Source organism: Candidatus Baltobacteraceae bacterium (assembly GCA_036489885.1).
Lineage (GTDB): Bacteria > Vulcanimicrobiota > Vulcanimicrobiia > Vulcanimicrobiales > Vulcanimicrobiaceae > JAFAMS01.
Genome location: DASXEW010000001.1, coordinates 1 through 57,671, shown reverse-complemented (window position 1 = coordinate 57,671; position 57,671 = coordinate 1). Strand labels below are relative to the sequence as shown.

General features: G+C 59.7%; 55 protein-coding genes (1 of these 55 running past the window's edge). 27 read left to right on the top strand and 28 right to left on the bottom strand.

Annotated features, from left to right (window positions below; genetic code table 11):
• Positions 1-1,142: the 5' portion of a HAMP domain-containing sensor histidine kinase gene (locus VGG22_00275; protein HEY1726796.1), read on the bottom strand. It extends 265 nt beyond the left edge of the window; the window shows 1,142 of its 1,407 coding nt (coding positions 1-1,142); it begins with the start codon at positions 1,140-1,142; its stop codon lies beyond the left edge, outside the window.
• Entirely contained in the window at positions 1,142-1,837 is a 696-nt protein-coding gene (locus tag VGG22_00270; protein ID HEY1726795.1) for a response regulator transcription factor, read from the bottom strand. The genes VGG22_00275 and VGG22_00270 overlap by 1 nt, the downstream gene beginning before the upstream one ends.
• Positions 1,838-2,072: 235 nt before the next feature.
• Here VGG22_00270 and VGG22_00265 point away from each other — a divergent pair, with 235 nt between their 5' ends.
• Genes VGG22_00265 through VGG22_00235 form a run of 7 tightly spaced genes read left to right on the top strand, consistent with a single transcriptional unit; the run spans position 2,073 to position 9,704 of the window.
• Positions 2,073-3,212, top strand: coding sequence for an efflux RND transporter periplasmic adaptor subunit (locus VGG22_00265; GenBank protein ID HEY1726794.1), 1,140 nt, complete (start codon positions 2,073-2,075; stop codon positions 3,210-3,212).
• A complete protein-coding gene (locus tag VGG22_00260; protein HEY1726793.1) occupies positions 3,209-6,415 on the top strand; it encodes an efflux RND transporter permease subunit in 3,207 nt (1,068 codons plus the stop codon). The genes VGG22_00265 and VGG22_00260 overlap by 4 nt, the downstream gene beginning before the upstream one ends.
• Entirely contained in the window at positions 6,415-6,588 is a 174-nt protein-coding gene (locus VGG22_00255) for a hypothetical protein (GenBank protein HEY1726792.1), read from the top strand. The genes VGG22_00260 and VGG22_00255 overlap by 1 nt, the downstream gene beginning before the upstream one ends.
• A gap of 49 nt (positions 6,589-6,637) precedes the next feature.
• On the top strand, positions 6,638-7,129 hold the full coding sequence (locus tag VGG22_00250; GenBank protein ID HEY1726791.1) for a hypothetical protein: 492 nt from the start codon (positions 6,638-6,640) through the stop codon (positions 7,127-7,129).
• Positions 7,130-7,135: 6 nt separating this feature from the next.
• Entirely contained in the window at positions 7,136-8,299 is a 1,164-nt protein-coding gene (locus VGG22_00245) for an alpha-hydroxy acid oxidase (GenBank protein HEY1726790.1), read from the top strand.
• Positions 8,296-9,411 carry a sialidase family protein gene (locus VGG22_00240; GenBank protein HEY1726789.1) on the top strand — a complete coding sequence of 372 codons (1,116 nt, stop codon included), beginning with the start codon at positions 8,296-8,298 and terminating at the stop codon, positions 9,409-9,411. Before VGG22_00245 ends, VGG22_00240 begins: the two co-directional genes overlap by 4 nt.
• Positions 9,408-9,704 carry a MoaD/ThiS family protein gene (locus tag VGG22_00235; GenBank protein HEY1726788.1) on the top strand — a complete coding sequence of 99 codons (297 nt, stop codon included), beginning with the start codon at positions 9,408-9,410 and terminating at the stop codon, positions 9,702-9,704. Before VGG22_00240 ends, VGG22_00235 begins: the two co-directional genes overlap by 4 nt.
• A gap of 1 nt (position 9,705) precedes the next feature.
• Here VGG22_00235 and VGG22_00230 read toward each other — a convergent pair whose 3' ends face one another.
• Complete coding sequence (locus tag VGG22_00230) at positions 9,706-10,260, bottom strand: DUF308 domain-containing protein (GenBank protein HEY1726787.1); 555 nt, start codon at positions 10,258-10,260, stop codon at positions 9,706-9,708.
• Here VGG22_00230 and VGG22_00225 point away from each other — a divergent pair.
• From VGG22_00225 to VGG22_00215, 3 genes are all read left to right on the top strand, one after another.
• The gene (locus VGG22_00225; protein ID HEY1726786.1) at positions 10,222-11,757 is read left to right on the top strand and encodes a glycosyltransferase family 39 protein; all 1,536 of its coding nucleotides are present in this window, start codon (positions 10,222-10,224) and stop codon (positions 11,755-11,757) included. The two genes, VGG22_00230 and VGG22_00225, sit on opposite strands and share 39 nt — an antisense overlap.
• 7 nt (positions 11,758-11,764) lie before the next feature.
• Positions 11,765-12,622 carry a DMT family transporter gene (locus tag VGG22_00220; protein ID HEY1726785.1) on the top strand — a complete coding sequence of 286 codons (858 nt, stop codon included), beginning with the start codon at positions 11,765-11,767 and terminating at the stop codon, positions 12,620-12,622.
• A 69-nt stretch (positions 12,623-12,691) separates the two neighbouring features.
• The gene (locus tag VGG22_00215; GenBank protein HEY1726784.1) at positions 12,692-13,132 is read left to right on the top strand and encodes an ATP-binding protein; all 441 of its coding nucleotides are present in this window, start codon (positions 12,692-12,694) and stop codon (positions 13,130-13,132) included.
• Here VGG22_00215 and VGG22_00210 read toward each other — a convergent pair.
• Both VGG22_00210 and VGG22_00205 read right to left on the bottom strand, forming a co-directional pair.
• On the bottom strand, positions 13,080-13,985 hold the full coding sequence (locus VGG22_00210; GenBank protein HEY1726783.1) for a Dyp-type peroxidase: 906 nt from the start codon (positions 13,983-13,985) through the stop codon (positions 13,080-13,082). The two genes, VGG22_00215 and VGG22_00210, sit on opposite strands and share 53 nt — an antisense overlap.
• A gap of 10 nt (positions 13,986-13,995) precedes the next feature.
• A complete protein-coding gene (locus tag VGG22_00205; protein HEY1726782.1) occupies positions 13,996-14,595 on the bottom strand; it encodes a hypothetical protein in 600 nt (199 codons plus the stop codon).
• 28 nt (positions 14,596-14,623) lie between these two features.
• Here VGG22_00205 and VGG22_00200 point away from each other — a divergent pair, with 28 nt between their 5' ends.
• Positions 14,624-16,387, top strand: a complete 1,764-nt coding sequence (locus tag VGG22_00200) for an amidohydrolase (protein HEY1726781.1) — start codon at positions 14,624-14,626, stop codon at positions 16,385-16,387.
• On the opposite strand, the gene VGG22_00195 is transcribed toward VGG22_00200, so the two are convergent.
• Complete coding sequence (locus tag VGG22_00195; protein HEY1726780.1) at positions 16,339-17,106, bottom strand: hypothetical protein; 768 nt, start codon at positions 17,104-17,106, stop codon at positions 16,339-16,341. The genes VGG22_00200 and VGG22_00195 overlap by 49 nt on opposite strands.
• A 125-nt stretch (positions 17,107-17,231) precedes the next feature.
• Between VGG22_00195 and VGG22_00190 the strand changes: the two genes are divergently transcribed.
• Positions 17,232-18,305, top strand: coding sequence for a methyl-accepting chemotaxis protein (locus VGG22_00190; protein ID HEY1726779.1), 1,074 nt, complete (start codon positions 17,232-17,234; stop codon positions 18,303-18,305).
• Here VGG22_00190 and VGG22_00185 read toward each other — a convergent pair.
• The 4 genes from VGG22_00185 to VGG22_00170 are packed head-to-tail and all read right to left on the bottom strand — an operon-like array spanning position 18,302 to position 23,779.
• Entirely contained in the window at positions 18,302-20,773 is a 2,472-nt protein-coding gene (locus tag VGG22_00185; GenBank protein ID HEY1726778.1) for a zinc-dependent metalloprotease, read from the bottom strand. The genes VGG22_00190 and VGG22_00185 overlap by 4 nt on opposite strands.
• A gap of 56 nt (positions 20,774-20,829) precedes the next feature.
• On the bottom strand, positions 20,830-22,104 hold the full coding sequence (locus VGG22_00180; protein HEY1726777.1) for an MmgE/PrpD family protein: 1,275 nt from the start codon (positions 22,102-22,104) through the stop codon (positions 20,830-20,832).
• A complete protein-coding gene (locus VGG22_00175; GenBank protein HEY1726776.1) occupies positions 22,101-22,730 on the bottom strand; it encodes an MmgE/PrpD family protein in 630 nt (209 codons plus the stop codon). The genes VGG22_00180 and VGG22_00175 overlap by 4 nt, the downstream gene beginning before the upstream one ends.
• 41 nt (positions 22,731-22,771) lie before the next feature.
• Complete coding sequence (locus tag VGG22_00170) at positions 22,772-23,779, bottom strand: TRAP transporter substrate-binding protein (protein ID HEY1726775.1); 1,008 nt, start codon at positions 23,777-23,779, stop codon at positions 22,772-22,774.
• 104 nt (positions 23,780-23,883) lie between these two features.
• Between VGG22_00170 and VGG22_00165 the strand changes: the two genes are divergently transcribed.
• Positions 23,884-24,594, top strand: a complete 711-nt coding sequence (locus tag VGG22_00165; GenBank protein HEY1726774.1) for a substrate-binding domain-containing protein — start codon at positions 23,884-23,886, stop codon at positions 24,592-24,594.
• Positions 24,595-24,599: 5 nt separating this feature from the next.
• Here the strand turns inward: VGG22_00165 and VGG22_00160 are convergent, their stop codons facing one another.
• From VGG22_00160 to VGG22_00150, 3 genes are read right to left on the bottom strand one after another with little or no spacing between them, the layout of a single operon-like run.
• Positions 24,600-25,277 carry a GNAT family protein gene (locus VGG22_00160; protein HEY1726773.1) on the bottom strand — a complete coding sequence of 226 codons (678 nt, stop codon included), beginning with the start codon at positions 25,275-25,277 and terminating at the stop codon, positions 24,600-24,602.
• 5 nt (positions 25,278-25,282) lie between these two features.
• Positions 25,283-25,798 (bottom strand): cysteine dioxygenase family protein, encoded by a 516-nt coding sequence (locus VGG22_00155; GenBank protein HEY1726772.1) that lies wholly within the window; start codon positions 25,796-25,798, stop codon positions 25,283-25,285.
• Between the two features lie 49 nt (positions 25,799-25,847).
• Positions 25,848-26,252, bottom strand: a complete 405-nt coding sequence (locus VGG22_00150; protein ID HEY1726771.1) for a VOC family protein — start codon at positions 26,250-26,252, stop codon at positions 25,848-25,850.
• A 60-nt stretch (positions 26,253-26,312) separates the two neighbouring features.
• Here VGG22_00150 and VGG22_00145 point away from each other — a divergent pair, with 60 nt between their 5' ends.
• Positions 26,313-26,807, top strand: a complete 495-nt coding sequence (locus VGG22_00145; protein ID HEY1726770.1) for a MarR family transcriptional regulator — start codon at positions 26,313-26,315, stop codon at positions 26,805-26,807.
• A 6-nt stretch (positions 26,808-26,813) separates the two neighbouring features.
• Positions 26,814-27,563, top strand: coding sequence for a hypothetical protein (locus tag VGG22_00140; protein ID HEY1726769.1), 750 nt, complete (start codon positions 26,814-26,816; stop codon positions 27,561-27,563).
• On the opposite strand, the gene VGG22_00135 is transcribed toward VGG22_00140, so the two are convergent.
• From VGG22_00135 to VGG22_00120, 4 genes are all read right to left on the bottom strand, one after another.
• Positions 27,538-27,894 (bottom strand): beta/gamma crystallin-related protein, encoded by a 357-nt coding sequence (locus VGG22_00135; protein ID HEY1726768.1) that lies wholly within the window; start codon positions 27,892-27,894, stop codon positions 27,538-27,540. The genes VGG22_00140 and VGG22_00135 overlap by 26 nt on opposite strands.
• 59 nt (positions 27,895-27,953) lie before the next feature.
• Entirely contained in the window at positions 27,954-28,199 is a 246-nt protein-coding gene (gene infA / locus VGG22_00130; GenBank protein ID HEY1726767.1) for a translation initiation factor IF-1, read from the bottom strand.
• Positions 28,200-28,749: 550 nt separating this feature from the next.
• Positions 28,750-30,462 (bottom strand): GAF domain-containing protein, encoded by a 1,713-nt coding sequence (locus VGG22_00125; GenBank protein HEY1726766.1) that lies wholly within the window; start codon positions 30,460-30,462, stop codon positions 28,750-28,752.
• A gap of 44 nt (positions 30,463-30,506) precedes the next feature.
• Positions 30,507-31,634 carry a DEAD/DEAH box helicase gene (locus VGG22_00120; protein ID HEY1726765.1) on the bottom strand — a complete coding sequence of 376 codons (1,128 nt, stop codon included), beginning with the start codon at positions 31,632-31,634 and terminating at the stop codon, positions 30,507-30,509.
• 338 nt (positions 31,635-31,972) lie between these two features.
• On the opposite strand from VGG22_00120, the gene VGG22_00115 reads away from it, so the two are divergent.
• The gene (locus VGG22_00115) at positions 31,973-32,761 is read left to right on the top strand and encodes a Crp/Fnr family transcriptional regulator (GenBank protein ID HEY1726764.1); all 789 of its coding nucleotides are present in this window, start codon (positions 31,973-31,975) and stop codon (positions 32,759-32,761) included.
• Between the two features lie 69 nt (positions 32,762-32,830).
• Here the strand turns inward: VGG22_00115 and VGG22_00110 are convergent, their stop codons facing one another.
• Positions 32,831-34,489, bottom strand: a complete 1,659-nt coding sequence (locus tag VGG22_00110; protein ID HEY1726763.1) for an AsmA family protein — start codon at positions 34,487-34,489, stop codon at positions 32,831-32,833.
• Positions 34,490-34,564: 75 nt separating this feature from the next.
• Between VGG22_00110 and VGG22_00105 the strand changes: the two genes are divergently transcribed.
• From VGG22_00105 to VGG22_00080, 6 genes are all read left to right on the top strand, one after another.
• Positions 34,565-35,881 (top strand): NAD(P)-binding domain-containing protein, encoded by a 1,317-nt coding sequence (locus VGG22_00105; protein HEY1726762.1) that lies wholly within the window; start codon positions 34,565-34,567, stop codon positions 35,879-35,881.
• A gap of 643 nt (positions 35,882-36,524) precedes the next feature.
• Positions 36,525-36,746 (top strand): tautomerase family protein, encoded by a 222-nt coding sequence (locus VGG22_00100; protein ID HEY1726761.1) that lies wholly within the window; start codon positions 36,525-36,527, stop codon positions 36,744-36,746.
• Positions 36,743-38,680: a winged helix-turn-helix domain-containing protein gene (locus tag VGG22_00095; GenBank protein HEY1726760.1), complete on the top strand. Its 1,938-nt coding sequence runs from the start codon at positions 36,743-36,745 to the stop codon at positions 38,678-38,680. The genes VGG22_00100 and VGG22_00095 overlap by 4 nt, the downstream gene beginning before the upstream one ends.
• A gap of 41 nt (positions 38,681-38,721) precedes the next feature.
• Positions 38,722-39,645: a carbamoyltransferase C-terminal domain-containing protein gene (locus VGG22_00090; protein HEY1726759.1), complete on the top strand. Its 924-nt coding sequence runs from the start codon at positions 38,722-38,724 to the stop codon at positions 39,643-39,645.
• A gap of 284 nt (positions 39,646-39,929) precedes the next feature.
• Entirely contained in the window at positions 39,930-40,241 is a 312-nt protein-coding gene (locus tag VGG22_00085) for a hypothetical protein (GenBank protein ID HEY1726758.1), read from the top strand.
• A gap of 923 nt (positions 40,242-41,164) precedes the next feature.
• Positions 41,165-43,360, top strand: a complete 2,196-nt coding sequence (locus VGG22_00080) for a family 16 glycosylhydrolase (protein ID HEY1726757.1) — start codon at positions 41,165-41,167, stop codon at positions 43,358-43,360.
• A gap of 185 nt (positions 43,361-43,545) precedes the next feature.
• Here the strand turns inward: VGG22_00080 and ssb are convergent, their stop codons facing one another.
• Together ssb and rpsF are read right to left on the bottom strand one after the other, a co-directional pair.
• The gene (gene ssb / locus VGG22_00075) at positions 43,546-44,004 is read right to left on the bottom strand and encodes a single-stranded DNA-binding protein (GenBank protein HEY1726756.1); all 459 of its coding nucleotides are present in this window, start codon (positions 44,002-44,004) and stop codon (positions 43,546-43,548) included.
• 121 nt (positions 44,005-44,125) lie between these two features.
• A complete protein-coding gene (gene rpsF / locus VGG22_00070) occupies positions 44,126-44,461 on the bottom strand; it encodes a 30S ribosomal protein S6 (protein HEY1726755.1) in 336 nt (111 codons plus the stop codon).
• Positions 44,462-44,585: 124 nt separating this feature from the next.
• Between rpsF and VGG22_00065 the strand changes: the two genes are divergently transcribed.
• Together VGG22_00065 and VGG22_00060 are read left to right on the top strand one after the other, a co-directional pair.
• The gene (locus VGG22_00065) at positions 44,586-46,292 is read left to right on the top strand and encodes a diguanylate cyclase (GenBank protein ID HEY1726754.1); all 1,707 of its coding nucleotides are present in this window, start codon (positions 44,586-44,588) and stop codon (positions 46,290-46,292) included.
• Positions 46,293-46,296: 4 nt separating this feature from the next.
• Positions 46,297-47,142 (top strand): GNAT family N-acetyltransferase, encoded by an 846-nt coding sequence (locus VGG22_00060; GenBank protein HEY1726753.1) that lies wholly within the window; start codon positions 46,297-46,299, stop codon positions 47,140-47,142.
• Here the strand turns inward: VGG22_00060 and VGG22_00055 are convergent.
• The 7 genes from VGG22_00055 to VGG22_00025 form a co-directional block, all read right to left on the bottom strand.
• Positions 47,139-47,561, bottom strand: coding sequence for a hypothetical protein (locus VGG22_00055; protein HEY1726752.1), 423 nt, complete (start codon positions 47,559-47,561; stop codon positions 47,139-47,141). The two genes, VGG22_00060 and VGG22_00055, sit on opposite strands and share 4 nt — an antisense overlap.
• A gap of 54 nt (positions 47,562-47,615) precedes the next feature.
• On the bottom strand, positions 47,616-48,821 hold the full coding sequence (locus tag VGG22_00050) for a CaiB/BaiF CoA-transferase family protein (protein HEY1726751.1): 1,206 nt from the start codon (positions 48,819-48,821) through the stop codon (positions 47,616-47,618).
• Positions 48,822-49,233: 412 nt separating this feature from the next.
• Positions 49,234-49,776: a 3-isopropylmalate dehydratase small subunit gene (leuD, locus tag VGG22_00045; protein ID HEY1726750.1), complete on the bottom strand. Its 543-nt coding sequence runs from the start codon at positions 49,774-49,776 to the stop codon at positions 49,234-49,236.
• A complete protein-coding gene (locus VGG22_00040) occupies positions 49,773-51,125 on the bottom strand; it encodes a homoaconitate hydratase family protein (protein HEY1726749.1) in 1,353 nt (450 codons plus the stop codon). The genes leuD and VGG22_00040 overlap by 4 nt, the downstream gene beginning before the upstream one ends.
• Positions 51,125-52,138, bottom strand: coding sequence for a ketol-acid reductoisomerase (gene ilvC / locus VGG22_00035; GenBank protein HEY1726748.1), 1,014 nt, complete (start codon positions 52,136-52,138; stop codon positions 51,125-51,127). The genes VGG22_00040 and ilvC overlap by 1 nt, the downstream gene beginning before the upstream one ends.
• A gap of 8 nt (positions 52,139-52,146) precedes the next feature.
• Positions 52,147-53,403 carry a 2-isopropylmalate synthase gene (locus VGG22_00030; protein HEY1726747.1) on the bottom strand — a complete coding sequence of 419 codons (1,257 nt, stop codon included), beginning with the start codon at positions 53,401-53,403 and terminating at the stop codon, positions 52,147-52,149.
• Positions 53,404-53,686: 283 nt separating this feature from the next.
• Positions 53,687-54,538 (bottom strand): serpin family protein, encoded by an 852-nt coding sequence (locus VGG22_00025; protein ID HEY1726746.1) that lies wholly within the window; start codon positions 54,536-54,538, stop codon positions 53,687-53,689.
• Between the two features lie 452 nt (positions 54,539-54,990).
• On the opposite strand from VGG22_00025, the gene VGG22_00020 reads away from it, so the two are divergent.
• Genes VGG22_00020 through VGG22_00010 form a run of 3 tightly spaced genes read left to right on the top strand, consistent with a single transcriptional unit; the run spans position 54,991 to position 57,380 of the window.
• The gene (locus VGG22_00020; GenBank protein HEY1726745.1) at positions 54,991-55,977 is read left to right on the top strand and encodes an ABC transporter substrate-binding protein; all 987 of its coding nucleotides are present in this window, start codon (positions 54,991-54,993) and stop codon (positions 55,975-55,977) included.
• A complete protein-coding gene (locus tag VGG22_00015) occupies positions 55,974-56,717 on the top strand; it encodes an ABC transporter permease (protein ID HEY1726744.1) in 744 nt (247 codons plus the stop codon). The genes VGG22_00020 and VGG22_00015 overlap by 4 nt, the downstream gene beginning before the upstream one ends.
• Before the next feature lie 21 nt (positions 56,718-56,738).
• The gene (locus VGG22_00010) at positions 56,739-57,380 is read left to right on the top strand and encodes a hypothetical protein (GenBank protein HEY1726743.1); all 642 of its coding nucleotides are present in this window, start codon (positions 56,739-56,741) and stop codon (positions 57,378-57,380) included.
• Positions 57,381-57,382: 2 nt separating this feature from the next.
• Here VGG22_00010 and VGG22_00005 read toward each other — a convergent pair.
• The coding region (locus VGG22_00005; protein ID HEY1726742.1) for a hypothetical protein at positions 57,383-57,671 on the bottom strand (289 nt) is incomplete at its 5' end.

Here is a 57,671-nt window from a genome sequence, read left to right as displayed (position 1 = left end):
TCGATTGCACCGCTCGTGTATTTCAGCGCGTTGTCGAGCAGGTTCGTCACCGCGTGCGTGAGGTCGCTCGGGTCGATAGCCGCAAGCGGCCCAGGATACGCCGCGATCCGCAGTACGCGTTCGGAATTGGCCTCTGCAATGGGAAGCGCGACGTCGCTGACGAGCTGGCCGACGTCGATTGGCTCGACACTCGTCGAACCGACGCTTTCCCACTGTTCGAGCAACATGAGCTTCTCGATGAGGGACGCCATAATTTGCGTCTGACTGCTCATCGTCTGCAAAATGCGCTCGCGGTCGCTTGGAGTTCGCAACTCTCCCCGAAGCAAAATCCCGAGAAACCCGCGGATCACCGTGAGCGGCGTTCGCAGCTGATGACCGGCATCGGCAATGAACTGACGCATCGATGCATTAGCGCTGTCGCGTTGTGCAAATGCGCGTTCCATCTGTTCGATCGCGCCGTTATACGCAATCGCCAAGCGGCCGAATTCTTGACGGGGATCGGCGCCGATCGGCTGCGGCGTAAGATCGCCTGAGGCAAAGCGCTCGAGCGCCCCCGTCACCGCGACGAGCGGTCGCAGCATTTGCTGGGTCAAGATGCGGGCGATTGCGAAGGCAACGAGACCCGCAAAAATCAGGGCCACGATGAGCGGAAAGATGAAGCGATCGACAGCCGAAAACAAGACGACGTCGTTGGGGCGTACGATCACGTCAACACCGTCGATGCGCGAGCGGACCCATTGCAGACCGAACGCGTACGTAAGTCCGAGGATCGGCTGCGCGAAGGGGCCGGTCGCTTTCGGATCAGCCGAGAAATCGCCGCGGGTCCGCTCCAGCAGCTCGGGCGCTGTGTCCGGCCGCGGACTGCGGTAAAGCGAAACGCGACGCAAGCCGTCGACAAATACGACCAGTACGTCGCCGCGCAGGTAGCGGTTGCCGACCGCGCGCGCCATCTCGACCGCATTCAAGGGTGCATTAGTTGGAATTTCGTCCTGAATTTGCATCGACGTCGCGCGCAGGTCCGCGCCGATCGCACCAACGTATGAGCTAAACGCAAAGATCGCGAACGCAACGACGAGCGCGCCGAGAATGACCGCAACTTCCACGGTTGCGATCAGCAGCAAGCGCCGTCCGATGTTCGGCATCAACCGGGCGTCGACCGCAAGACGTACCCGACGCCGCGCAATGTCTGAATCAGCTTCGTCTCCTCACCACTATCGATCTTCGCTCGCAGGTACGAGACGTAGGTTTCCACGGTATTCGGCACGACGTCGCGATCGACGCCCCAGACCAGATCGAGCAGCTGCGCGCGCGTGAACACACGCTCGGGATGCTGAACGAAGGTTAAGAGTAAGTCGAATTCACGCGTCGAGAGTTCGATACGCCGCTTCCCGCGGAAGACCGCCCGTCGCGAGACGTCCAGCACGAGGTCGTTATAACGAAATGTCTCGCGCTGCTGCAAACGTGGCCGGCGCAATGCCGAGTGCAAACGCGCGACGAGCTCTTCGAGCTCGAAAGGCTTCGCCAAGTAATCGTCCGCGCCGCGCGAAAGGCCGGTAATCTTTTCCGCGGTCGCCGTCTTCGCGCTGAGCATCACGATCGGGACATCCGTCAGGCGCCGCAAGGCCGGTAACAACGTGAAACCGTCAACCTCAGGCAGCATGACGTCGAGGATTATTACTTCGGGCGTCCACGCGCGCACCGTATCGAGCGCGGCCCGTCCGTCGCGCGCGCAGCGGACGTCGAAACCGGCTTGCGCTAAGCCATACTCCAAGAGATCCCGGATAGCGACCTCATCGTCGACGACCAGAACGCGGGCTCCCGGTGGCGTGGAATCCATATTCAGTAGGCGCTCCGTCCCGATGGTAGCGGCTGTTCCTTGGAAGATGCTGACGTGTTTCCCAGGGGATTCCCATAGTGGCGAGTACGATGGATGGGTGCTTATGGGTCCCATTTCGCGTGCCGCGAGCTCTCTTCTACTAGCGGCGCTCTTCGTACTGGGCGGGTGTTCAAAACCCGCAAAAACGGTCGCACAAACGCCGTTCGTAGCAACGACCCTTGCGACAAGCGGGCTCGTGAATCCTAACGAGCCCCTGCCGGGCCTCATCGCGCCGTACCAAAACGTGGCGATTCAATCCACGCTAACCGAGCCCGCAGATGGCGTCTACGTCAACGAGGGCGATCACGTGCGCAAGGGCGAGGTCATCGCGGTACTCGACAGCGCCGACTTGAGCGCACAGCTCGAATCGGATTTGGCAACGGCGCGCGCCGACGCCGCCAACACCTCGCACACGGTCTTTCAAGGGAAACTCTCGATATCGCAGGGCGTCGATCAATTGCACGGGGCAAGCGCCGCGGTGCAACAAACGCAAAAGACGCTCGCTTTCGATACGCTGACGCTTCAGCGCGACCAACAGCTGCTCGCAAGCGGATATATCGCGCAACAAACCGTCGATCAGCAGGAGACGCTCGTTCACAACGATCAGCAAACGCTGCGCTCCGCACAAGCAAATCAGTCCTCCGCGCAGTCAAACGTGCAAGCCAACGGCACGTCGGTAGGCGCTCCGGGTCTGCAGCAATCCTCGATCCAACAGTCGCGCGCACAAGAAGCACAAGCGCTCGCGAGCGCAAAACAAGTCCAAGTCTCGATCGACAAAGCGCGGATCGTCTCACCGGTCGACGGCATCGTCGTAAACCGCAATCTCAATCCGGGCGAGTATCCGGGAACGCGACAGCTCTTTACGCTGCAACAAGTCGACCCGCTCTACGCCGTCCTCCAAGCTTCGGGCGCACAGGTTGCGCAAATCGTTCAAGGCGCGCGGGCAAACATCAACGTTTCGGACCTCGGCGGAAAGAAAGTCAGCGGTCCGGTTGTCGGAATATTGAATCAAATCGTCCCCGGGTCGACCAACTTCCAGGTTAAGGTCCAGCTCGACAACGCGCGCGGAATCCTGCGCCCCGGCATGGCGATCCTTGGCAACGTCGATCTTCCCTCGGTGAACGGAGTGCGCGTTCCGGTAACGGCATTCACAAGTCCCAATCGCGATCGCGTCCTCAGCGTCGACGAACAAGGACTCGTGCACACACTCCAGGTTTCCGAAGTCGCTGACGACGGCAAGCTCGCCGTCGTGCGTGGCGTACCGGCCGGAACACGCATTGTTAGCGACGGCCAATCCAGCGTCGGCGACGGCGAGAAGGTCGCGTTCGAGAAGTGAGTCTCACTCGGCTCTTCGTCAGTCGCCCAACGCTGGTTTTCGTCATTGTCGCCCTGATGTCGTTCGCCGGCATCGTGTCGACTGCGGTCATCGTCAAGCAACTCTTCCCGAACGTCTCGCAGCCGACCGTCACAATCAATGTGCAATACAACGGTGCGTCCGTCACCGAGATGCGCGACAACATCGTCGCGCCGATCGAGCAACAGCTCGCCGGCACGACCGATCTGCAGACGATCAACTCGACGGTGCAGCAGGGCACTGCCTCGATCGTCGCAGTCTACTATCTCGGATCCGATATTGCAACCGACGTTGCGTTGACGCAGAAGGCGGTTCAGGCCGCCGAAAAAGAGCTGCCGACGAACCTGACGCCGCCGGTCATTCAGATTCGTGACCCGAGCCAGTCGGTCGTCATCAGCCTCGGCGTCTTCTCGCCGAAACTCAATACGGGTCAGCTCTCGCTGCTTGTCGACAACGTCATCGTTCCCCGCATTCAGCAGATCAAGGGCATTTCGAACGTTTTCGTGGGCGGCGACGTCATCCCGGCCTACGAAGTTGAAGCCGATCCCGCGAAGCTCGCGGCTCGAAATCTAACCCTCAACGATTTGATCAATACGCTCGCGAACGACAATCAACGCGTTCCCGGCGGTATCGCGTACGCGCCGAACCGCGAGACGTCGATCGACGTGCGCGGTGACATTACCACGCCGAGCACGATCGCGAATCTACCGGTCATCGTCTCGGGCGCGGGAGGCGCGAACGCGGGACTCAACTCGCTGCCCGGCGGCGTCGACACGTGGACCGCGAGCAACGCCGTTACGCGCATCGGCGACGTTGCGTCGGTCGTTGCAGGCAACGAGCTTCAACGCCGCTTCGCGCAGGTCAACGGTCGTCCGGGTTTGTTTCTTTTCATTCAAAAAGCGTCGGACGCAAGCGAAGTCGATTCGTCCGAGAACGTCTTACGCGATCTGCCGCAAATACAGCGCCAATTTCCTGAACTGCAATTCAAGCTGCTGAATACGCAGTCGCGCTTCACGACACAGCAGATCGATCTCGTAACCCGCACGCTCACCGAAGCCATGATCCTGACCGGCATTGCGATGCTCTTCTTCCTGCGCTCGTGGCGCAGCGCGATCGTCGTCTGCATCGCGATCCCGACGTCGCTTGCAATCGCTATGACCGTCATGAAGATGCTCGGGATGACGCTCGACATGATCTCGCTGCTCGGCATGTCGCTGGTCATCGGCATCCTCGTCGACGACTCGACGGTCGTGCTGGAAAACATCGAGCGTCACTTCACGCATCTGGGCGAGTCGCCCGAAGATGCCGCCGTCAACGGCCGCCAGGAAATCGGTGCTGCCGCCGTCGTGATCACGCTGGTCGACGTCGTGGTTTTCTTTCCAATCGCGCTCGTGCAAGGACAAGTCGGTCGATTCTTGTGGGAGTTCGCGATCGTCGTCGTTATCTCAACGCTCACCTCACTGTTTGTGTCGTTCACGATCACGCCGACGCTGGCCGGACTCTGGGCGTTGCGCTCGCACTGGAAAGCGCCGAAAATGATCAACGCATTCGGTGATTTCTTCGACCGCGTTCGCGAATGGTACGTGCATAGCGCGCTACCGTGGGCGCTCGGGCACAAGGGATTGGTCGCAGCGGTGTGCGCGCTATCATTCGTTGGATCGATCGCACTCGTACCGCTTGGACTCGTCGGCGAAGAGTTCGTGCCGACCACCGACCGCGGGCAGATTTACATCCAGTCGGTCTTTCCGGTCGGCACGCCGCTGGCGACTGTTAAAAGCTATCTCTTCAAGCTCGAGCGGGAAATCGACCAACAAGGTGACGTTGGCGGCGAAGCCACGTCGGCCGGCGCATACTCAGCCTCCTTCGGCGCATTCGTGTACCAGGGGAACGTCGGCCAAATCGTGGTTTTTCTCAAAGACGAACGCAAGAATTCCACTTCGTGGTGGGCGACGCGCTTCAGTCAAATGGCGCGTAAGATCATACCGCAGGCCGACACCGTCTCGGTTCCTTCGACCCAAACGTCGGGCGGGAATGGACAGCCGATCGATATGATCGTCTCGGACATATACGGAGGCGATCCGACGGAAGCTTCGCGTAAGGTTCTAGCGCTCCTCAAAAGCATCCCGAACGCGACGCACGTCAGTAGCTCCGGAAGCCAGCTCGCGCCGCAAATCGAGGTCGACTTCGATCGCACCAAGATGAATGCGCTCAACGTCGATATCGGCGCAGCGGCAAATGCGGCAGGCGCGGCCTTCGGCGGAAATCAGGTTACGCAATTCGAGACGCCGCAAGGTCTTGAAGAGGTTCAGATCATCTACCCGCTCGATTTGCGCAGCGACCTCAAGACGCTAGCAGCTGTTCCGGTTCGGTCGCAAACAGGCGCCATCGTCCATCTCGGCGATTTCGCGTCCTTCCGCTACGAGCCAACGCCGCCGATCGTGACGCGAACCGATCGCCACAATGTTGTACACGTCACCGGAAACTACGTGCCCGGCTCGTCTCTCTCATCCGTGCAGAACGCGTTCTTCAAGAAGCTGCCATCGCTCCACTTACCGGTGAACATCGAGGTCAAAGCGTCCCCGCTCGGCTCTCAAGAGTTCATGAATCAAACGCTCAAGGGTCTCGGAGCCTCGATGATCTTCTCGGTCATCCTCGTTTTCTTGCTGATGGTCGCACTTTATAACAGCTACAGCTCGCCGTTCATCATCATGTTCTCGGTCCCCGTCGCGGCCGTCGGCGCGCTTAGCGCGCTCATGATCACGCACAAGACGCTTAACCTCTTCTCATTGATCGGCTCGATCTTGTTGATCGGCATCGCTACGAAAAATGGGATCCTGCTGGTCGACTACGCGAACACTCTGCGCTCACGCGGTCGCGACAAACTCGCTGCGATCAAGGAGAGCGCACACACGCGATTCCGCCCGATCATCATGACCAGCTTCTCAATCGTCGCCGCGAACATTCCGTTGGCTTTGGGTTTCGAGCCGGGTTCGGGCGCGCGAACGAGTCTCGGTACCGTGATCATCGGAGGCGTCCTCAGTTCGCTCGTCCTGACGCTCTTGCTCGTCCCGGTCGCCTACATGTGGCTCGCACCGCGCGATTGGAAGATCCCCAAGGAGCAGAAGCATTCAGAGCAGCATCCGCCGGCTGAAGTCACCGAGCGCGGCCTCGGAGCGCCGGCGTGATGAAGCCTTTGCGCGAGTGGCTGCATCTCGATGAGTTGCGGCTCGACAGAGACAGCGAGGGCATCAAGAACGCCCTCATGGTCGGTCTCTTCGTCCTCCTAGTCGGCGGCATGATCGGCGGCTGGCTCGGGGTCAAAGCTTGGAACGACTACATGCTTGGCTATCCCCGCTAGTGCGAGGGCGCACAGGGCCTGATCGCGGCCCCGCGCGAACCCAGGGAATATGAGCTCCACCCCGGTCGACAGTTTCACGATTCCGGATCCGTCCCAATACAGCTATCCGTCCGGGAATCTGCCCGACGGACTGACGCAACCGGCAACGTCGTCCTCTTCCAGCAGCTCGGGCTCGAGCACGACCAGCTCGACGTCAAGCAGCACCTCGACGCAGAACCCTTACGCGCAACAGTATGACGCGCTGCAAGCTTACGATCTGCAGGAGCTCTTCACGGTCTCGCTCGACACGCCGCAAAACGCGGCGCTGAACATCGACAGCGTGCTGGCGCAGTGGGTCGCGATCGATGCCCAGGAGCAAGAATCGCAAGCTCAGACGATTCAAACGATGCTTAGCAACACCGGCTCGTCGACGACCGACGCCACGGCGAACATCCCGACGCTCGACGAGGTCGAGTCGCAAAGCGAGCAACAGGCGCAGACCGTGTTGAACAACTATACGGGCGCGCCCGCAGGGTCATCGATCGTCGATTTCCAAGCCTAGGCGGGATTGGCCGACCATCTAAAACACGTCGCTTGCATCGACGATTTGCGCGCGATCGCTCAGCGGCGTGTTCCGCGCGCTTTTTTTCAATACGCTGATGCGGGTTCGTACTCGGAAGCAACCCTTCGCGCAAACCGTGACGACCTCGAAGCCATCAAATTCCGTCAACGCGTCGGCATCGATCTCACGTCGCGTGAGTTGGGCACGACGATTCTCGGGCAAGCGGCTTCGCTGCCGCTCGTGCTGGCGCCGATTGGTATCTGCGGCATGCAGTACGGCGACGGCGAGATTCTCGCTGCGCGCGCCGCACAGGCCGCCGGAATTCCGTTCACCCTCAGCACGATGTCGGTTTGTTCGATCGAAGACGTTGCCGAGGCGGTTGAGAAGCCTTTTTGGTTTCAGCTTTACGTGATGCGCGATCGCGGATTCGTGCGCGACCTGATCGCACGCGCCATCGCAGCCAAGTGCAGCGCGCTCGTCGTCACCCTGGATCTCACGATGCTCGGACAGCGTCACAATGACATCCGTAACGGTCTGACGGTTCCCCTCGAAGTGACGCTGCCAAATCTGATCGACGTTGCGACGAAACCGTCGTGGCTGATCAGCATCTTGCGCGGCAAGCGCAAGACGTTCGGCAATCTGCAAGGCCGCATCAAAGGAATGGACGACATCACATCGCTTTCGGCCTGGGTTTCGCAGCAATTCGATCCCTCGCTCAATTGGAAAGATCTCGAGTGGATACGCGAGCTGTGGCCCGGCAAGATCGTGCTCAAGGGTATCCTCGACGTCGAGGATGCGAAAACCGCGGCGAAGACGGGCGCGTCGGCGATCATCGTTTCCAATCACGGCGGCCGTCAGCTCGACGGTACGACGTCGTCGATCTCGGCGCTGCAGCCGGTAGCGCAGGCCGTTGGTAGTGAGATCGAGGTCATGTTCGACGGTGGAATACGTTCCGGCCAAGATATTTTGCGCGCGCTCGCGTTCGGTGCGCGTTCGTGCATGATCGGCCGCGCGTTCCTCTACGGACTCGGGGCCGGCGGCGAAGCCGGCGTTACCAAGGCGATCCAAATTCTGCGCAAAGAGCTTGACGTCACGCTGGGGCTTACGGGCACGCCGTCCGTACAAGCCGCCGGCATGCAAATCATCGCAAGAAACGGAGCACCGGTGTGAGCAAGGTACGCGTACTGGTTGGAACGCGCAAGGGCGCATTCGTTCTAACCGCCGACGGTAAACGCGCCGATTGGACCGTCTCTGGACCGTTCTTCGGCGGCTGGGAGATCTATCACGTCAAGGGTTCGCCGGCTGATCCGAATCGATTGTGGGCGTCGCAAACGTCGACATGGTTCGGTCAACAGATTCAACGCTCGAATGACGGCGGCGCAACGTGGGACACGATCGGAAACAAGTTCGTTTACGACGGAGTTCCCGGAACGCATCAATGGTATGACGGCACGCCGCATCCATGGGAGTTTGCGCGCGTTTGGCACATTGAACCGTCGCTCGAGGATCCGGAAACGATCTACGCCGGCGTTGAGGATGCGGCGCTTTTCAAATCGACCGACGGGGGCACGAATTGGAGCGAGCTCTCCGGACTTCGCACGCATACCACCGGTTCGAGCTGGCAACCCGGCGCCGGCGGAATGTGCCTGCATACCGTTCTGATCGACCCGAAGAATCCGAAGCGCATGTTCGTCGCGATCTCGGCCGCGGGTGCGTTTCGCACGACGGACGGAGGCACAACCTGGCAACCGATCAACAAGGGCTTACGTTCCGAGCAAATCCCCGATCGGGATGCGGAGGTCGGACATTGCGTGCATCGGCTTGCGATGCACCGCACCCGTCCCGACGTGTTGTACATGCAGAAGCATTGGGACGTGATGCGCTCGAATGACGGCGGCGACGTCTGGCACGAAGTCAGCGGTAACCTTCCGACCGACTTCGGCTTCTGCATCGACGTGCACGCGCACGAACCGGAGACGATTTACGTCGTTCCGATCAAGAGCGATTCGGAACACTACCCACTCGAAGGAAAGTTGCGCGTCTATCGCAGCCGTTCGGGTGGAAATGAATGGGAAGAGCTGACCAGAGGCTTACCTCAAAGCAACTGTTATGTGAACGTTCTGCGCGACGCGATGGCGGTCGATTCGCTCGATGAGTGCGGCGTATATTTCGGAACGACCGGCGGACAGCTCTACGTTTCGCCCGATGCCGGCGATAGTTGGAAGGCGATCGCGCACGATCTGCCCGCCGTCCTTTCCGTCGAGGTACAGACGCTGCCGTGATCCGCGTCGTACTGCCGGCGCACTTACGCACGCTGGCGCGCGTCAACGGCGAAGTCGTAATCGAAGCCGGTAGCGGCGCCACGCCGAGTACCGTACTCGACGCAATCGAAGATCGCTTCCCGGCGTTACGCGGCGCGATTCGCGATCACGTTACGCGCAAACGCCGCGCGTACGTTCGCTTTTTTGCGTGCGAGCGCGATATCTCACACGATTCGCCGGATACGCCCCTCCCCGATGCCGTAGTGACCGGCGACGAGCCGTTCTTCATTATCGGCGCGATGTCGGGAGGTTGAGCTATGCGACCTTTTTCAGCTGGAACGAGAGCGTGATCATCGCGATACCGGCGAGAATCGCGTAGAATCCCAGCACGTACACGACGGCAACCAGCCCCGCGCCCGGAAAGACGAAGACGAACAAACCAAAGAGCACCGATAGGACGCCGTTGAGAATCCAAAGCCACTCATTTGGCAACGCCGAGCGCAAACGTACGGCCGTCATCAACTCAAAGACGCCGGTGACGAGCGCCCAAGCGCCGATGAAGATTCCCAGAGTAAAGGCGGTGATGCCCGGCCAGAAAAACGTCAAGACGCCGGCTACGACGCCGGCGATGCCGCCGATCAGCTGCCACAACCAGTGGCCCATATTCGACGCCGATGCGCTTCGTACGGCGCCCACGATCATCAGCACTCCGTCGATGACGAAGAACGCGCCGATCCAGATGACAAGCGCGAAAATCGCCGCGCCGGTCAAAACGAAGCACAGCGCTCCAAAAAGGAGTGCGATGATTCCGCGCAAGAGCAGTGCCCACCAATGAGCTTTCAGGGCCTCGGGAGCCGGCAGCGCCATCATCTTAGCGTCGCCGTTATCTCATCGGTCGTCGTTTTCCTCGTCCACGCCATAGGTAATGCCCATTATGGATTCTTCCGGGACGAGCTGTATTTCATCATCTGCGGCCGGCATCCGCAGTGGGGTTATGTCGATCAGCCGCCCATCGTCCCGCTGTTGTCTGCCGGCACCCAAATCTTCGGCCACTCGCTCTTTCTGCTGCGTATCGTACCGGCATTGTTTGCGGCGGGCGGCGTCTACGTCACGTGCTTATTAGCCGAGGAATTTGGCGCGGGTCCGTTCGGCCAAACGCTGGCGGCGATCACGTTTCTGTTCACGGGCGTCCTGATGAGCTTCGGCATGAAAGTTGGTCCCGACGAAGTCGGCCTGTGGACGTGGCCGCTGCTCGCACTCTTCATCGTACGTATCATCAAGGGCGCCGATCCCCGATTGTGGATGTTGTTCGGCCTCGTTGCCGGGCTCTCGATCGAGAGCAAGTATAGCGTCCTCTTCTTGCTCGCAGCGTTCTTGTTGGGGCTCGTGCTTACGCCGCAGCGGCGCATTCTCGCGAATCCGTGGGTCGCCGCGGGCGCATGCATCGCGCTCGTCCTTGCGCTACCCGCTTTCCTGTGGCAAGCGCATTACGGATTTCCGATGTGGGAATTGCTCGAAGCCGGAGAGCACGGCAAGAACATCGTCGCAGGTCCGGGACTCTATCTCGTCCAGCAGATATTGATCACGAACCTATTTCTGTTTCCCGTTTGGGTGATCGGACTCGTTTGGCTCCTCCGTGACGCGCCGAATCGCTTCCTCGGATACGCATACGTAATCTTGATTCTCGAAATGCTCGTCTTTCACGGCAAACATTACTACCCGGCCGACATCTATCCGATCTTGATCGCGGCCGGCGGTACGCAGATCGAGCGATGGACTATGAACTTGAGTGTGCTGCGTGTCGCAACCGTCGTGTATGCGCTCGCTCTCGGACCAATCTTCGTCCCATTCTCGCTGCCGGTTCTTCCGGAGCAGACGTTCTTGGCGTATCAAGCGTACGTCGCGCATGCGCTCCATACGCCGCAAGGTATCCTGGCGACCGAACACGTTCGCAAAACGACGCCGCTACCCCAGGATTGGGCCGACATGCACGGATGGCCGCAATTTGCCGAAACGATCAAACACGTCTACGACTCGTTGCCGCCGGACGAACGAGTGCAAGCCGTCGTCGTCGCCAGCAACTACGGTGAAGCCTCCGCAATCGAATTTTTCACGCCGGACGTTCCGGTCATTAGCGGACACAACCAGTACTGGCTTTGGGGAACGCGCGGCTACAGCGGAAACGTGATCATCGACGTCCCGGGCGACTGCGGGGCTGACAGACATATCTTCAAGAGCGCGCAGCTGGTGACGCACTTCAATGCGCCGTACACGATTGGCTGGGAGACCGATATCCCCGTAATGGTTTGTCGCGGAATTCGCGAGCCGCTTTCAGCGATTTGGCCCAGGATGAAGCACTACATTTGAGCCGCGATTGAACTCGCTCGCACTCGGACTTGTCCTCACCGCCGCCGTCCTCCACGCTACTTGGAATCTTCTCGCAAAACGCGCCAGCGGTGGCTCGCCATTCATCTGGCTTAGCTTCGCGATCTCGACCTCGATCTATGCGCCGGTTGCAATCGCCGTGTGGTTCCTTTTCCCCCGGCCGATTACGCTGCTCGGACTAGCATTCATCGTCGGGAACGGCGCGTTGCATCTCTTTTACTTCGTCGTGCTGCAGCGCGGCTATCGCGCGGGCGATCTGTCGGTCGTGTATCCGTTGGCGCGCGGCACGGGGCCGCTGCTCTCCTCGATTGCCGCAATCATTTTCTTCGGGGAGCGTCCTACGCCGGTTGCCGCCGCCGGTATCGCGATCATTATTGCCGGCGTTTTCCTGGCTAGCTTCCGCGGCATGAACACTGCGAATGCGCGCGCCTCCGTTTTTTACGGCGTTGCGACCGGTCTATCAATTGCGGTTTACACGCTTTGGGACAAGCATGCGATGACTGCGCTCGCGCTTTCGCCGATCGTATACGACTGGGGCGGAAATCTCGTGCGGTTCATATTGATGACGCCAGTCGCGATGCGCCGCTGGGATGAGGTTCGCGCTGCATATCGCGAGCATCTGTTCGAAGCCGCGGGGATCGCCGTGCTCTCGCCTCTCGCCTATCTGCTGGTCCTATGGGCACTGACGTGGACGCCGGTGATCTACGTCGCGCCTGCGCGCGAGCTCAGCATCATGTTCGGGACGTTCTTCGGAATCATGTTCTTCAAGGAACGTGATCGCGCGCACCAACGGCTGATGGCGGCTGCACTCATGCTGGTGGGCATTGTTGCGCTCGCTCACGGTTAACTTTGTGCTAGGCGTCACCGAGTCATTTTGTCGTCCCGTAGCGAACCTTGTCGCACGGGTGTAACAGGTATGGTTCCTCAACCGCTCAACGTACGCTTCCCGTGTACACCGCGACACGCAACGCGGGCACGACAAGCCTTCCGCGTTTATCTCGCACTTCTTCATCTTGACGCGCGTACCGAGTCCGATCTCGAAAGCGCGATTGGTGAAGCACTGACGAACGCCGTCGAACACGGCTTCGCACAGGAAACCTTCTTCGAGCTGCGTTGCAGCTTAGAAGACTCGATGCTTCAGATCGAGATCGAAGGCCGTGCGCGCGCCGCGATGCTGCCGAATAGGCTCGAGCGTCCGCTCGATGCGCGCGACATGGGCCTCGGCATCATGCGCGCGCTCGTCGATGACGTGGAGCTGCTCGAAGACGGCCGGTTGATCCGGCTGCAAAAGAAAATTCGGGCGGCTAATCGTCATCGGGCGGGCAAAACCGCCGCAACGCCTGCACTGAAGGGATAAAATAGTACGCTCCCGTGAGGGCCTCCGTATAAAGCGTTAGCGCGTCACGCGGACCGCCGATGCCGGCCATTTGCTCGAGCATCTTTTGCAGCGGCATTTGCTGCGCGCAGAACCCGATGAACAACGTGCCGTGATCGGAAACGGTTCCGTACGGAACGTTGCGCCGGAAGATCTTGAGCTCTTTTCCGCCGACGTCGAGCGTCGTGCGCGACACGTGAGAATCCGCCGGCATTTTCGCCTCATCGAACTCGACGCTATCGGGCTTTGTGCGGCCGATGACGCCCTCTTGTTTCGCCTGTGGCAGATCCGAAAACGCGTTTGGCCGATGTTGCCACATCTGAAAGAGCAGAACGCTGCCGCCCGCACCGGGGCCATCGTTCATAACGACGATTTCCGGCGCGGCATCGAGCGTCGGGTTCTCGGTTCCATCTTCGAAACCGGTGAGATCGCGATTATGTCGATACGACCAGCCGCGGATTTCGCGCGTCAGCTCGGCGTCTTGCGCGATCGAGGCGACGGCTTCCGTTCCCATGTCGAATACGACGTCGTAGCTTGCAGCCGAGAACCAGGCCCAAATGTCGGCTTGAGTTGCGGGCATGCTGTAACCGGCAGCGCCGTGGATCACCTCGAAATCGCGAACATCCTTGGGTGCATCCTTCGGCGCAAGCTTACTCCACAATGATGGGCGGAAACCGATGACGCGATTTGCACCGCCGACCGTCGAGCGCGGCTCGCGCACTGCGACGAGCGCCGTCGCAACTGCAGCTGCATCGGCCCCGGGCCGCAACGTGAATTCAAAAAATCCGTGCGCGGCATCGCCTAACGCAAAAATCCCAGTTTGCGCAGTCTCCATCGGCGCGACCTTACCGCTCGTTCTTGGACGGTCCTCCGATTTGCGGCGCGTATCCGGACAGAATCGCAGCGACAATGGAGGGCGGTGTAATCAGTCGAGCTTCGCCGGAGCGTGGCCGCTCGCGTGGTGCGCCGTATCCGTGCTCCGGCGACCACGGGAGGATCGCATCACCGAGCACGACGTGCGGCATGCGGTCGATCTCGACGTAGGCGCCCGCCGGCAGCTCACGCCACAGAAAAGAGTGCAAACGTTTGCGGCGTTGATCGAGACGCTCGGCGTGCAGGCGTTCGTCGATCGGATTGGCGCCCCGAATTCCGAACGCCGCGACAAACCGGTTGTAATCCGAGCGGCGACAGAGTGCACACGGACGGTGGCCGGCTGCGAGCGCCAGCGCTTCGTCGTAAAAGAAGAGCGCCGTCCAACGTCCGGGTACCCATTTCGGCGCGACCCAGCCTTTGTATTCGAGCACGCACGTTATCCAATGCTTGCTCGCCCAGGGTCGTATGATGTCATACCCGCGGTGGATACAGCCCCGATTTCCGAGCCAGTTTCCGCGCAGCGGCGTCACGATGATCTCGCCGTAGGGCGTAACGCGATTTCGTTCAGGCATTTTCAGTCCGCCCGGAGAATGGCACCGGATGCGTAGACGCGGATTCCTGGAAGCATCGCTCACGGCGCTTGGAACGCCGATGCTTGCGCGCGCCGCGCAAGCAGCTGATGCGCATGCAGATTTGATCGTGAGCGCGCAAACGATTCATACCGTTGAGCCGGCTTCTGCGCGCGCAACCGCGTTCGCAGTCCGCAACGGCCGCTTCGTCTACGTGGGCTCGCTCGACGGCGCAGCCGCACTGCGTGGTTCCAAAACGGAAGTCATCGATTTCGGCGACGCGACGATCTTGCCCGGAATCATTGACGCCCATATGCATCTCACGGCAGTCGGCCAAGCGTTGCATGAAGTCGATCTGTATCACGTTACGTCGTTTGACGAAGTCGTACGTCGAACGGTTGCATTTGCCAATGCGTCCCCCGATATGTGGATCGTCGGAGGCGGCTGGGATCAAAACCTTTGGCCCGGCAAAGCTTTTCCGACCCACGATGCGCTTAGCGCGGCGATTCCCAATCGTCCCGTGCTTCTGGAGCGTGTCGACGGGCATGCAGTTCTGGTCAATGCCGAAGCGATGCGCGTCGCGCGTATTACGAAGGCAACACGGGATCCGGTGGGAGGCCGCATTCTTCGCGACGTGAGCGGCAATCCAACCGGCGTCTTCATCGACAATGCGATGCGCTTGATTTACTCCGTCGAGCCCGCGCCGTCGCACGATCAGCTGGTACGATGGGCGCGCGCAGCATGCACCGAAGCCGGCCGTTTCGGCGTGACGGCGATCGGCGAAGCGAACACTACGGGTGCTGCACTTGCAGTCTTCGAGGAGCTTGCGCGCGCAAACCAGCTCCCGATTCGCATTCACGCGATGCTCTCCGACGATGCCGAGCTTATCGCGTCGCATCTCGAGAAAGGCCCCGTGCACGGCGCGTATGATGGGCGCCTCTCGGTGCGCGCAATCAAGATGTTCTCGGATGGAGCGCTGGGGTCACGCGGGGCCGCTCTGCTGCAACCGTACTCCGACGATCCGTCAAACAGCGGGCTGCTACTCATCACGCAAGCCCATATCACCGACGTAGCGACGCGCGCGCTTGCCCACGGATTCCAAACGTGCGTGCATGCGATCGGTGATCGCGGCAACCGGACCGTCCTGGATGCGTACGAAACGGCGCTGAAAACCGTAGGACGGGGCGACTACCGGCTTCGCATCGAGCATGCTCAAGTTCTTAGCCCGCAAGACATTCCGCGTTTCAAAGCGCTCGGTATCATTCCGTCGATGCAGACCACGCACCAAATCAGCGACATGGGATGGGCTCAAGACCGGCTCGGTCCCGAGCGCATTCGAGGCGCGTATGCGTGGCGTTCGCTTCTCAACACCGGCGTGATCATCGCAAACGGTACGGACGCGCCGGTTGAACCGGTTAACACGCTGCGCACTTTCCACTCCGCGATCTCACGGCAAAATGGCGAGAACGTTCCCTCGGGCGGGTGGTATCCCGCGCAGCGCATGAGTCGCGACGAAGCGCTGCGCTCGATGACGATTTGGGCAGCGCATGCGAATTTCTCGGAGGGCGCGATTGGTTCGATCGCCGCGGGTAAATATGCCGACTTCGTCGTGATGGATCAGGATTGGATGAAGGTTGCGCCCGAATCGGTCATGCAAACGCGAATCCGCGCGACCTATTCGAGCGGCCATAAAGTCTACGACGGCCTATTGGATGCGGCAAACGGTATTCCGACACGGCCGCGCCGCTACGCGCGCGGTATCTCGACGTGCAGCTGTGGTGCAGCCTCAGGCTGACCTTGATTTTCGAACGCAACCGGTAGAAGCATCGCCATCGAGTTGATCGCACCGAGCGTCCGCGCCAAATACGTTCCGATCGAGAATCGGATGCTCATGGTGAGGACGAACGCCTCGTCCAATGCGAGTGCAAAGACGGCGACGAGCAGCCACGCATCCAGCGCTGCACCGCGATAAGCGGCAAGACCGAAAGCCGCAAGCAACAGCAATCCGATCGTACACCAACCGAGGACAAACAACAGCGGCGATACGACGTCACCCGCCGCGAGCACGGGCGGCAGGAACGCGTCTGCGCGCGCCGCGACGAGACCGAAGAGGACGGCGAATCCGAATGCGGCGCCGATCGTCGTGAGCGGTTGTCGCACAGGCCGATCGGGGAACCATGCGAACGCGAGCACGCACAACGCCCAGCCCAAGTGCCATACCGTCCAGCACCACGGCGGTGTTTGGTGTGCGAAACCATGCAGTCCTAAGATTCCCGGCAGGGAGCTGAGGTTCTCGAGCACGAGCGGTGCAGATACGCAATACGCAGCTGCAAGCAGCGTCGCACGCCGCGTATGCAGACGCATTGCACGGCGCGTCAGCAGAATCGCGGTTGCAACTTCGCACGGCCCGATAATCGCGGCATAGATCCGCAAAAATACAGGCTGCGGTCCGATCACGTCCGCGAGGTGTCCCCAAAAGAGATACGTCGCGCCCAGAACGACCGCGACGATCACAAATGCAACTATCCAGACCGTATTACTGCCTGAAGCTCGCTGCGAACGCTGCATCATGCACCCCCAACCGCTATTTTCGGCGCGGCATGGGACGCTTCCCCGAACGCAGCGAAAGACAACCAATCGTGTTCGCCGAGTGGAGTCTTGGCCGTAAGATCGCGGCCGTATTAGCATTGGGCCCGATTGCGCTCATCGCGATAGGCGTGATCACGCTCACAAGCCTGCTATACGGTACGGATCGTCAGGGCGCGATCAACACGGTCATTTTCGGGACGATCGCGGCGGTCGCCATACTGATTATTGCGTCGCTCGCCCTAATTCGCAGCGTGAACAAGCCAGTAGAAGCGGCAGTCGACGCGCTCGCGACGGCGACGTCGCAGATTCTCAACGTAACGAGCCAACAAGTCTCGGGCGTTCGCGAACAGGCTGCCGCGGTCGCCGAAACGGTCACGACGATCGAAGAGATTGCGAGCACCGCTGAAATTTCGCGGCAGCGAGCCAAGACCGTTGCCGAGACGGCGACGCGTGCCGCCGATTCCGGCGCAACGGGCCGGCGAGTGGTCGAAGAGACGGTCGTCGTTATGGGCGACGTCAAAGAACGCAGTGAATCCGTCGCCAAGAGCATTCTCGGACTCTCGACGCAAGTACAGGAAATTCGCGAGATCATCGCCGTCGTCACGGAGCTGACGGAACAAACGAACATCCTCGCGCTCAATGCCGCAATCGAAGCCTCTCGCGCGGGCGAACAGGGCCGCGGCTTCGCCGTCATCGCCGCCGAGATCAAAGCTCTCGCCGAACAATCGAAATCAGCGACGGTCGACGTTCAGCGCATGATCAACGAGATCGAACGCGCGATGCAAAACGCGGTTCGCACGTCCATCGACAGCACGGACACGGTCAACCGCGCGATCGGAACGGCGCGGCGCGCCGACGGCGTAATCGGCGAACTTGCCGCGATGATTGCGAACGCAGCCACGATGGCAACCGAGATCAGCGCCGCCGTCTCACAGCAGAGCGTCGGAATCGTGCAGATTCAGCGCGCGATGCGCGAGATCAACCAGACGTCGTCAAAAACGCTAGCGTCGACGAGTCAAGCCGAAGAGACGACTCGCGATCTCGACGTGCTCGGCCTAACCTTGCAGCGTCTCGTGCAAGGCGCCCCGAGCTCGACGAACGGAAACGGTGCGATAACCCGCTAGCGCGGCGCCGTTCCCGCAGCTCGTTGCGCCAAGAGCACGAGATGCGCTTGCGTGGCCTCATCAAGTCCGCCGTCGTGCGCTTTTGCTTCCGCCGACGACTGCACGCGCTTCAGCTCGAGCCGCGCCAGCGCTTGCGCGTCGGACGGCGTGCCGGCTGCCGGCGAGTTGACGACGGCAAGCAGCTTCGTGACGTACATCGACTGCAGGTTGCGCCGTAACAACGAAATGTTTCGCGCGCCCGGCCAGGTGATTTCGCTGAAGATCGCGCCCTGCATCCAATCGAAGAAGCCGCTCATGCTCAGCGTATGTCCCCGCGTTAGGAGCGGATTGCGTTCCAAGCGCTGGAGAACCAGCGGTTGCAAAAGCTGATCAAGCGTTGCGGATTGAATCCGCGCGATGTGCTCGGTGAGGGGATAATCATGCTGCGGCGGCGGGTTGTACGCCCACAACGGCAGATTGCCGTAGGTATCCCACTCGACGTAGCCGTAGCCGGCCCACTCCGAATAGCCAAGCTTGTCGAGTAGCACGGGCGAGAACTTCAGGTGCTCATCAGAGAATAAATACGCGCTAAGGATCCTGAACGCGCGTTGCTGCACGGCAAGGGGAACCGGAGAGATCGGCGGATCGGCCCCGGGATCGCCGCGATGCGCACGCGAGAGATATTGCCCGCCGATGAAATGTGCCGTTTTCGACGCTAGCATGAGGTAGCGCTGGAGCGTGCTACCGAACGCGAGCGAAGCGTCTTCGTACGCGCGCCCCGCGCGCGGCAGCAGCTGCGCGTAACGATCGAGCAGCGCGCGGTTCATGCGCAGCTGAACTTCCGTCCAGCCGAGCTGGTCGTTCGTGAGCTCACCCTGCTCGACGCGCGGATCGGCGGCGTGGCCGTTCGCCCACGCCGTGTCTTCGTCCGAAGCGTAGCGATAAAGCGGATTCGACCAAGCTTGCGCCCAGCGTTCCAGCGTCGGCAGCTCTGAATCCGGCGTCGTAGCGCCCGGAATCGGGGCGTACGCGTATTTCATCGCGTAGTAATCGTACGGCCCGAGTACCTTTTGGTGAAAATCACCTTGCGGCGTTCCGCGGGGCCAGATGTTCAGCGGTGCGTACTCCATCACCGTCGTCGCGATGCCGTTCTTCGCGGTAAAGTTCGGATCTTGTAGTTCTTTTGCGGTGTACGCATCATGACCGATGAAATTGTGCTGCATTCCGAGATTGTGGCCGGTCTCGTGCAGAATCGTTGACATGAAGGTCTCGTCGATGAACTGCTCGGGAACGGGATCGGTCGTGCGTCCGTTACGAACCGGATCGACCTCGTTGCGCCAAGTCGCCGCAGCGCGTGCTGCAATATCCGCAGAGATCAGGATTCCGGTCCTGAACTCTTCTCCCGTCAGGGGATTATAGAGCGTCTGTGAATCCGCACCGAAGCTGGAACGCTCTTCGGTGATCCAGCGCAAAACATTATATCGGATGTCTTCCGAATCCCAATTGGCGTCGCTCGGCTGATCCTTGACTTGAATTGCGTCGATTATGCCGGCACGCTCGAGAGCCGCGTTCCAAGCCAGGACCGCGCCGGCTATCGGTTTTCGAAAGCGCTGCGGAATCGTGTTGCTCAAATAGAACACCATCGGATGCGTCGCGCGCGACGGCTTCGTGGGATCGGCAGGCGCGAAATTCCATCGGATGAGATAGCGCAACCGCCGGTCGATTGAGAGATCCGTGCGCGGCGCAAAATCCATGTAGATGTCATCGTAGATGCCGACGCGGTCGTCGGCATAGCGCGGCGTATACGAATCTGCCGGCAGCTGTGCAAAGTTGTAAACCACATCCATCTGTAACGAACGTGCGTCGGGCGCCGTATCCGGTTGAATATGCGGCTCGCGTGTCTGCCAGAGCTGTTCGACGTGGAAGACGACGTTTTGCGGAAAGTCTTTGACCGTTCCGAAATAGGTACGCTCGGGATCGAGCCGGTACGCCGTGAGCGTCTTCGTCTTGAGCGCCGTATTGATGATGTGATCGAGGTCGAGAACGTCTTTGTAGAGCGGAGACGCATCGAACACGATGTGCCCGTTACCCTCAGCGACGATCTTCCCGGCGCCGACGACTGATTGCGGAAAGTTCGTCAGGACCGCGCGCGATCCGATGAACGACGTGTTCGGCCAAACGATTGCGATCTTGTCGTCGGCGCGTTCGAAGCGGACCAGCATCGCCGGCAAGTGATCCGTGTTGCCCCAAACGAGGAAACTAGCGCCCAGACCGTTTCCTGGGACGATCGTCTCAAGGAAATCTTTGCTTAGCTGGTCGGTCGTCAGATCGATGTAAATGTGTCCGTTCTTGCGCCAAATGCCGAATAGGCCCGTTTGCTCGGTCGCGGTCGCCGTGAACGGCGTGTATGTATCGAGATCCGCAGCCCGAGTTGGCGCAGCAACGTAGAGACAAAAGCCGAGAAAGAGCGCACACGCAAAAGACCGCATAAGTGCGCGGGATTAGCGGTCGAGAACGGCTATCCCGTGTACTAGAATTTTAGTAGCTAGGTACTTATCCCGTAGCTCGAAAGCTGCTGACGCAATTGCTCGAAACGCTCACCTAAGAGTGCTTTAGCCTTGGTTGAGAGCTGCGCGGGAGACATCGGGTTTTCGATACTGCCGGTCGCATGCAGAACTTCGGCGTGCTCGGTTCGCCCGTTGCGGTCGCGCACGCTCATGCGCACCCCACCGACGGCAACGCCGTCTGAAGGCTCGATCGTCACCTTGTCGCGCAGTTCACGCACCGTGGCTTCGCGTGCACAGGCATCGGAGAATTGCTTCGGTCCGCCCTCGCCGTACAAGAACCCGATCGCCGCGCAGTGATGCGCGCTGAATTTGCTCTCCAGGCCGTTCTGCGGATCCCTCTTCCCCATGAGATCGAGAACCAGCGGGTGCGCGGTAACATCGATGCTGGCGATTTCCTCGGGCGCGACTCGCCCACGAAGCTCAATCGCTGCATCGATGATCGGGTGACTGACCAAGCCGCACGAGTACGGCTTGAAGCTGTTCGTTAGGATCTCCCAACGCTCGCCGAGTCCATCCAGGATTACATCGATGTCGACGTGATCGCTCATCAGCGCAGCTAGACCCGATTCGCCTTCGATTGCCTCCGCCGCTCCCGCGACGCCGTATTGCGCCAACAGCACGGCTTCGATTCCGTCGAATGCTGCCTTCCCCGGATGGAACGGCTTTGTCATCGTGCCGAGTGCCGCCGTGACGCCGCCCGTTTCGAGCGCCGCGATTGCGATGGAGTTGCGCATCTGCTCGGCGGACAAACCTGCAATCCGCGCGGCTGCTATGCTCGCACCGATGCGTCCCATCGTGCTCGTGACGTGCCAGCCGCGCTCGTAATGTGCGGGGCTAATGCCGTTGCCGATGCGCATTGCAATTTCCGTGCCGAGCACGACGCCTTCCAGCAACACGCGACTCGATGCGTTGCAGTACTCGAACATCGCGAGGGCCGCGGGAACGATCACCGGTCCAGGATGCAAGAGCGTGCGCATGTGCGTATCGTCGTAATCTTCGAAGTGCACGGCAATACCGTTGACCAAAGCGGCCCAACCAACGCCGACGCGCACGTTCCGTCCCCAAACGGTTGCCTGCTCGGGAGTTCGGAAACTCTCGACGATCCCAAACGCAATCGAAGCGGGCTCAACTTCCCAGCTCGCAAGCGCAAGCGCCAGCGCGTTGGCGATGATCTCTTTCGCCATCTGCGAGACATCGTGCGGGAGCTCAAGCGGTCCGGACGCAAACTCGGCGAGCCGTTCGGAAACGGTCATCGTGCGAAGGTCCAACGCTCGCCAAAATCTGCGAACGCTGCGCTCACGTTCGCGACATCGAAGACCGCGCTGTATCCGCGCGGACTTTCCAAGCCGGCTGGTCCCGTGAAATCGCGCTGCGCGAGCAAGGCCGCGAGAACCCCATTCGACGAGGCTTTGCCGGCGATCAATCGGGCGCTGGCAGTCGCACCTGCGACGCGTTGACCGAGCGTCATGCTCGACGCGATTCCGATTGTGCGCGCGACCATCATCTCCTCTGCATCGAGCAACAGCGCCGCCGTGACGCCGCTGCCAATCACGCCGGCAACACCAGCCGCATCCCACCCGCGATCCATCTGTGCGCGCAGCGCCGCAGCAAGACGGACGTTGACTTCGCATCCGACGGCAAAGGCTATGAGCCGCTTGTCTTCCGAAAGCGCTTCGCCGAGCGCCATCAAGGCCCCGAACGGAGCCGCGCCGGGGAAGTGCTGCGCACCCACGGCGGCGATCAGCGCAGCGTAATACCGGTCGCTTTTCCCGCTGAGGCTTCCGGCAAGCTCCATCAGCGCGGTAATGACGGGATCATCGGCTGACGAGGCTGCCGCTTGCGCGCATGCAAGCCGTGTGTTTTCCGCGGCCTCTCGCACGCCGGAAGGTAATCCCCGGCGGTAGGTCGCGACGATGTTTATCAGGTCAGCGTCCCTGCCGATTTCTCCAGCGCGCCCCACGCATCGCTTCCGAACTGCTCCTTCCATGTTTTGTAGAAGCCGCCGTCGTGCATCGCCCGACGAAACGGGGCGATGTTGACGTGCGCGATCTGCATGCCCTCGCCGATCAGCTTTGATTCCGCCTGGTCGTCGAGTCCGATGATGTCGCTGCGTTGCAAGAGTCCCGCGACATTGAAGTGCCGCTCCGCCATTTCCCGAAGGTCTTTCGGCAATTTTTGCCATGTCGGCGCGTGCGCGATCAGCGAGTATCCGGTGAAGATGTGATTGGTTTTCGTTAGATACTTCTGAACCTCGTAGAACTTCGACGTTTCAACCGTCGCAATCGGGAGGGATGCGCCGTCGACGAGATGCGTCTGCATCGCCACATACGTCTCCGCGAAATTGATCGGAACGGCAGACGCGTCAACCGCGCGGAACAGCGCCGTCTCCATCGGAGACGGAGGCACGCGGAACTTCAAACCCTTGAAGTCGCTCGGCGCGTTGAGCGGTCGAACGCTATTGACAACTTGCTTGAACCCCGAGCACCAAATCTTTGCGAAGGGATACAAATCGGCTTTCGCGATCGCGACGCGCATCTGGCCGCCGAGCGAACCGTCCATCGCATCGAAAGCCTGCTTGTAGGTCGAAAACGCAAACGCGACGTTCTCTATGGCTGCAAGGGGAACGACGTTGGAAAGGATGCCGTCGGACATCAATACCATCTGCGTTGCACCGGAACGGACTTGCGTGAGCATCGCGCTGTCGCCGCCCAGCTGATTGTTCGGAAACACGAGCACCTCAAGGCGGCCGCCCGACTCTTGCTTGACCTTATCGGCCGCCTGTGACGCGCGAATCGTCATCGGGTGATTGACCGGCTGGTCGAAACCGAGCTTGAGACTGAACTCCGCCGCATCCACCGGACGACGGAGGAACCCTATGGACGCAAACGCCGACGCGGCGCCGACGAAAGCTTTGCGCGTGTAGCTCATGCGATCTGTTTTAGGCCGGGAAGCGGGCGCGCCTCCTCGAATGGGCGCCGTCATGAAGAGGATACCGGCGGTTCTTGTTGTCATACCGGCGTACATGCGTTAATATGCTCGCATTCGCTCTTCTTCCGCTCGTCATTCTTTGCGCCGGCGCGACGTCGTCGGTCGTCGACCGTATCGCGGCTGAGTTTGGACATCAAACCAGTCGCGCAGTTATCGTGCGTGTGGGAACGGTTGGGCAGATTCAACTGCAACTCGCGCGCCACGAAGCAGCCGACGTCGTCATCGTCTCCGGAAAGGCGATGAAGTCCCTCACGCGGCGGCGCGCGATCGTCCCCGGGACGCGAGCGGATCTGGGTCGCAGCGGGATGGGGATCGGTGTGCGCGCCGGCGCACCGCTGCCCGACATTTCATCGACCGAGGCTTTGAAACGAACGTTGCTCGCCGCGCGCTCGATCGCTGCGACCGATCCGAAAGCGGGCGCGTCGAGCGGCATATACTTCAAGCACATGCTCGTGCGGATGGGAATCGCGGCCACCGTTGCACCCAAGGAAACGCTTGTCCCAGGCGGACACTCGTGCGATTTGGTCGCGCGCGGTAAGGCCGAGCTGTGCGCACAAAACATCACCGAGATCGTCCCCGTCAAGGGTGTCGCGCTCGTAGGCCCGTTCCCCGCCGGAGTCCAGAATTACATCACCTATTCCGCCGCTGTCTTGACCCGTGCGGCATCACCCGATGCTGCACGCGCGTTTGTTTCGTCGCTCAGCGCTCCGCGCCGTGCACCGCTCTGGCGCCATGCCGGCTTCGCACCGAGCTAGAGGCGCTAACTCCCGCGCAATGCGGTTAGCGATTTGCGCTGACGGCCCGCATCAAAGTTGGCGGGGTCGAGCCACTGCTCGAGTGCGGCGCCGACCTTCGGCCACTCTTTGTCGATGACCGAGAACCAAGCAGTATCGCGGTTGCGTCCCTTATAGACGGTTGCTTGCCGAAATATTCCTTCGAAGACGAAGCCAAGACGGTCCGCCGCTTTCCGTGAGGGTGCGTTTCGCGAATCGCACTTCCACTCATAGCGGCGATATCCCAAATCCACGAAGACGTGCCGCATCATCAGATACATGGCCTCGGTCGCGGCCGGAGTTTGCCGCAAACGGCGCGAGAAGTACACGTTGCCGACCTCGATGACGCCGATTTTCGGCTCGACGCGAAGGTAGCTCGCGAAACCAACGACGGTTCCGCTGCTCTCGACGATTGCATAGTATAACGGATCTTGCGATGCGCATGCGCCTCGCAACCATTCGTCGAATTCTGCCCGGCTCGCGAACGGGCCGTAGAACAGGTACGTAAAAGCGGAGGCGTCGTCTTCTGACGCGGCGGCATACAGCTGGTCACCGTGACGCGCCTCGAGGCGTTCGAGCCGGCAATATCTTCCGGTGAGAACCTTCCCGTCCGGAAGAGGGCGCGGAGTCCAATTTGGAAGCGCGTCGCCGATTGGTTGACCCAAGGAATTCACAGCTGGTACGAACGCCGAATGCTGGAGCCGATCTCGTTGAGGTCTGCGCCGTAGATATGCAATGAGATCGCAATTCCAGGACCCGGGTTCGCGACTTCATGTACGTCCGCACCCGGAGTGAGTGCTTGCACTTCTCCGGCCTTACGCAGAGCCGAGCACGTAGCCGTCGGCGCACTCTTCACGCTTGTTGATTCCAGCGCGTATTGCACTTCGAGCTCGCAACCTTGATAGACGCCGACCGTGCACCAGGAGATATGGTCGTGGATCGGCGTCTTTTGTCCCGGAAGCCAGACGAGCGCTGCAATCGTGAAGAAACCCTCGGGCTCAACGTGAAGAACGTATTGTCGATAGCGCTCTGGATCGGGCTGTAAGCTCTCTGCTTCTAGCAATCCCAAATCGCTAAGATATGGTTCTAGGACGCTCGCAACCCGGCCGGCAGCCTGATCGCGCAGCCCCGAAGCCAGCGTCGTTCGGACGTCCGCTATCAGACGCTGAAACGAAGATGTTTGCACAAGCTCCGTCTTTTACGAAAAGGCGCCCTCTTCTTTGTCTTCTCGAAAATCAGTCGGCATATGCGTGCAGCTCCAGCATGTTTCCGTCCGGATCGAAGACGTGAAACGCGTGCGCGGTATCGCCCCGAGCGCCGAAGTTTCCGGTCATCTCCCGAGCGATCTCAATCCCCTGCTCTTTGAGAAAAGCTTCGATCTGGGTGGGCGTGTTTTCGAGCGTGAGCGCGATGTGGTTGACGTTCTGCCCGCCGGGTGCGGCTTTGTGATATGAGGGTGGGAAGAAATCGATGATCGTTTCGGCGTTGATGCGCACGGATGGAAACGGCACTTTCCCGGCGCGGAATTCAGCCACTCGCTCAGCTCGCAATCCGAGTCCGCGCGAGTAGAATTCGAGACTTCTCTCGATGTCAGCGACGTTGAAAACGATGTGGTCGACCGCTAATATCTTAATGCTCATTGTCTTAACATAAAGATACCAAAACCAGGAACCACCTGTCAAGTGTCTTAACATCAAGATATGCAGGATCGCGTCGACCATATTCTCGCGCAGTGGAAGCGCGAGCGCCCCGACCTCGATACCCGTCCGATGGCCGTCGTCGGGCGCATCCAGCGCGCTACGGCCGCCCTTCGCCCACTCCTGGACGCGACGCACGAGGCGTCCGGGCTTCAGAGTGAATCGTTTGACGTCTTGGCTTCACTGCGCCGGAACGGATCGCCCCATCAGCTTTCGCCGACGGATCTCTACCGTGAAATGATGCTGACCTCGGGCGCCATGACGAACCGCATCGACCGGCTCGAGGAAGCTGGGCTCGTCGCGCGACGTGCCGATCCAAACGATCGGCGAGGTACGCTCGTGCGACTGACGCCGAAAGGCAAGACCCTCATCGACAATGCGACAACAAAGCATGTCGCAAACGAAGAGCGTCTGCTCTCCGTGCTGACCTTACGCGAACAACAACAATTGAACGACATACTTCGCAAGCTGCTGATCGCTCTTGGCGATACGGGTTAAGTCGACGTGAAAACGACGCTATACGGACGCATTCTTTTCGGCCTGTCGGCGATTGTTGCCGGCGTGGTTATGTTGATTCGGCATGATTCGACGATATGGCAGCGCTTGCAGCCGGTTTGGATGCCTGTCGCTTCGATCATCGTCTGGTGCTTCGCGCTCGCGCTGATTGCGTCCGGATTCGGTCTCATGCATCAGCGAACGGTCCGGCTTGCGTCGATCGTGCTTGGCACGATTTACCTCATATTCTCGCTGGCATGCTTTCAGGACATTTTCGCGCATCCAACCGACAGTGGATCCTACGTCGAGATTTTCGAGCTCTTCTCCGTCGCCTGCGGCGCATTGGCGCTCTACGCGTTGACGGCGACGAATACACTTCGGCCGGCTACGATCGTCCGCGTAGCACGACTCGGATTCGGAGTCTGCAGTCTCTCATTTGCGTGGGCGCAAGTCGCGTTTCTTCAATACACGGCGAGCTTGGTGCCGGCGTGGATCCCGCCCAATCAGACATTTTGGACGATCGCCACGACCGTTGCGTTCTTGGCGGCAGCGATTGCGATGCTCATCAACGTTCAGGCGATCCTTGCGTTCCGGCTATCAGCGCTAATGATAGGACTCTTTGGGCTCATCGTTTGGGTCCCGCACCTGATTGCGCAGCCAATGCTGCTTTCGAATTGGACCGAGATCTCCGAGAACTATTTGATGACTGCGGCCGCCTGGGTTCTCGCGGACGCTAGTTTACAGGTCGAAGCGACGTAATGCTCTGAGCGAAGCCGTTTGCGAACGAAGCCGAATACATTCCAACACCGACCGTAACGCACGTCCCCGTAAAGCTACGGCCACTGCAGAGTAACCAGTGTCCACGATTGACGACGAACGATGCCGTGGGATACGGGAAATTTTTCACGTGTACGTCCGGCGTGATCCCCTCGACTTTGAGGCTGGGGCCGTTATAGAGATCGCGTGAATAGAGCGTAATCAACGGTCCGCTCGCGAGCTTCACCGCTGGTGTCGGCGCGACTTGAGCGCTCGACGAAACACCAAGCGTAAGAGAAAGTGCGAAAGCCAGAAACGCGATGCGAGCTATCATAGTCGCGAATTCTTCGATAGCCTTATGAAAAGACCCGGCCTTTCGACCGGGTCTCGTGACTACGTGCGCTTCGGCTCTCCGGCTCGATAGCGATACGTTATGCGACCTTTCGTCAGGTCGTACGGGGAGATTTCGACATCGACGCGATCACCGGGCAAAATGCGGATGTGGTGCCGGCGAAGCCGGCCCGCGATGTGCGCGAGGATCGTCGTGTTGTTTTCAAGCTCGACGGAAAACATCGTGCTTGGGAAGACTTGCCGGATCGTTCCGTAGACTTCCAATGGTTCTTCCTTCGGCGGGTACACGATGGCGGGAGTATCGGAGGAGCGTCGCGCGGTCCGCGAGGTTCGTCCCCTTGAGCCTCCTCGACGCATTATCGCGAGGTCTGCCGCGTCGAGAAGCAATCCCGGCAGTATACTGGTTTATCGTTTCGCGGCTTAAACGGCACTTCGGTAGGTTTGTGGCATGCCGCGCAAACGGCGGCAAACATCTCACGCTGCGGGCGAGCTGAGCCGCCGCCTCCGCCGCCGCCGCCTCGCTGAGCCTTACGTGCATCTCTGCAATCCTGGCAGCGTGTCGGCTTATTGGTGAAGCCCTTCTGGGCGAAGAATTCTTGCTGGCTGGCGCTGAACGTGAATTGTTGCGCACAGTCGGCGCACTGGAGCGTCTCGTCTTTGTACATGGTATCCTTGGCGTCGAGATAGTGACGCGCTCGGTGTACGTTTTTACGGTAGCGAGACGTCTTGGCGACTTGATAGTCGGCATAGGTCCGGATCGCATGACGCGGCGAATCCGCCCGCGCCCACAACCCGCGAGAACCACCCAGGGTTGCCAGGGCGGCCAACCGGCACACTCTCACGACTCGGCCCCTCCGCCGACAGCCCATTTTCGTGGCCCGGCCGCTATGGCGCGCAGGGCGGCAACCTCCCGCTCGAGGTCTTGGATGCGCAACGCGCCGAGCGCGTGCGCCACGGCGCTCGCCACCTCTTCCAGAGAGGCCCGCTCGTCGGGCGCGTAGCTCTCCTGATCCGCCTTAGCATCGCAAACCAGGATCCCGAGCAGCTCTCCTCCGCTCACCATCGGGAATGCCAGCACGCCGGGAATGCTCGACCCCGACTTCTGCAGATCGACGACCACATGCCGCGCGCGCATGGCGACCGCCGCCGGATCGTTGAAATCGACGTGCCCGCCTGCCGGGAAATCTCCGGCGGCCATTGTGTACTCCCCGGGCGGGCCCGCAACCCAGGTCCCCGCGCGCGTCGCACGCGCGTACTGGTGAACGCTTTGCACGCAGCGTTCCAGCAGCAGCGACACATCGGTGACGTACGGCGCGTCGAGTGCGAACGCGTGTAAGGCGGCTTGTGCTGCATAACGCACGCGAAAGAACACGCGATCGACGAAACGCTCGACTCGCTTGTGAATCGCGTTGATGGAAAACCCGAGAGCAAGCGCGACGCCGAGTTGAACCGCGGTGTTCGTGACATGGCTCGCGCTCGCAACATAGTTGGAAAGCAGCGTCTCAACGATGACGAGAATGCCGACGATAACAATCGAGACGCCCGCATATACCGCGGCCTGATTGAGGACGAAGCCGACGTCGATCAGGCGATGGCGCAGGATGACGTACGCAAGGCCGACGGGGATGATCGCGACGGTGAGGAGCGCGAACTGATCGACGCGCGCAGTGTATCCAGCGAACGCAATTACGATAAAGTCGAGTGCCGGCCCCGAAATCCCGACGCCGATGATGAGCAGCACCCAAAGCCGCCGGCTGCGATCGGCGGCACGCGCTTGAATGAAGCCCACGACCAGCGTCGCGATCGCGAGCAAAAACGGCAACGCAAAAAGTACACTGATCAGCACGCGCGCAGCGACGCCCTGAACCGCGAAGAACAATTGTACAGCCACGGCCGCGACGACACCCATGCCCGCTGTCACGACCGCTGCGGAAGCCAGACGGCGTTCCGCGAGGGTCGGCGAGTCCGAGAGATGTGCGGAGAATTCCGCGGCGGCGGCGCCGGCGCAGACGAGCAACAGCATGGCCCCGACGTCGAATAACGCGAACGAAAATTCCGACGACACGATCGGATTTACGTTCGGTAGCCCAAGAGCCAGTCCAAAACCCGTCAGGAAAAAGACGAGCGCGCGAACGGACGCAGTTTCCCAACGCCGCAGAACGAGCAGCCCAGCCACGAGCAAATACGCCAGCTTTACGGCAATGAGAACGAGCGGAAGAAATTGCTTCGGACCGGCGTGCGCGACAAGCGTGACTTCCCGTCCGCCGGCTATCAGCGTCAGCCGCGAGCCCACCACGGCCGTAAGTAAGGCCGCGCGTGTCTCGAGGTCGGAACGGGCGAAGCGAACCATCTCGCCGGGATGCAGCCCCGCTTCGGCAAGGCTCGTACCTTTCGGAACGTCACCGAGGCGAAAGCTGTCGTTCGAAAGCGCAGCCACGGGGAGACTGCCGTAGTAGCCCGGCGCTTCTCCGATAAACCCGGAGCCACACACAAAGAGAACCGACGCGACAACGATCACGAACATGAGGCCGCGCCCGAACCACGACGGCATCACGGGGATTTCAAAGCCGCGGCGCGCGGCTCCTCATTTTCGGTCTAGCGGCGGCGCAAAACCGGGACTTCGGCGCGGTCGAGCTTTTTGCCCAAGGCACGTTCGATTTGAGCGAGCTGCGGTCGCTCTTCGCGTGAAACGAACGTCACGGCATCACCCGTAGCCTGGGCTCGTGCCGTGCGTCCAATACGGTGCACGTAGTCGTCCGGTGCAAGTGGCACGTCGTAGTTGACGACGAGGTCGAGATCTTCGATGTCGATGCCTCGCGCGGCAATATCGGTCGCCACCAGCACGCGATATTTCCCGCTCTTGAAGTCGGCGAGTGCACGGGTGCGTTGACCTTGCGATCGATTTCCGTGGATGCGCTCCGTGGGAATCTTGTGTTTTGCGAGCGCGTCGGCTAAGCGATTCGCGCGAGCCTTCGTGCGCGTGAATGCGAGCGCACTGAAGATCGCGTTGTCTTTGAGCAGCTCGACCAGCAGATCCGTCTTTTGGTTTTGGTCGATCGCGTAGATCGTTTGCGTCACGCCGCTCGCCGTTTTTGCCGGCGGCGAGAGATCGACCCGAACGGGGTCGGTCAGCATCTCTTTTGTAAGGTTCATGATCTCAGGCGGAATCGTCGCTGAAAAGAACAGCGTCTGACGCTTACGCGGCAGCGCCTTGACGATCCGGCGGACGACCGGAAGAAAACCCATGTCGAGCATCCGGTCGGCCTCGTCGAGAACGAGACACGAGACGCCCTCAAGCGAGACGGTTTTCTGCGTCATATGATCGAGAAGACGGCCGGGCGTTGCGACGATGATATCCGCGCCACGTCTGAGCTCGTGTCTCTGACCGCCAAAACCAACGCCACCGTAGATCGCGACGATGCGAATTCCGGAATCTCCGGAGAGAGCTTTGAGGTGCGCGGCGATCTGCGCTGCGAGCTCGCGGGTCGGTACGACGACGAGCGAACGCTGCCCCTTGCGAGCGGGATCGAGGTGTGAGTTCAGGAGCGGCAGACCGAATGCGGCCGTCTTCCCGCTGCCGGTCATTGCGCTCGCCATCACATCGCGGCCGAGCATGGCCGGCGGAATGGAGGCGACTTGGACGGGGGTTGGTTGTGTAAATTGAAGTTTTTGAAGCGCGCGCACGAGTTGTGAGCGCAAGCCGAAATCGGCAAACGTAGCCATTTTTGCGTAGAGTCTTTCGTAAAAGGAGCGCGGTGTCGATCGCTCTTACGAAAGATCGCGCGGGTAGGGTAACCGAGCAGCAGAACCCGCTTGCTCGCCTGATGGTTGCCTCTCGGCGAAAAGTTTACTCGCTTGGCACAACCCTCACGTCCCTGGCTTTTTCCAAGCCGCGCCCAGCAGCTAACTCCGGCAGGGGCGGTGATGAATGTCTCTGCAAGCCTAGTGTTACTCGAACCTCATTTTCAACGGGTCGAGCCCGCGATCATAGACTCGTGCGGTTCACTGCCGAGTAGTCCTTCGCTTCGTCGGCTTTCTATGCCCCGACGGCAGGTCGGCACATGAGCCTCGATGATTCGGCCACTGGAAATGTTTTTCTCGATAGTCTTCCTGAGAACACGCGGCGCCATATCCAAAAGCGTGCCGCAACGGTCGCCTTGAGCGTACGTGACGCGGTATACCATAAAGGCGGGAGCGTAGACTACGCCTATTTCCCGATTGAGGGCATCATCTCGAATGTCTCCACGATGAAAGATGGAGATTCCATTGAAGTCGGTATCGTTGGCAGAGAAGGGATGACAGGCTTTCCACTCCTGCTAACCGGTGCGACATCTGCCAGTAATCTTTACGCGCAGATCAGTGGGACGTCCCTTAGAATTTCTGGGGCAGCCATGGTCGAAATTATCGGAGACGGCTTAGCATCGCGGCGACCTTTTGACATGTATGCCGAAGCGATACTCGATTCGGTCTCTCAGTACGCGGCCTGCAATCGGCTGCACACAATCCAGCAACGCTTTGCACGATGGCTCGTTATGGCGCACGATCGTGTTCGCGGAGATGACATCCCCCTCACCCAAGAATTTTTGTCGCTCATGCTTGGGGTAAGACGGGCAGGGGTAACCCTGGCAGCGTCCACGTTGCAGCAAGCCGGGTTGATAAAATATACCCGTGGCCGCATCGTTGTTCGAGACCGAGAACGACTTCAGGCTTGCGCTTGCGAGTGTTATGATACGGTCGAAGACCGCTGTAAGGAATTGGTCGGCTTCTCAATACGAAAGCATCGTGTAGCACTAGCCAAAGAAAGAACCGTTCGAGTTGAGGCCGGTCGGTCGCGCCCGACGAGTCGCTGAATCCGCAGGGCGCCGTGCGCGAACGTCAGCGGATCTCCGGTGGTCGTTGTCACGATCGTACATTGGATTTCACGGCAAGCTGAGGCCCGGAATCTGCTTCAAGATATCCTGAAGCTGCGACGACGTCTGCGGCAACGCTTGCAGCGCGCTCGACGCGTTCAACAATTGCGGCGTTCCGGCAAGCGAGAATTGCGGGTTGTCGAGCGTTCCGCGCAATACGAACCGCGCACGCACCCGAGACGAGCCGGCGTTCTGTCGCAGCGCGTTCGCAAGGACGAGCCGCAGCTCCGCGGGCACGGGCGCGAAGGCCGCAGCGCTCGCCGCGCCAATTACGCCTACGCCGCTATACGAAAGTGATTTATCGAAACCAAAGCTGCCGCGGCTCACGGCCTTCATGTGTGACGTGACGAGTCGCAACCGGTCGCTGTACGCGCGTTCGTTCGCTACACGCACGTCGCCACCGAAGTAGCTGAAGCGAGAATCGCCCGCCAGTGCATTGAGATGCGAGAACGTGCCGTTGCGCACGCTGAACGTGCCCGAACCCGCGAGCGCAGCTTCGGGATCGTGCGCGAGCTGCGTCGTAAGTTTGAAATCCGCATCGAGCAAGCCGGTGACGTTGCCGCCGCCAACACGGAGTACCGCGAGAGAGTCCGCGACCCTCATGCCTCGAATCCTCGCATTGACGTTCGTCGGCAATGGATTTGCGGTATCAAGCGACGCCGAGCCGCGCACTGCTCCGCCGTATGCTTCGAACGTCGCCTGGTCGAGGCGCAGCGCATGGGTGTAAGCCGCAAGTTGTGAACGCCATTTCGTCGCCTCGAGACTTCCGAAGGTCACCTTGTCGAATCCGATCGTGCCGCGTGCTAGCAAATGCGCCGCAGTCGACCCCACACCGCCCGAACCGGGTCGCAAGACTGCCGCGAGTGCCGCTACGTCCAGCGACGGACCGCGAACGTCAAACGTAATTGAAAACGGGTCCAAATGCGCCAGTGCCACGCTTCCGGCAAGATCTTCGTCGGCGGCTGCAAGCACAAAACTGCTGCGTGCCTCCCCGTTCTTAATCTCGAGATCTCCGCTGCGAAAATCGATTGGCCGATCGATCAGGGGCGTCGTCAACTGCGCGCCGCGCAAGTTTGCGACGATCACCAGCTTTTGTGCCCAATTCGACGCGTGCGGGTCGATGGCGCTCACATTCCCGCTCACGCCGTTCAACGAAAGCACCGGCGTTGGCACTCCCCGGACCAAGTCGGTTAGGGTGATGCGTGCATTCTTCACAGCGACGTTACCAATTTGATCTACGCTGAAGCCGGGAGTGAAGAGTTGCGCCTGCGTGGATTTGGACTGCACGATGCTGAAATTTGTATGCCCTGCGACATTGCGCAATATGTTGAGCTCTACGCCCGAGGGCGCGATGTACGTGATATCGAGCCGACGCGAGAGCAGTGCGGGCAGGTCGATCCCCAAGTCGACGGATTCGGCGACAAGCGCGTCTCCGGCTGGAAAGCTCCGAGGATTTCGCATGTGAACGTTGATGGCTCGAATCCGCGTCGTCGGCAGCAGGTAGAACTGCAGTTTGTCGATCGTGACATCGCGCCCCGTCGCGCGCTCAATGGCCCACGTTAAGAGCGGTCGATAACGATCGACCGGAATGAGGAACGGGGCGGCCACGACGGCGAGCAAAAACACGACGACTGCCGCGCCGGCCACGCGTAATGGTAACGTTGGCACGTTGGAGTTTTACCCAAACCCGGAACGCGGCCCCAGGCAGGAGGCGTTCGCAGCGCACGGTCGCACAGCCCGGATATGACTCGCAGTGTCGCAATCGTAGGCGCCGGAGCCTCGGGACTTTGCGCGGCGCGGTATTTCAAGGAAGCCGGATTTGGGGTCACGGTCTTTGAGATCGGCAGCAAGGTTGGCGGCTTGTGGTGCTTCGAGAATGACAACGGCCTCTCAGCTGCCTATCGAACGCTGCACATCAACACGGCGAAGAGCCTGACGAAATTCAAGGACTTCGAGTTTCCGCCGGACGCGCAGCTCTTTCCCGATCACCGCGATATGCACGCGTACTTCGAACGGTTTGTCGATCACTTTGATCTTCGACCGCTGATTCGTTTCAACACGCGCATCGAGAGCGTGCATCCCGCGAATCCGGTTCCCCGCGAGCGCTCGGCCTGGATTGTTGAGACGGAGCACGGAACGAGCGAGGCCTTCGATGCTGTGGTGGTGGCCAGCGGGCATCTGAGCTCGCCGCTGCACGCCGACAAATACCGCGCGTTCGGCGGCGAGTATCTTCACTCACACGACTACAGACGGCCGGAAAACTTCCTCGGGAAGCGCGTCTGCGTCGTTGGAGCGGGTAATAGCGGCCTCGACATCGCGGCTGACCTCGCGAGCGTCAATCCTCGGACCGTCCTCGTTGCGCGGTCCGGCGTCCTCATCGTTCCGAAATTGATCTTCGGTAGACCCTTTACGGACATGACCGTATGGTTGGCGCATCCGTTGATTCCGCAATGGATCGGCCGCAAGATCACGCGAACGTTGACCTACCTCATCCATGGTCCAATGGAACGACTCGGATTTCAGACGCGGCGAGGGCGCGCTCACACCATGAGCAACGCAACGATCGTTCAGCATATCGCATACAGGCGCGTCGAAGTGAAGGACGATATCGCATCTATCGAGGGACGCCATATAACGTTTGCGGATGGGACGGTCGAGGAGTTCGACACGCTGATCGCCGCAACCGGATACAAGATTGAGCTTCCGTTCTTATCCGAAGACATTCTTCCGGTGCGCAACAACGTGGTCGAGCTTTATAACCGGATGATCCATCCCGATTGGCCCGGACTCTATTTCATCGGGTTGCTGAATGTCAACGGATCCGCCAATCAAGCTTACGAGCGACAAGCGCCGTGGCTCGTTGCAGTTGAAAGCGGCAAAGCCGCGCTACCGAGTCACACCGAAATGCGGGAGGCAATCGCTCGAAAGAAAGCGTGGGTCGAACGCCATTACCCCTCGACTCTGCGCCACACGATCGAGGAAGAGCCCGTGCCGTACTTTCGAGAGCTAGCTGTGTCTTTGCGGGCAGCGCGACAGCGTGCACGCCGCGTTAAACAGTAAAAGACCCGGCCTTTCGACCGGGGTCTCGAGATTATTGCTGTCCCTCGACTACGGCGCTGCGCGTCGACGCTCGGGATGACAAGTCAAAACGGCGTTGACTCACAATGGACCATCTTTTCACACCGAATGACTGCCGAAATCCTGGCGCGACAGCCGGAGAGGAGGCGTTCGCAGCGCGCGGTCGCACAACCCGGATATGACTCGCCGTGTCGCAATACTTCGAACGGTTTGTCGATCACTTTAATTTTGGATCGTTGATTCGCTTCAACACGCGCATCGTGAGAGTGCACCCGCCAATCCGGTTCCGCCGAAATGCGCGAGGCGATCGCCCCCGTACTTTCGAGACTTAGCCGGATCTTTGCGAACAGCGCGACATCGTCACCCAACCGTTTCCGGTGTTCGCACTCTGCAGCATCGTGACGTTGCTCGCGCCGGCTCCGGCGAACGATGATCCGCCACCGCCAAACGAACGAGAGCTTCGGGACTCGGCTGCTGGCTAACTATGCTTACCAGGCAGGTGAGCTTCTCCACGTCATAACTCCGTCATGAAGACCGCGGGAGAAGCGCGTATGCTCGGGGGATTCCCGACGATTGTGTCGGACGTTTCGCGGCAAAGGAGTACAACGCGATGCCACTGATTCAGGTGAGTGTAGTTAAGGGCGTGTTCTCGCCCGAGCAAAAGCGACTGATGATTTCCCGTTTGACCGATGCGATGGTGACGATCGAGGGCGAAAACATGCGCGGCGTAACCTGGGTGAAAGTCGACGAAATCGAAAGCGGCGATTGGGGAATCGGCGGGCAAGTTTTGACGACCGATGCCGTAAAGGCCCTTGCCGCCGGAAAAGCGCCCGCCTCCGTAGGGTGATCGCGATCGGGTCGCGCTACGACGAACTTCCGTTCGTCGGGCGCGACGATGAGCTGGCACGGCTCGAACGCCTTACGACGGCACCTATACCTTCGATCACGTTTGTGACCGGAATCGGTGGGATGGGAAAATCGCGGCTTCTCGATACGTTCGCGGAGCACCGGCGCTCTGCCGGCGCAGCGGTCGTGCGCATCGACGGTCGGCTCGTCGAACCGACTGAGGCTGCTCTCCTACATAAGCTCAGCCTCGCGGTGCGGCGCGATATCGCCACCCTCGAGGATGCGTCGGAGCGTCTCGGCGAGCTCGGAAGTGTGGCACTAGTTCTCGACGACATCGATGCGCTGCGTTTACTCGACACATGGCTACGCCTGTCGTTCGTCACCGCTTTGCCGCCGAACGTACACGTCGTCTTCGGCGGACGCGATCCGCCGCTTTCGGCATGGTTGCAGATGCCGTGGCGTGGCGCATTCCAAACGCTCGAACTCGCTCCGCTTTCGGATAGCGATGCCGTGTCGCTTCTGACGGCCGCGGGGATCGAAGCGGCGCAAGCTGCGCGCGTCAATCGAATCGCGCGCGGCCATCCGCTTGCCCTAACGCTCGCTGCCATCACGCTGCAACGCGTTGACGATCCCGAACTCGAAGAACTGGCCTTTCACCGGATTGTCGGCGAGCTTGCGCGCCGGCATTTAACAGAGATTCGCGACCCGATCACGCGGCGAGCCGTTGAGGCAGCTGCACTCCTGCGAACCGTCACTGCGCCGCTACTCGGCGCTATGCTCCCCGATGTCGCACCCAGCGACGTCTATGAACGACTTCGGTCTCTGCCGCTGATGCGGCTCTCGCGCGATGGTTTGCAATTGCACGATAGCGTGCGCGACGCGATCGCGGGCGAACTGCGCTCCTCGGATCCGAAACGCTACCTCAACCTCCGCCGCGCGTCTTGGGGCCACTTGATTCGAGAACTGCGAACGGCTCCGTCGGCGGAGCTGTGGCGATCTACCGCCGATCTCTTATATCTACTCGAGAATCCGGTCGTGCGTGAAGCATTTTTCCCGTCCGGCGCGCAGCGTTTCGCGGTCGAGCCCGCTCGCGCCGTCGATGAAGCGGCGATCCTAGCGATCGCCGAGCGGCACGACGGCTGCGACGCGGCGCATCTAACGGCGGCATGGTGGCACCAAGGACCGCAGGGATTCAGTGTCGCGCGTGAACGCGAAGGCGCCGTCGCCGGTTACTATATCCTGTTCGAAGCCGCGAGCCTCAGCATCGCACCGACCGTCGACGACCCTGTCCTCGCGCAGTGGAGTGCGCATTTGGCCGCCAACCCGGTCGCGCCGGGCGAGCGCGTTCTCTTCCTACGTCGCTGGTTGTCGAGCACTGAAGGCGAAGCACCAAGCGCCGTTCAGGCAGCATGCTGGCTCGACATCAAGCGCGCCTATATGGCGCACCGTCCACACTTGCGGCGCGTCTATCTTACGCTCCGCGACATCGCACCGTATGCTGCCACAGCAACGCAGCTCGGCTTTGTAGTCCTGGACTCGTGCACAACGATCATCGCTGATCAGGTCTATCTCACCGCGATGCTCGACTTCGGGCCAGAATCCGTCGACGGCTGGTTTGCAAAACTCGTCGCTGCCGAACTCGGCATCGCAACGAGTAGTCTCCTCGATTTTGGCGCTCGCGAACTAGTCGTCGGCTCACGGCGCACATCGTTGACGCGGCGCGAATTCGATACGCTGCACTATCTACTACAGCACGCGGGCAATGCGGTGAACCGCGAAGATATTCTTAGCGACGTTTGGGGAGAAAGTGCCGATGTTGCCAGCAACGTCGTCGACGTAGTTGTGCGCTCCCTTCGCAGGAAGCTCGGCGAACACGCAAACCTCATCGAAACAATTTCCGGTATCGGTTATCGCCTACGTGACTCGTCGCGTTAGAAAAACTCCAGTGCCATTCCATTGAGGCGAGGATGGCGTGGGTGCTGGACGATCCGGCATTTCGCAACTTCGCAGGTATTTTTAGCGACAAGATATTTGATGTATTCTACCACTTCGCGAAATCGAAGCTGAAGAAAGGACTTCCTCTGGTTATCGCAGGTGGATGCGGTCTGAATTGTGATTGGAACACCAAGTGGAAAGAGACCGGTCTTTTTCCTGAGGTCTTCGTGCCTCCGGTTGCCAACGATTCCGGTTCAGCTATCGGGACGGCCATCGACGCCCAATTGCATTTTACTGGAAATGCGAAAATTGACTGGAACGTTTACTCTGGCCTGAGTTTCATCACGTCCGGCTCTTTCGATTTAGCGCAATACAATTTCTACGAGACGAGCTATGAATTGATCGCCGACATGTTGGCTAACGATCTCATTATTGGATGGGTGAGCGGGAAATACGAAATTGGCCCGCGTGCGCTCGGCAACCGATCGATTCTTGCTGCACCCTTTCAAGAAAGCACCAGAGTGCGGCTAAATGAAATTAAGCAACGCGAGCAATTTCGCCCGATTGCTCCTGTTTGCTTAGAAGAAGACGCTGCCAAATGGTTTGGCTGCGATCAAGCAAGTCCATTCATGCTTTTTACGCATCGTGTAAGTACAGACGCGCTGGCAGCTGTTACCCACGTGAACGGTACTGCTCGAATTCAGACAGTGTCGTCTGCGACCAATCGAAATCTGTACGACCTGCTTATCGCATTCAAAGCACGAACCGGATACGGCGTCCTATGTAATACTTCTCTGAATTTCAAGGGAAGGGGATTTATAAACCAGGTTGATGACCTTTCGCAATATTCCGTGACGCACGATTTGGATGGGTTTGTGATCGAGGGGCGGACCTATCTCTTGAAAGCGTCGGAGAATTATCAAACATACCTAAGGATGCCGAATTCACTAGGTGTCGAGTCGTGAATGGATTCCGCGTTTTGACGTGAGCCAAATCCGGTGGTTTCAAGAGAACCAGAACTGTCGACACTCCGGCTTGCGTTCGAAATCAAACCGCGGCGACATGCGCGGACCAACTGGAGGCCTTGTATCTGAATCCAACAAAATGACTCCGTATGTTGCGCCCGAAGTTTCGTATCTTCGAGAAACTACCGTTCGAAGACGGACGCCCTTGAGGATGTCACAGCTGAGCTTGTGAGAGTGAAATTATGAACCGACATGATCTCTTGCGTCGCGTGGGACTCGGGGTGATGGCCACGCCTGTTGCTGCGCTTGCGCCCAAGTTTTTGTCCACTACCGAAGTGGCGAATCAGAACGCGGTGAACGGAGCGCCTGGGCCGGCATTGGTATCCGAGACGCTTGAAGAGGCTTTAGAGTCTGGCGAAACGATCGCAACCGATATGCCAAAGTGGACCGAGCAAGTTACATCGCAGTGGCAGCGCGTTCCGACAGAAACGCTTCGCCGCATAAGCGATGGCGCGGTTAAATCATTCACCTGGATTTACCGCTATAGCGACGGATCGATAACTAAATGGACCGAGCTGGTAAAGATCCACAAATGAACGAAAGAAGCGTAGGGCGCACTCGAATCAGATGAATCATGAGTCTTCGGCGATTAGGCGCTCAGAAGACGACGGCTTTCGTTCGAGTGTTGTACGCAATCTCGTACAAGGCGAAGGAGACTCGCGAGCGGACGATCGGTCCAGAAGCATGGTAGTTCCCAGGACAATCATTCAGTTTTGGCACGATCCGCTCGACATCCCGAACGACGTCCAACGCTGTATGGAGTCGTGGCATCCACTTCGTGATGCAGGGTTTAAACTTTTGTATTTTGATGATTCGTCGGCACAGCGTTTCGTCGCAGATAATCTCGAGCCTCGGCATCTTAAAGCATTCGCTGGCTGCTACCATCCCGCAATGCGGTCTGACTACTTTCGCTTGTGTTACATCGGTTTGCGTGGGGGATGTTATGTTGATGCCGACGACGTTTACAATGGTCGATGTTTAGACGTACTCTTCAGGGACGGACGTCTGAAACTTCATCCGCTTTGTTACGACGTCTTGTCTGACACGATGGTACATCGAGACGTATTTACCAGATCTGGGGCAGATTCCACGAAGTGGATCTTCTATTTCAACAATAACCCACTGATCGCTCCGGCACGGGATCCTGTTATTCTTCGTGCCCTTGAGCGATCAACGCAGCTCCTTACAGAGGCGGCGGCGCCCGGAAACCTGCCTGAGATTCAATCTACGACCGGACCAGGTAACCTCACAGCGAGCCTTGTCGCTCAGGCGCTCGTTTGTGACGAGACTAGGACTAGCTTAGCGCTTATGGTTATATCGAATTGGGATGATTTTGCTACGAGCGTTTGGCCACTGAGTTATCGCGCTGACGCAAGAAACTGGCGGCTGTCAAATAGGCGGCGCATAGTGCGATGACACTGAAAACTCGGCTGAACCGCACGACTCATTTTGGCTTCCCGTGAATCCGTTCCGGTTCCCGGGCAGAACCATTGGATTAGCGTACAGTATAGCCTTACAGACGCGCCGCCTTTTAGGTAGCCAACGAAGCAAAACGTTTCGAGATTATTCTATCCATGGTGCGGCGATAGAACACATTTTCGTAATCAACCTCGATCGCCAACTCAGACGCTGGCAGCGAATAGTAGATGAACTCGATCACGTACTTGACGCGTCGGGTTTGCCGCTTTCGCAGCGCTCTACTCGAATTTCAGCCGTGGATGCTCACCAGAACAACGGCCAATGGCCAAAGGACCTCGTCGACTGCAGGTACACTCTCGGCGAGCAACTGTTTGTGGATCCTCATCCACTAGCATCGCCCGCGCGCCTTGATCTGGATGAGCGCATCAACATGAGCCCGCAAGAAATGGCGGTAGCCTGCTCACATATCAATGCCTGGAAGAATATCGCTTCCGGCCAATACGAATACGCGCTGGTCCTGGAAGACGATGTCTGGTTTCATCCGCGATTTGCGCGTGTTGTCGATCAAGCGTGGGCCGAATTACCCGCTGCTGATAGACAAACGCACCTTTTCGATCTTCTCTATGTCTCTTATACCGAGGTTGATTACGGCGCTGAGAAGGTTCGGGTCTCCCCGTCTTTGTTCGTGCCGTTTCGAGGCCTCTGGAATCTGTCGGGATATGTACTCTCGAAGAGCGGAGCACAAAGACTATTGCGCCGGCTCCCAGTCCGTGGTCCCGTCGATCTATGGATGAACCACCAGCTTGCGAATCTGAAAGTCTATGCAACAATGAGGTCTGTGATCGGCCAGCGGCGTGACGAGCGGTCAACGAACTTCTATTCGGCTCTTCCGACTCTCTCTCGGGCCGGGGTCCTGAACAGCGAAACGCCGGGGCTTTTCCGCGGACGGCCGACGCTTGCTCCGATTTTCGCGTTCGGAACTCCCCAATCAGGATTGTCCTCACTTGCGATGGCGCTTTCGATGCTCGGATACCGTTGTTGCAGTGACATTGATCGACTTCCACGTACCGAGATGCAGCGGCTCATGCAACGTGATTCTAGTCGCGTGTTCGACGCGTACGTGAACGTTACTAATCTCATGGACAACGTTGATCAGCTAGCCAGTCTGTACCCCGATGGTCGTCTGATCCTGACGATCGAGGGTTCTGAGATCGTCAAACCTCTCGACGCTCTTTTGTCGACGACAGGCGATCGCCTTGACGAGTGCGCACAAGCGTGGGGTGCGCGCACCCTAATGCTCCCGTCCGACGCACCGAGGATGTGGAAACTCGTTTGTGAGTTTCTTCGTTGCGTGCCGCCACCTAGTTCGTATCCCTACCGCGAGGACGAAGGACAACGGCTTTTGCATGAGACAGCCGACGACGAGGGATCCGACACCAAAGACCTCGTGCATATCCGTAAGCTGCGATGTGACGATGCGCCTTGGGTCGCGACGCCTCGAGCCCGTTGGAGCGGCGTACCTACAGCGGAAAAACCCGAGCCTACGCCGGAAATCAAATCAATCCAGTTCTTCGATGATTTTCGGAGGACGAATTCCTCACTGTGGAAGTTACGAGACGACACATTTACCGGGAACCTCGCCCTGTTTAGGCCATCAAATTTCATTACAAGCAATTCCGCGCCCGCTCAGATCGTTCTGCGTCAGGAAGACCTAGGCGTTCGAAAATATAGTTCTGCCGCTTTGTCTTCGCGCGCGAGCTTTCTGTACGGCCGCTTTGAGGCGGTCTTGAGACCTTCGCGCGCCCTGGGTTTGGTCACAGGAGTGTTTCTCCATCGCGACTCGCCCCGACAAGAAATTGATATTGAGTTTGTAGGTAAGTTTCCGCGACAGATACTTACAAACGTCTATTATAATCCTGGAAATGATGGTGCTCGATTCGATTACGGATACCGTGGAGCGCCGATCCTTGTGGATCTCGGCTTTGATGCGACAAAAGACTTCCACGCCTACGCGATCGAGTGGTCACCGAACGAGTTGCGCTGGTACGCTGATGGCCGTCTCATCCATCGACGTGCAAACTGGGATCCGACCCCGATTCCGCACCTTCCAATGCAGTTTCACTTGAATCTTTGGCCGTCTCGCTCCCGCGAACTCGCGGGGAGAATTCGGCGCCGAAACCTACCAGCTTCATGCGAACTGGTATCGGTAAGGCTGTCTCCAGCGTCGGTGGTTTAAAAGACCCGGCCTTTCGACCGGGCCTCGTGGTTGTCGCTGTCCCTCGACTACGGCGCTACGCGCCTACGCTCGGGATGACACATTGTCGCTGTGGTTCGACTACGCGCCCTGCGGGCGCTACGCTCACCATGACAAAGTTGACGCTCGGCGCTGCGCGCCTACGCTCGGGATGACAAGCTAAAATGTCAAAACGGAATTTCGTCTTCGAGTTCTTCTTCAGAACCTTCGCCGCGGGGCGTGAATTGTTTCACGCTCTCACCGTTGCCATTCGCGTGCCCGTTGCCGTTACCGTTTGAGTACGATCCGTTCTCACCGTACGATTTGTTCGCACGATCGAGCATTTGCATCACGTTGACGACGACCTCGGCGGCTTTGCGCTTCTCGCCTTCCTTCGTTTCGTACGAGCGAATCGAAAGACGTCCGTCGCACAGCACGCTCATGCCCTTTTTCAGATACGTGTTGCAGGTTTCAGCGAGCTTATCCCATGCAACGCAATCGATGAAGTCGGTCTCTTCTTGCTGCTTGCTGCGGCGATTAACCGCCAGCGTGAATTTCGTGACGGCAGCGCCACTGTTGATGTAACGAATCTCCGGATCGCGTACGAGGTTTCCCACGATCGTGATGCGGTTGAATGATCCAGCCATGCTACGTTCCCTTCTCGTTCTAATTGCAACGATTCAGATGCGCCGGCGAGTGTAGCCCATTCGGCGACGCGCAGTACTTTATGTGCACAAACTGCTCCCCGGCAATGCCAGGTGCCTGGCACTATGCCGGGACGGGCGCTGGAGCTTCCTTAAACTCTTCCCGGCGGATCAAGAGCGCCCGGATGACGTTCTCGTTCAGACGCAGCAACCGCTCGAGCTCCTTGGCTTGCGCGGCGTCGCTCTTGAAGCGCATCACCACGTAATAGCCCTCGCGGGAGTCGCCGATCTCGTACGCCAGACGGCGCTTCCCGAGCCGGTCGATCTCGCCGGCGACTTCACCGCCGGTTTGGCGGAGCTGGTCGGCGATGTGCGTGACTTGAGCTTCAGCATCCGCTTCTTCTAAGTGCGGACGCAAGATATACGTGACTTCGTAGTCAGTCGCGGGAGTTTTTGCCACTGTACCTTTCCCTCTACGGACACCACCAGATAGGCGGCGGCCCACAAAATGCGGGCAGCGGGACCGCGCGTTGTTCGTCCAGCGGGTACGATGCCCTCCCTGAGGCGAATCAAGCAAGCAAACGGTGCCCATTAAACGGCTCCTCGTGCTCGTGCTCGTTGCTTGGTCGCTGCAAATCGCCGCGACGGCGGTCGCTACTGCGTCGACACTCGAGCTCAAACCGTCAACGCGCATTCCGTTGCTGGGAACCGCCGACGCGCATGTCGATCTCACGGAAAAAGCCGGGATCGACGAGATTACGCAAACTACGACGAGTTGGTCGCGCGATGCACGGATCCCAAGCGGCAACGACGCGCAACAGACGCCGGTGTGGTATCGATTCCGTCTCGAAGGCCGCTCGCCCGCGGATACGTACGCGATCGTCTGGCCGGGAATCATCGGACGAGTCGACCTGTATTGCGATGCCGGCAACGGTACGCTCTCCCATGAAAGCGGCGGTTACGATTCTCCTGAAAAATCACTAACCGACCACATTCTGGTTTTGCCGGACGGCGCGTACGATCGCACGTGCTATCTGCGCGCGCTCACCGGCTACCATCTCAGTTCGCCCTCGATCTTGTTGCTGGCAAAAGCGCTGAAACTCCAATGGTCGATGGCGCCGAGTTACGGCGGCTTCTTCCTTGCAATCGCGCTCTTCAATCTCTTGATGTTCGTCGTGTTGCGTCAACCGCCGCTGCTGATCTACACATTGACCGTGGCGACGGCGCTACTCGTCCTCGTCACCGACGACGTCGCATGGCGCTACATCCCGAGCACGCCATTCTCGCGCGAGCTCATTCACGAATTCTTCGGGTGGTTCTACTTCGCGATGACCGCGTACTTTGCACGCGTCTTCCTCGAGCTGCCCGAATTCGATCCCAAGGTCGCCCGGGCGATGATCGTTCTTGTGGGGCTCAGCGCGCTCGATCTGGTTGCGGGCTTGTTTCCGGCACGCCCGCCGTGGATCGACGACGTTACGCTTGCGTTTCTCATCTTGCTGTTGCTTACGATTGTCGCCGCCGGCTACCGCGCGGCCCGGCGCGGCTATCGCGGCGCACGTTTCTTCATCGTGGGGAGCATTGGCGTGCTCGTCGGCGTGACGACCAACATCGTCGTCGAGTCGCTGGCATTGCCCGTTCCAAAAATCGTCGTCGATCTCTACGCGATCGGTGTTGCCTGGGAAGCACTCTGGCTCACCGTCGCACTCGCAGACCGCATGAACGAGATCGCGCGCGAAAACGAAAACCTGAAACTCAGCCGAGCGGAGTTGCAAGTGCTCGCGGAGCTCGACCCGCTTACCGGAATTCCCAACCGCCGTGCCTTCGACAATCAATTGCAAATCGGATGGGCACGCACACTTCGCGCCGGAACGTCGCTTGGCGTCATCATGATCGACGTCGATCACTTCAAGGAATACAACGATGCGGAAGGTCACGTCGAGGGCGATTTATGTCTCACGAAGATTGCGCAAGCCTGCGCCGCTTCGATGATGCGCAACGGTGATTTTCTCGCGCGCTATGGAGGTGAGGAATTCGGCGGAATCCTCGTCACCAAGACGGACGATGATATCGCGGTCGTCGCGGAACGCATGCGCGTCGCCGTCGCCGAGCTTGCGATTCCACATCCGACCAACCCGAATGGGATCGTGACGATTAGCCTCGGCGTTGCGCGCATCCGCCCGAGCACGCGCGATAATCCACTCGAATTGGTTGATGCGGCCGACGAAGCGCTGTACGCGGCAAAATCGCGCGGGCGAAACCAGGTGGGGACAACGCTGCTCGCGACAACCTGAAAACATGTCCCTGAGGATCCGAACGCTTGAACGAGACGAGATCGGCGTTTGTTTGAAGCTCGCCGCTGCCGAGGGCTGGACTCCCGGACTATACGATGCGGTACCTTTTTATGCAGCCGACAACGACGGTTTTTTTGGCGCGGATCTGGATGGCGAGATCGTCGGTTGCATCTCGGCCGTCCGCTACGAGACCTTCGGGTTCATCGGATTGTTCATCGTCCGCGAGGATCAACGCCGGCGCGGATACGGCGCCGCCTTATGGGACCACGCGATGCATCATCTGCAGGATCTTCCCATTGGGCTTGACGCCGTGCCCGCACAAGAAGCGCGCTACGAAAAAGAGGGCTTTGCGCGCAGCTTTCTCAGTCGACGATTTCGCTACGATGCGCGTGAGCCACGCGCTCATTTCGAAAGCAAGATTACGCTCGAGCGTTTGCGCGTCCTCGATGATGAGATCGAAGACTACGACGTGCAACGCTTCGGCTCGAAACGCTCAGCGTTCTTACAAAGCTGGGTCGCACAGCCGGATGTCGTCGCGCTCTTTGCGCGCTCCCTCGATAGCGGGAAAATCGTCGGCTACGGCGTTGGACGCGAGTACGGCGACGGCACCAAGATCGGACCGCTCTTTGCATCGCGGATCGACGTCGCTGCAATCTTGTTCGACACGATCGCGCAACGGACGCGCTCGTCCTGGCTGCTCGACATCCCCGAGCCAAACTTGACCGCGCTCGGCCTTGCGGACGAACGCGGCATGAAACCCGAGATTGCGTGCGCGCGCATGTGGCGCGGCACACCCCCCACGGTCGCTCTCGCGAGCGTCTACGGGATTACGACTTGGGAGTTAGGTTAGGCGCCTGAAGTATCGACCGTGATCGTCGCCGACTTGCCCGGTATGCTCGAGCTAATCGAGAACGTGCACGTGCCCGCCGGCGCGATTGCAACTGGCGTCACGACGAACGAGCCGCTCGGACCGGCCGACGTGCTGGCCGTGGCTGAGCCGGCGATCGAGGCAACGCTACCGCAGCCGCCCCCGGTCCCAGCGGTAAAAACGGTGTTGCCCGTTGCCGGTCCCTGGTTAACTGTGACGGTCTGGGCTCCGCCGGCACCGATAGCGGTAAACGTCAGGGTGAGGTTCTGAGACCCTGGGGGGTCGTTCAGAAGCGCTGAGCCGGACGTGTTCAAGAACACGGCATAGTTAGGAGCGTAGTTCTGGGGGCCACAACCCGCGATGAGGGCCGCGACCGCGACGGCAAAAATTTCCTTCCTCATGCGGGCTGGGATTCTGTATACCAAGCAATCCCCTCCTCTTGACAATGCCCTGACCTAGATGACGCCGGCTTTCCTTAGCTCGGACAGCCGCGCTTCGGCGAGCCCCAACTCGCCACGTAAGATGTCTTCCGTGTGCTCGCCGAGCAGCGGTGGTGCAATGCGATAATCGGGCGGCGTTGCGGAAAGACGAACGGGATTCGCGACGACGGGTACATCTTTGCCGGTCGCGTGACGCATGCTGCGTAGGACGTCGCGCGCTTTGATTTGCGGATCTTCGAAGACGTCACGCAGCTTGTTGATCGGGCCGCCGCCGATCGATTGTTCTTCGAGCTTCTCAACCCACCACGCGGTCGTATGCGCGCGCAACACCGGCTCGAGCGTTTCCGTTACGAACTTGCGATTCTTGACGCGCGCAGCGTTGGTGGCAAAACGCTCGTCCTGCAAGAGATGCGCGATACCGAATGCTTTGCAAAAGCGTTCGAAGGTTGGATCGTTTCCGACCGAGAGCATTACGTAGCCGTCGGCCGTGGCGAAGACTTGATACGGAACGATGTTCGGATGGTCGTTACCGAGGCGCGGTGGGTTCTCGCCCGTCGCAAGATAGTTCATGGCTTGATTCGCGAGCCACGCAACGTGCGCGTCGAGCATTCCGATGTCGATCTGTTGTCCTTCACCTGTTGCGTCACGATGCCGCAATGCCGCGAGAATGCCGATACATCCATATAGCCCGGCGAACAAATCCGCAACCGGAACGCCGACCTTTTGCGGCTCGCCGTTCGGATCGCCCGTTACGCTCATTACGCCGCCCATCGCTTGTATGAGACTGTCGTAACCCGGGCGCGGCGCGTACGGACCCGTTTGCCCGAATCCCGTGATCGAGCAATAAATGAGCCGCTGAAAGCGGCTCCTCAGTTGCGAGTATCCTAGACCGTAGCGGTCGAGTCCGCCGACTTTGAAATTCTCGACCAAGATGTCGCACGTCGCCAAGAGCTGCAACGCAATCTCTTGCCCTTCGGGCTTTGCGATGTCGAGCGTCAGCGACCGTTTGTTGCGATTGACGCCGACGAAATACGCGCTCTCCTGCGTACCCTCAATGTATGGCGGCGCGAATCCGCGCGTGTCGTCGCCGGATCCGGGCTTTTCGATTTTGATGACGTCGGCGCCAAGGTCGCCGAGCATCTGTGCGCAGGTCGGACCTGCGAGCACTCGCGTTAAGTCAAAGACACGCAGCCCTTTAAGTGGTCCGGTTGGTTCACTCATCCGTCGCGAAAGTTACGTGGCGCGCGTTCGATTTCCGCTTACCAACGATGCCGCGCAAAGGGCCGCTTCAGGGCACGATTACGTCCTTGTCATCCCGGGCGGAGGGCCACGCAGTGGCCCGAAGTCGAGGGACCGCGAGAATCGTTCGGGTTGCGCAACGAAATCTAAAGGCTGCGGTCACGATCGTGGCAGTGAACTTGTACCAACGCTTCGCGGCCTGCGTGATCGGAACGGTCCCTCGACTTCGCACTCCTGCGGAGCGCTACGCTCGGGATGACAGCGGTGCGGAGCGCTACGCTCGGGATGACACTGGTGCGCGGCGCTACGCTCGGGATGACAGCTCGTGAGATTGCAGCTTCGCGAATCAATCGTGAGCAAGCCATCAATGCATCTGCTGTGGGGCCCGGCCCACCTATCTTGACGCTGCGATCTCGCGCGTTCTCCAGGCGCGAACCTGGTCAACTTTGGTGGCTAGATATTCCAGAAATCCACCATGAAGGATGAAATCCTTCCGAAGCGGGTCGAGCTCGAAGCGCGCAATCTCACGGCCAGCCTTGAGGACGACTTCATTGTCGACGTCGATCTCGAGCGCTTTCGCCGAAAGGCACTGCTCGAAAGCGGCTTTATCCGTCAGTATGACCGGAACGACACCGTTGGAATAGCAATTCTCGTGGAAGATGCGCGCGAACGACGGCGCGATTACGGCGCGAATTCCCCAATCTGAAAGCGCCCAGACAGCATGCTCGCGCGAGCTGCCGCAGCCGACGTTGTCGCCGGTCACGAAGATCGACGCGTCGCGGTTTTTCTCGAACAGGTCTCGACCAGCCGGAAATGCCTCGAAAAGCAGACGTCCCAGCCCTTTGCGCGTGATCAGCGACAAATATTTGCCGGGATACATCTGATCGGTGTCCAGATTTTCTTGCGGCAATGCCACGACGGAGCCGGCGACGATCATGCCGGTACTTCCACGGGCAGTTCGTCGGGTGTTCCGATGCGGCCGAGAATCGCGCTCGCCGCAACGACGACCGGCGTCGCCAGATGCACGCGGCCGCCCGTCCCCATGCGATTGCGGAAATTGCGGTTCGTGCTCGAGATGATGCGCATCCCAGGTGCGACCACGCCCATCGACATGCCCAGACACGGACCGCACGACGAGTGCGTCCACAGCGCCCCCGCATCCTGGAAGACGTCGTGCAATCCTTCGCGTTCGGCCTGACGCTTTACGGCTTGCGAGCCCGGCGTAACAATCGTCGGTACCGCAACTTTGCGGCCCTTGAAAATCTCTGCAGCGGCACGCAAATCGGAGATGCGCGCGTTCGTGCACGAGCCGATGAAGGCTTGATCGATCTCGATGCCGCGCATCGGCGTCCCCGGCTTGAGATCCATGTATTCGAGACTTGACGCGTCACCGTTCGGCACCACGGAATCGATCGAAACGGATTCACCGGGATTCGTGCCCCACGAAACGACAGTTCGAATCTTCGAAGCGTCGATATCCAGCGTGCGCACGTAGACCGCGTCTGGATCGGCGCGCAGCGTGCGCCAGAATGCCGCTTTCTTCTCGAAGGCTTCACCCTTCGGTTGCGCTTCACGTCCGCGCAGATATTCAATCGTCGTTTCATCCGGCTCGATCATTCCGGTCGTTGCGCCGGCTTCGATCGCCATATTGCAGAGCGTCATGCGCTCTTCCATCGAGAGCGCGCGAATCGCGCTGCCGTGATACTCGAGAACCGCACCGGTCCCGCCCTGAAATCCGAGGGTCGAGATTACCGTAAGCGCGAGATCTTTTGCGGTCGCGCCCGGGTGAAGCTTGCCCTCGACGTTGATCCGGATGACTTTCGGCCGCTTTTGAATGATCGCGCCGGCCAGCATCGCGCCGCACTGTACGCTCGAACCGATGCCGAGCGCAAAAGCACCGAACGCACCGTGCGTGCACGTGTGCGAATCGCCGCAAATGAGCGTAATCCCCGGCTCGACCCAACCCCGTTCGGGAATGACGACGTGACAGATGCCGTTGTTGCCGACGTCGTAAAACACGACGTCATGCGCCTTGGCCCACTTGCGCAGCGCCTGCGCTTGAATGGCCGTCTCGGTGTCTTTCGCAGGCGAGATGTGATCGATGATCGCGACGATCGACGACGCATCGAACAGACGATCGCCGAAACGTTCGGCGATCTCTGCCGCCGGTTGCGGCGTCGTGATTTCGATTGCAATGATGCGATCGATGGCAAGCAGCGCGTTATCGCCCGGAAGCTCCTCGACGACGTGCGCATCCCAGACTTTTTGTAAAAGCGTACGACCCATTAGGAAACCGAGGCGGGCTCCTTTTCTTTCGGCATCCACGGCATCATCGCACGCAGACGGCGTCCGATCGATTCGATCGGATGGGCGTGCCCCTTCTTGCGAAATTCATCGAAGCGAGGTTTGCCGGCCGCATGCTCGGCGACCCACTCCTGCGCGAACGCGCCGCTGCGAATCTCTTCAAGCATCTTGCGCATTGCTTTGCGCGACTCTTCGGTGATGATGCGCGTCCCGCGCGTATAATCACCGTACTTTGCCGTGTTGCTCACGCCGTTGCGCATGCCTTCGATGCCGCGTTCGTAGATGAGGTCGACGATCAGCTTCATCTCGTGGCAGCACTCGAAGTACGCCATCTCCGGCGCGTAGCCGGCTTCGACGAGCGTTTCGAATCCCGCGTGGATCAGCTCCGAGACTCCGCCGCACAGCACGGCTTGCTCGCCGAACAGATCGGTTTCGGTCTCTTCCGAGAATGTCGTCTCGATGATGCCGGCTTTGCCGGCACCAATCGCGACGGCGTACGCGAGTGCGATCGCGCGCGTGTTTTTCGCGGGGTCTTGATGGACCGCGATCAGCGAAGGCGTGCCGCGACCTGCTTCGTACTCCGAGCGCACGAGCCGTCCCGGTGCTTTGGGGGCCACCATGAACACGTTCACGTTTGTCTTGGGGACAATCGTTCCGAAACGAATCGCGAAGCCGTGCGAGAATCCGAGATACACGCCGTCTTTGAGATTCGGCGCGATATCGCGCGCGTAGATCACCGCTTGCTCCTCATCGGGGATGAGGATCATCACAACATCCGCGCCGCGGACCGCGTCGGGAATGCTCTTCGCGGCCAAGCCGTGGCCTTTCACCGTATCAGACGATGACGAACCCTCGCGAAGTCCGACGACGACGTCGAGCCCTGAGTCTGCAAGACAGCGCGCCTGCGCGTTCCCTTGGCTGCCGTAACCGATAACGGCAATGCGCTTTTTTTCAAGAACGCTCGAATCGGCGTCTTTATCGTAATAGGCTTGCATGATTCCCCTTAGGTAAAGCTCGTCATGATCGCGTTGCTCGCGAATTCACGACCCGCATGGTGATCGCCGGACGCCGGGATTTCCTCTAAGCGACCAGGCGGCCGAATGAGCGATGCCCCGGTGGCTTCCTGTGCGAGCCGCACCAATTCGCCGTCGGAGACGACTCTCCGGGTCTGCGCGAGCTTGCCGAAGGCGTCCAAGAATTTCGTCTCGGCAGCGCGGTCGAAGACGAACCCGATGTCGCGCACGCGTGCCAGCACGGCGTGCTTCCCGGAGTTGCGCGAGATCGAGAATTTCGTTTGCTCGACGCCGACCGAGCTCGGCTCGATGATCTCATACGTGCCTTTGTGCTTGAGAATACCGTCTTGGTGAATCCCCGATTCGTGCATGAAGGCGTGCGCACCGACGATGGCCTTGTTCTTTTGCACCGGCATGCGCGTGGCGCGAGCGACCTGCTGCGAGATCTTTTGCAGCGCACTCGTGTCGAAGCGTGTGTCGACGTTGTAGATGTCCTTACGGACTCGCATGCCGACGACGACTTCTTCGAGCGAGCAATTTCCGGCGCGCTCACCGATTCCGTTGATCGTGCACTCGATTTGACGCGCTCCGGCTTGCACTGCCGAGAGAGCGTTTGCAACGGCGAAGCCGAGATCGTCGTGCGTGTGAACGCTGATCACCGCGTTCTCGATTCCCTCCACGCGTTCGAGCAGATAGCTCGTCAACGCGGCATACTCTTGCGGCATCGTATAACCGACCGTATCGGGGAAGCTGATCGTCGTTGCGCCGGCTTTGATCGCGGCCGAAAAGATGCGAACGAGGAAATCCCAGTTCGAGCGTGTGGCGTCTTCCGCCGAAAACTCGACGTCCGAGCAATATTTCTTAGCGCGCCGTACGGCTTCGGCCGTCGCCTCGACGGCCTGATCGTGCGAGATGCGCAGCTTGTGTTCGAGATGCAGGTTCGAGGTCGCGAGGAACGTGTGGATGCGCGGAGCTTCTGCATCTTTGAGCGCTTCCCACGCGGCGTCGACGTCGCCGGGCGTCGTCCGTGCAAGTGCCGCAACCGAGGCGCCCCGGACATGCCGGGCGATCTCTGCAACACTCTGCACGACGATCGGCGAGGCTGCGGGGAAGCCCGCTTCGATCACGTCGACTTTCGCATCCGCGAGCATCTGCGCAATCCGAAGTCGTGCGGATGGGGTCATCGCCGCACCCGGCGATTGTTCGCCGTCGCGCAGGGTCGTGTCGAATATGATCACGCGGTCCATGGTCGTTCGCAGCTCCCTATAAAACAAAAACCCCTCGCCGCTGGGCGAAGGGCCTGTGAAGGCAAACGTCGCTTAGCGGCTACGTCGTAGACGAACCCGTAAGGACGAGGATGAGGCCGATAGCGCGGTTTCTCATGTACAGCCGACCTTACCCCACGGCCCGGGTGGCTGTCAACCTATCGCCTGTAAAATGATGGAAGGGGAACCCTCCCCTGTGTCACCCTGAGCGTAGTGAGCGGCAGCGAACGTAGTCGAAGGGCCGCCTCAATCGTCCAAGGCCGAGCTACGACTGCACGTCCAGTACCTGACCCTCGAAGAGTGTCACTGGATGATCGCCGGTTCGGACGATTTCGAATGCAAACGGACGATCGAAGCGAATCGGGCGCATGGGGAGCAGTCCCTTAACCCTGGGAAATTCCGTTAATGCTTTGGCGACGGTACCATGCTCGTCGAACGTCAAATCGACGTCCTGGAACATGAATCCATAACCGTGTTCGGCCGCTCCGAGCATTGGTGCAAAATCAGCGTCACTTCCAAACGCCGACTTCATTCCCAAATCCTCGAGCGATCGGGTCAATAGCTCCGGTGTGTTCAAATGCAGTCGAGGCAACACGATCGACGTTTTCCAGGGTTGGAACGTTCCACCGAATTCCTGCTTCAAGAAAGTCTGCAGCGGTGGATCCGTTGAGTTTTTCGGAAGAAACAAGAGCAGCCTGTACGGTCCGTTGTAATCGAGCGCCGCGACCTCTCCAAACTTGCCGGCGCGATACGACGACACGCCGTGCCCCCACATCATCTGTGCAGTTTCGTCACCATTCCGGCCGTGAAACGTGTCGGGCCTCGTGTCTTTCGAATCGAACGGTGAGGCCCAGTTTCCATCGAACACTTGAATGTTTGCGATCACGAAGAGCGTCCGAGGATCGATTGGGAATCCGCGCAGATCGCCGCTAGATAAGCGTGAGATCCACATCCCTATGGCCTGCTGCCCTTCGCCGTTCGCAAAGCTCACCCGAGAGACAGTTCCCCCGTATTTGCGCGCAAAGCGCGCGTTGAATTTCCGAGACCCTGGAAACTGTCTTGAAATCCATACGCCGGAACCGTTGAGGAAACTGACGCCACTTATCTTGCGTCGCATTTCTTGCTTGCATTGCATCGTCGAAAAGCAGCGGCTCAATCTCCGCAGCGGTGCGCCCGCGAGAAGCATCCTTTGCAATGTGCAACACGACGTTCAGGCTGGTCGGAGACACAACGAAGGTCTTGTCGGCATAAAGCCGCGCGACGACATCGGCGAAGCTCTTCCGCGGAGCCTCAGCCGAAGCAGTCGCGCCAGTCACGAGCGCGAAGCACAACAAGAGCCCGAAGACAGGTGCTCGGCCTTTAGGCATCGCGGCGCGCCCTTCGACTGCGTTCGCTTTCGCTCACTACGCTCAGGGTGACACAAGTGGCCCGAGGCGCCCTCCAGACCAACTGTCAGCTACGCCCGGCGTCTTGACGTCGCTTCGTTTGTCGGCATGTGAATGACGCGTAAGGCGATCTAATCCACGACAAGTTGGCAAGAATTTGCCGGCTTCCTCGAAGTATGATCGCGTGCTCCCACGCTCTCGATTCCTCGCCGGCGCCTGCGGTATTGCGCTGATGCTGCCCGCGCGTGCGACCGCTGCGGCGAAGGTTGTCATACAATACGACTGGCTGATGAGTAACGGACAAATCGGCGACGTTGTCGCGCTGAAACGCGGGTTCTTCCGCGACGCCGGGCTCGACGTCGAGCTCTCGCCCGGTGGACCGAACGCGACGGCGGCCGCACCGGTCATCAGCGGGCACGCGCAGCTCGGGCAACTTTCCGATTCCGGACAAGTCATGTTTGCGCGCAACTCGGGGATTCCGATCAAGATCATCGCCGCCGGCTTGCGCGTCGCGCCGTTCGCGTTCTATTCGCTGCCGAAGAATCCGATTCGCAGCCCGCACGACATGATCGGCAAACGCATCGGCATCCAACCGACGGCGCGCTACGTTCTCGAGGCGATCCTCGCGAAAAATGCCATCGATCCCGCGAAGGTCGCCGTAACCGACGTCGGCGCCGACATGACGCCGCTTGCAGCCGGGCGCGTCGACGCGATTACGGGATGGATCACGAACGCGAAAGAGATGTCGATCTTCTCAGGTCCGCTCGTTTCGCTCTCGATGGAGTCGGCCGGATTGCCGTCCTACGGCGATACGTACTTCGCAACAGACGATGCGATCGCGAAAAGCTCCGACCAGCTCGCTCGTTTCATTCGAGCGCTCGCACAAGGCTGGGATTGGACGTACCAGTACCCGAGCGACGCCGTCGATATTGCCGCGGCGGAATATCCCGAGCTAGACTCGAGCGTCGAGAAGCGCATCATGCCCACGGTCTTGCGTCTCACCTTTGATAAAGACACCGCGCGCGACGGCTGGGGAACGTTTCGTCCCGAGCGGCTCGCCGCGCAAATGCGCGCCTATGCAGCGGTCGGGCTTCTGAAAAACTCACTCCGTGTCGAAGACGTCTACTCGATGAAGATCCTTCGCGACACGGTCCGCGCAAAACGCGGTTGAAACAGTGGCTCTTCCCCGCGATCGGCGCGATCACGCTGCTGCTCCTATGGCAGCTCGTGGTCACGGTCTTCGGTGTGCCACACTACATCGTGCCGGCGCCGGTCGCGGTCTTCGACGATCTCGTTCGCGAGCGAAAACTCATTGCAAGCAACACCATTCCAACGGCGCTGGAAAGCTTCTTCGGATTTCTGCTCGGCAACGGTGCTGCAATAGTCGTTGCCATCCTGTTCGTCGCGAACCGCTACCTACGCTTGGCGTACTTCCCGATCGTGCTCTTCTTCAACACGATACCGATTCTCGCGCTGGCGCCGATCGTCGTGTTGATCTTCGGCCTGGGCATGTTTCCGAAGGTCGTTGTCGCGGCAATCGTGTGCTTCTTCCCGACGCTCGTCAATATGATTCGCGGGCTCGAATCGCCAACGGCAAGCGAACTCGACCTCGTGCGCTCGCTGAACGCGACGCGCGTACAGATTTTTTGGCATCTGCGCCTGCCTCGCTCGGTGCCCTATCTGTTCGCGGCCTTACGGATTGCGGCGCAAGCCAGCGTCATCGGCGCGCTCGTCGGTGAATGGATCGGCACGAACAAAGGCCTGGGCGCGCTGATCATTGAGTCGACCTTCAACTATCACGCCGAGCGGCTTTACGCAGCGGTCTTCGTTTCGTCGCTGCTGGCTATCGTTTTCTTTACAATCGTGAGCCTGGCAGAACGCCGTTTCGCGCGGTTTAGCGGGCTCAACTAGGGCTGCCGCGAAGCCGCCGCCATGAAAAATTCGAGCCTGAAGTCAACGCGTGAAGCATTCTTGGCCGGGACCGCGCTCCTTGCGGCGACCGGACCGGCCATCGCGCAAGGCGTAAGCAAAATCCCAGCCATCGAAAGCGTGCTGCACAAGCCCTCGCGACACAAACAGGTGATTGCCGCGGTTAAGATCGACCGCGGCGCCCCCTTACGGCACGCGATGAACGGAATTAACGCGTTCGAGACGGCCTTCGGTCAAGGCCCGGGAGCGCTCCACGTCGCGGTCGTCTTCTACGGCTCATCACTCCTGGCCGCAACAAACGATGCGATGTGGGATAAGTACAAACTCTTCGATATTCTTGATGCGTCGACAGACGGGCTTCCCGACATGCTGCATACGCCGCAGAACCCGTTCTTTCGCCCGAATCCAAGATCGGAGGACGATGCGTCGATTCAAACGCTGACACGACGCGGCGTTTCGTGGATCGTCTGCAACAATGCGCTGCACGCGATGTCACGTTTCGTCGCGGCCAAGCAGAGCCTCAACGATAAGCAAGTCTACACGGATCTTAGCCGCAACCTCATACCGGGCGCACTGCTCGTCCCGGCCGGCGTTGCAGCGATCGTACTCGCGCAAGAGGCCGGCTTCACGTTCTTGTACGGCTGAGTCTAGTTTCGCTGTTTCCCGGTCACCGTTAGGCTGCTGGACGAAACGTCGATCGTTTCCGTCGAGCTATTGCCGTTCGTATCGCTTACCGCGACCGAACATGTTCCCGTCTCCGCTCCAGAGTCGACGCTGAACGCTACCGAGCCGCCTGCGCTCGAAGGCGTCTGCGATGAGGTCGTTCCACCGCCCGTGAACTGCGCAACGAACGCATTTGCGCCCGGTGACTGACCAGCCGGATTCTCCGTGCAAGTCATCGTTGCGCTGAATGCGCCCGCATAGTCGATCTCTGAG

Bases quoted from the DNA above. Each gene is read 5' to 3' on its own strand.
- VGG22_00270 (HEY1726795.1), bottom strand. From the start codon at position 1,837: ATGGATTCCACGCCACCGGGAGCCCGCGTTCTGGTCGTCGACGATGAG.
- VGG22_00255 (HEY1726792.1), top strand. From the start codon at position 6,415: ATGAAGCCTTTGCGCGAGTGGCTGCATCTCGATGAGTTGCGGCTCGAC.
- VGG22_00250 (HEY1726791.1), top strand. From the start codon at position 6,638: ATGAGCTCCACCCCGGTCGACAGTTTCACGATTCCGGATCCGTCCCAA.
- VGG22_00225 (HEY1726786.1), top strand. From the start codon at position 10,222: ATGAGCTTTCAGGGCCTCGGGAGCCGGCAGCGCCATCATCTTAGCGTC.
- VGG22_00230 (HEY1726787.1), bottom strand. From the start codon at position 10,260: ATGATGGCGCTGCCGGCTCCCGAGGCCCTGAAAGCTCATTGGTGGGCA.
- VGG22_00215 (HEY1726784.1), top strand. From the start codon at position 12,692: ATGGTTCCTCAACCGCTCAACGTACGCTTCCCGTGTACACCGCGACAC.
- VGG22_00210 (HEY1726783.1), bottom strand. From the start codon at position 13,985: ATGGAGACTGCGCAAACTGGGATTTTTGCGTTAGGCGATGCCGCGCAC.
- VGG22_00205 (HEY1726782.1), bottom strand. From the start codon at position 14,595: ATGCCTGAACGAAATCGCGTTACGCCCTACGGCGAGATCATCGTGACG.
- VGG22_00200 (HEY1726781.1), top strand. From the start codon at position 14,624: ATGCGTAGACGCGGATTCCTGGAAGCATCGCTCACGGCGCTTGGAACG.
- VGG22_00185 (HEY1726778.1), bottom strand. From the start codon at position 20,773: ATGCGGTCTTTTGCGTGTGCGCTCTTTCTCGGCTTTTGTCTCTACGTT.
- VGG22_00180 (HEY1726777.1), bottom strand. From the start codon at position 22,104: ATGACCGTTTCCGAACGGCTCGCCGAGTTTGCGTCCGGACCGCTTGAG.
- VGG22_00170 (HEY1726775.1), bottom strand. From the start codon at position 23,779: ATGAGCTACACGCGCAAAGCTTTCGTCGGCGCCGCGTCGGCGTTTGCG.
- VGG22_00165 (HEY1726774.1), top strand. From the start codon at position 23,884: ATGCTCGCATTCGCTCTTCTTCCGCTCGTCATTCTTTGCGCCGGCGCG.
- VGG22_00150 (HEY1726771.1), bottom strand. From the start codon at position 26,252: ATGAGCATTAAGATATTAGCGGTCGACCACATCGTTTTCAACGTCGCT.
- VGG22_00145 (HEY1726770.1), top strand. From the start codon at position 26,313: ATGCAGGATCGCGTCGACCATATTCTCGCGCAGTGGAAGCGCGAGCGC.
- VGG22_00135 (HEY1726768.1), bottom strand. From the start codon at position 27,894: ATGATAGCTCGCATCGCGTTTCTGGCTTTCGCACTTTCTCTTACGCTT.
- VGG22_00125 (HEY1726766.1), bottom strand. From the start codon at position 30,462: ATGCCGTCGTGGTTCGGGCGCGGCCTCATGTTCGTGATCGTTGTCGCG.
- VGG22_00120 (HEY1726765.1), bottom strand. From the start codon at position 31,634: ATGGCTACGTTTGCCGATTTCGGCTTGCGCTCACAACTCGTGCGCGCG.
- VGG22_00115 (HEY1726764.1), top strand. From the start codon at position 31,973: ATGAGCCTCGATGATTCGGCCACTGGAAATGTTTTTCTCGATAGTCTT.
- VGG22_00105 (HEY1726762.1), top strand. From the start codon at position 34,565: ATGACTCGCAGTGTCGCAATCGTAGGCGCCGGAGCCTCGGGACTTTGC.
- VGG22_00085 (HEY1726758.1), top strand. From the start codon at position 39,930: ATGGCCACGCCTGTTGCTGCGCTTGCGCCCAAGTTTTTGTCCACTACC.
- ssb (HEY1726756.1), bottom strand. From the start codon at position 44,004: ATGGCTGGATCATTCAACCGCATCACGATCGTGGGAAACCTCGTACGC.
- VGG22_00060 (HEY1726753.1), top strand. From the start codon at position 46,297: ATGTCCCTGAGGATCCGAACGCTTGAACGAGACGAGATCGGCGTTTGT.
- VGG22_00055 (HEY1726752.1), bottom strand. From the start codon at position 47,561: ATGAGGAAGGAAATTTTTGCCGTCGCGGTCGCGGCCCTCATCGCGGGT.
- VGG22_00050 (HEY1726751.1), bottom strand. From the start codon at position 48,821: ATGAGTGAACCAACCGGACCACTTAAAGGGCTGCGTGTCTTTGACTTA.
- leuD (HEY1726750.1), bottom strand. From the start codon at position 49,776: ATGATCGTCGCCGGCTCCGTCGTGGCATTGCCGCAAGAAAATCTGGAC.
- VGG22_00040 (HEY1726749.1), bottom strand. From the start codon at position 51,125: ATGGGTCGTACGCTTTTACAAAAAGTCTGGGATGCGCACGTCGTCGAG.
- ilvC (HEY1726748.1), bottom strand. From the start codon at position 52,138: ATGCAAGCCTATTACGATAAAGACGCCGATTCGAGCGTTCTTGAAAAA.
- VGG22_00030 (HEY1726747.1), bottom strand. From the start codon at position 53,403: ATGGACCGCGTGATCATATTCGACACGACCCTGCGCGACGGCGAACAA.
- VGG22_00025 (HEY1726746.1), bottom strand. From the start codon at position 54,538: ATGCGACGCAAGATAAGTGGCGTCAGTTTCCTCAACGGTTCCGGCGTA.
- VGG22_00010 (HEY1726743.1), top strand. From the start codon at position 56,739: ATGAAAAATTCGAGCCTGAAGTCAACGCGTGAAGCATTCTTGGCCGGG.